This is a genomic window from Sulfurimonas sp. ST-25, from assembly GCF_048079205.1.
Lineage (GTDB): Bacteria > Campylobacterota > Campylobacteria > Campylobacterales > Sulfurimonadaceae > Thiomicrolovo > Thiomicrolovo sulfuroxydans.
In genome coordinates, this window is sequence record NZ_CP182225.1 from 675,260 (window position 1) to 731,838 (window position 56,579).

Sequence of the window (56,579 nt, forward strand, 5' to 3'; positions counted from 1 at the left end):
CGGTGTAGAAGGTCCGGTCACCGAGTGTTGTCCGAAGGCCAAGGGGGCTGTCTGCAAGGCGCATTTCGGCAGGGAAGCGTCCCGAGGTCAGCAGCATCGCGACGGCGAGAGCGGCGACGGGTTTGTGTTGCAAGCGCATAACAAGGGGCATCCGGCGGAAAATACCGTCACGATCCTCGCGGGCATTGATAAAACCCGTAGAGCGACTCTGCCTCTGCAGGGCGGGAATGTTGCAGAGCAGCCCTACCCCGGTATAGAGCGTATCAACCCCTTCGGCATCGATGCGGTAGCCTGTATCCTTGAAACAGGCAGTGTCGTTGCTGTCCCACCGATTTTTGAGGTAGAGCGGCAGCAGCAGTGGAAGGTCGCTGATCGTGTCGGCCAGGAGGGTGTCGTTATCGTACAGCCACTCCGGGAGCCCTCCGATCTGCACGGAGAGACCGAAATAGTCGCGGTAGAAACGTACGAGTTCCCGGGGGGAGGTGCGGTCGTTTTCAGGGAAGATGACGTCCGCGGCGATGGCCGCGGGCTTGTAGGTGCCGATCTGCTCAAGCAGCTTGGCCGTCAGGACCCTGGGCCAGGGCCACTGTCCCAGCGCTTCGAGGCTTTTGTCGTCGATCTCGACGATCATCGTCGCCGGTTCGCCGAGCTGCGACGGAGCGACGACTGTGGCGATCCGTTTATAGAGGTCGTAGAGAAAATTGTCGCTTTGCTGCAGCAGGGCGGTCGGGTAGGCCGCCAGATAGAAGAGCAGCGTCGACAGCGCGACTGCGACGTAGAATTTCCGCATGACGCTACCGGATCGTCATCACGACACGGCGGTTTTGCGGTTCGGTAGTATTATCCGGCGTCTGCACCTGGAGGAGATACTCCCCCAGTCCGTCGGTTTGGCATCGGCGCATCGTGACGTCCCGCCGTTCGAGCATCGTTTTGAGCGCCGAAGCCCGTTTCTCCGAGAGGGCGAGATTGTACGACTCGCTCCCCGTCGTGTCGGTGTAGCCGGTGATGGTGAGACGCAGGGGGCTGAGCTCCCGGAGCAGCGGAAGGATTTGGGCAAGATCGTGGCGCGATTTCGGTGTCAGGCCGGCGCTGTTGTTCTCGAAATAGAGAGTGAGGGTCAGAGGCGGAGGCGGCGCGACGGCGAAGGTTTCAGCGTCCTCGGCGGTCAGCTCTGCGTCTGAAACCGTTTCAGGAGCACTGGGGGCCTCCGAACTGCTTTCCAGTCTGGTACCTTCGTAGGGGGTGTCGATGGTGAGACTTCCACCTTCCGTGGTGACGATGATGGCGTTTTGGCTGCTTTTGTTATCAAGCAGTACGACCTCCGTACCAGGGTGATCCATCACCAGAGCCGTGACAATGAGGACGACGGAGACAAGGAGGACTTCGATCATATCAATGCACCTTTACGAAAAAGCGGGTACCGCGTACCCCTATCGTCCCCTCGGGAACTCTGAAAGTGACGGATTTTGGGGAAACTTTCCCGATTTTACCGGTTTCGACGATGGCGCTTCCCTCTTTCAAGAAGAGGTCGAACCGGTACTTTTTCCGGCTCGGCTCGAAGAGGTAATCGTCGATCTTCAGCACGCTCTTGTTGCCCAGGGCGACCGTGCTGCCGTCGTTGAAGAGAATGCTGAGGGCACCGTCGCTCCCGGTAAAGATGATGTCGCCCCGGTAAAGCTCCTCACCGCTGTCTGAAGGGGTAATGACATCGCCGCCCCGGCGGATGCCGACCTCGTTTTTCAGGTTGTCAAGCACGGCGACACTCTCCGCAGACCAGAGCGTGATGCTTATCAGACATAAAAGAAGGATTCGTTTCATTGGGTCACCTTGCAAGGGGTGCATGCTTTTTTTAGATTGTATGACAATCCGTGTGAAAATGTCAAACGACGCGCTATGATCGAAAGAGATTGACGAGCAGTGTCAGTACGATGCTGATAACGACCATCGTGGTAATGGGGATGTAGATGCGGGAGTGTTCGTTTTCGATACGGATGTCGCCGGGGAGTCTGCCGAACCATCCGAAAAAGCCCGGTAGGAAGTGCAGCAGAAGGCCGACAACGACCAGCAGGGTGCCGGCGATGATCAGCCATTTTGCCGTCATAGGTTGACTGCGACCTTGTAGGTGGGGTCGGTGACCTCGTAGGTGCAGTGGGGACCGGCGGCTTTGAGAAGTTTTTTACAATCTTCGCTCAGGTGCCGCAGCGTGAGCTGCTTGTTGGCATCTTCGTACTTGCGGGTGATCGTATCGATCGCTTCGACGCCGGAAGCGTCCATGACCCGGGCGTTTTGGAAGTCGATCACGACGCGCGGGGGGTCCCGGTCGATCGTAAAGGCGTCGAAGAAGCTCGCCGTCGAACCGAAGAAGAGGGGGCCGTCAAGTTCATAGACTTTCGTGCCGTCCGCTTCGACCTGGCTTTTGGCGTAGATGCGCGCATGTTTCCAGGCAAAGACAAGGGCGGAGATGATGACGCCGGAGATGACGGCGATGGCCAGGTCCTCGACGATCGTGATAAGCGTGACGGCGACCATGACAAAGGCGTCGGAGCGCGGCATATGCCGGATATGGCTGAAACTGCTCCACTCAAAGGTCCCAATGCTGACCATGAACATAATGCCGACGAGCACGGCAATGGGGATGACGTTGAGCACGTCGGTGAGCGATGCGACGAGCACCATCAGGCCGACGGCGGCGGTGACGCCAGAGAGGCGGCCGAGACCGCCGGAGGTGTAATTGATGATGGACTGGCCGATCATCGCACACCCCGGCATCCCGCCGAAGAGTCCGCAGGTCATATTCCCGGTTCCCAGCGCGATACACTCCTGGTTGCCGCTGCCGCGGGTGCCGCTCATCTCGTCAAGGACAGCCAGGGTCAGCAGGGACTCGATTAGGCCGACAAGGGCCATGATGACCGCATAGGGGAGGACGACGAGGATGGCGCTCGGGTCGAGGATGAAGTCCGGAATGTGGAAAGAGGGCAGCTGACCTTTGAACGCGGAGAGGTTCGCCATGTCGCCGACGGTACCGGTCTGGAGGCCGAAAAGGTAGGCGACGAGGGTGAGCGCAACGATGGCGACGAGGCCGGCCGGGACTGCTTTGGTGTAGCGCGGCAGGACGAACATGATCAACATCGTGATCGCTACGAGGGCGTACATGATGACGCCTTCACCCTCAAAGAACTTGAACTGCGCCGTTGCGATGACGATGGCTAGACCGTTGACAAAGCCGTACATTGCCGGCTGGGGGACGAGGCGGATGAACTTACCCATCTTGAAGACGCCGAAAAGGATCTGGATCGCGCCGGTCAGCAGGGCGGCGAGAGTGACGTACTGCAGGACGCCCCAGGCGAGTTCCTCCCCGCCGAGCCCCTGCGAACGAAGCAATCCGGAGACCTCCAGGGTCAGGCCGATAAGGACGACGGCAACGGAGCCGGTCGCCCCGCTGATCATCCCGGGCTTGCCGCCGATCAGCGCCGTGATAAGGCCGAGGATAAAGGCGGTGTAGAGACCGACAATGGGGCTGACTTCGGCGATGAAGGCGAAGGCGATCGCTTCGGGCACAAGGGCGACGGCAACGACGAGCCCGGAGAGGACGTCGTTCTTGATGTTATCGGTACGGTAGTTCTGAAGGTTGAACATCAGGCTCCCTGCAGGCTCTCGAGCTGGTCGAGGATCTTGCGCTGTTTGTTCTGGGCGTCAACGAGGGCTTCGCGGTTGGTGGCGACGACCTCTTCGGGCGCGTTGGCGACGAAGCGCTCGTTATTGAGCATCCCCGCCAGTTTAGCGATCTCTTTTTCCAGCTTCGCGTTCTGCTTCTCCAGCCGGTCGATGATCGGCGCGAGGTCGATGGAGCCGGTCGGGATGAAGACCTCGACCTTCTCCCCGACGTCGCTGACGGCATTTTCCATCTTCTCGGTGACGAAGCCGACCTTTTCGACCTTGCCGAGGCGGCAGATGTAGGCATCCATCGCTTCGGATGTAACGGCATCCGTCTTGACGTAAGCCTCCTCGATCTTCTGGTTGCCCATGTCGATGAGGGTCTTTGCGCGGCGGACGGTGACGATGGCATCCATGATGACGTCGAACATCGCTTCGATTTGCATATCGCGTTCACCCGCTTCCGGGTAGCGGCTGATCATGATGGAGTTGCCGTTTTCAAGCGACGTGCCGGAGAGCTCGTGGTAGAGGTACTCGGTCATGAACGGCATGAACGGGTGCAGCAGCTTCATGGACGCTTTGAAGATGGCGCCCAGTTCCGGCACGCTCTCCTTGCTGACCTTGGAGAGCTCGATGCCCCAGTCACAGAACTCGTTCCACAAGAAGCGGTAGAGGACCGTGGCCGCATCGTTGAAGCGGTACTCGTCGAGGAAGCCGCGGGTTTCAACGACGGCGGCGTTGAAGCGGCTCTGCATATAGCGGCCGAGGTCGGTTGTGACCGTGATGTTCTCCAGGTCGTCGAAGGTTTCGACGTTCATCTGGAGGAACTTCGCCGCGTTGTAGAGCTTGTTGGTGAAGTTGCGGCTCAGTTCCAGCTTCTCTTCGCTGAGGCGGATGTCGCGCCCCTGGACGGCGAGGACGGCGAGGGTAAAGCGCAGGGCGTCGGCGCTGTATTTCTCGACCATGTCGAGCGGGTCGATGACGTTGCCTTTGGACTTGGACATCTTCTGGCCGTGTTCGTCGCGTACCAGCGCGTGCAGGTAAATGTGGTCGAACGGGAGTTTGCCCATGAAGGTCTCGCCCATCAGCATCATCCGTGCGACCCAGAAGAAGAGAATGTCGAATCCGGTGATCAGCAGGCTGTTGGGGTAGAAGTTCTTGAGATCGTCGCTCTCGAACAGCTTGTCCATGACCGGGTCGCCGTTGCCCCAGCCCAGGGTCGAGAAGGGCCAGAGCGCCGAGGAGAACCAGGTGTCGAGGACGTCGGGGTCCTGGACGATGTTCTTGGAAGAGCAATGCGGACAGGCTTCCGGTTCCTCCTGCTGCGTCGCCCATTCGTGGCCGCAGTCGTTGCAGTAGAAGACCGGGATGCGGTGGCCCCACCAGAGCTGGCGGGAAATACACCAGTCGCGCAGGTCGATCATCCAGGCGTTGTAGCTGTTGATCCAGTGCTGCGGGAAGAACTTGACGAGGCCGTCGTTGACTTTCTCGATGCTGCCGCGGGCCGTTTCGGCGCGGACGAACCACTGCTTGGAGATGTAGGGCTCGACGACGTTCTTACAGCGGTAACAGTGGCCGACCTGGTGAACGTGATCCTCGATCTTCTCGACGAAGCCTTCCTCTTCGAGGCGCTTGACGATGACTTCGCGCGCTTCAAGGCGTTCGAGCCCTTTGAACTCGCCGGCGAAGTCGTTGAGGATACCCTTCTCGTCAAAGACGGTGATGAATTCGAGGTCATGGCGCTTGCCGACCTCGTAGTCGTTCGGATCATGCGCCGGGGTAACCTTGACCATCCCCGTTCCGAACTCCATGTCGACGTGCTCGTCGGCGATGATGGGGATCTCGCGGTCGATGAGCGGGAGTTTGAGCTTTTTACCGATGAGGGCCTTGTAGCGCTCGTCGTCGGGGTGGACCATGACGGCGGTATCGCCGAAGTAGGTCTCCGGACGGGTTGTCGCGACGACGATGTGGCCGTTGCCGTCCGCGTAGGGGTAGCGGACGTGGTAGAAGTGGCCGTTGTGCTCTTCGTATTCGACTTCGATGTCGGAGAGGGCACCGTCGTGGGTACACCAGTTGACCATGTAGTTTCCGCGGACGATCAGCCCTTTGTCGTAGAGGTTGACGAAGGCTTCTTTGACGGCGGATTTGAGCCCTTCGTCCATCGTGAAGCGCTCGCGGCTCCAGGCGGGGGAGACGCCCATCTTGCGCAGCTGGCCGACCATGATCCCGCCGGACTCCTCTTTCCACGCCCAGACGCGCTCCAGGAATTTCTCGCGGCCGAGTTCTTCTTTGGTCGTTCCCTCTTCGAGCAGCTGTTTCTCAACGACGTTCTGCGTCGCGATTCCCGCGTGGTCCGTGCCCGGCTGCCACAGGGTCTTGTAGCCGTCCATCCGCTTATAGCGGACGATAATGTCCTGGAGTGTGAAGGTGAGGGAGTGGCCGATGTGCAGGCGCCCGGTGACGTTCGGCGGCGGCATCATGATGGCGAAGTTTTTATCCGCCTTTTGGATGGCTTTGTTCCCGTCGATTTCGAAGTATCCACGCTCCTCCCATATCGGGTAAAACGCTGATTCGACCGCTTTCGGATCGTAGCTTTTTTTGGACATTATTGGTGCCTTTTACAGTAGATATTGGCTTAAAAATTACGCGGATTATAGCGAAAGGGAGGTAAAGGGAGAATTGCGGTGCTTGTCTACCCGTCAGGCGCGCTGCTTGGCGTCTTGAGAGATGGCAGCCTGGCTAACGTTTTAAATAGTATGGCTTACATTACGGGAAGCGTACATTTAGACCCTGGCAACTATAATGGGCGTACTAAACGGGAACAGAGGCCAATGGACACATCTTATCTCTACATCGTGGCAATGCTACTGCTTGTTTTATACGCTATTTTTATTTTCAACGGCTTTGTCGCACTACGGATGCGTTCGGAAGCGAGCTGGTCCGATATCGACGTGCAGCTCAAGCGCAGGCACAATCTTATTCCCCGTCTTGTCGAGGCGGTCAAAACGTATGCGGCCTACGAACGGGCGATCATGGAAGCTGTCGTCGAGGCCCGTACCAAAGGGATCGAAGCGCATGGCGTTTCTGAGCAGAGCAGGGCGGAAAAACATCTGACGCATGAGCTGAGACAGCTGCTAGCGGTCGTCGAGAACTATCCGGATATCAAAGCCGACGGCACGTTCATGAAACTTCAGCATGAGTTGGTGGCAATAGAAGACGCCATCCAGAATGCCCGGCGCTATTACAATGCCGTCGTCAGGGATTACAACACCAAGATCGACTCTTTCCCGGAGATGTTGATCGCAAGACCGTTTCGTTTCGTCCGCAGGACGTATTTCGAGTTGGAGAATCTTCAAGAAGCAATGGTACCGAAAGTCGAATGGTGACGCGCTTTCTTCTGTTGCTGGGACTGCTGTTGGGTACGGTATCGTATGCAGGCGAGTCGATTGACGACTACCGCATCGAGCTTAGTTTGCATCAAAACGGCAGCCTGGATGTGGCAGAGCGGATCCGCTACAACTTCGGCGGTGAGATACGACACGGCATCTTCCGCGATATCCCGCTTGCTTTGAAAACGAAGGAGAGTTCGGCCGCAAGGCTCGATATCGGTTTGGAAAAAATAGATGTTCTGGCGGACAATCGCAAAGTTCCTTTCGAGGTGACGAATTTCCGTAGCAACGGCGGCGGAAAGGTCCGCGTAAGAATCGGAGATCCGGCCCGATATGTTACGGGAACGCATCTGTACCGGATCGCTTACGGCGTCAAACGAGGAGTGACGATGGAAGGGTCGGACTATGTATTGCGGTGGAATGCCGTCGGAACCGAATGGAATATCCCAATCCATGTCGCAACCGCTACCGTGCACTTGCCGCAGGCGCTTTCACAGGCTAACGTCAAGCTGGCGGTATTTACGGGGCGCTACGGATCAACGGCCTCTAAAGCGACCCAGCAGTGGGTTGATGACCGCACACTACTCGTTTCAATGACGGGACTGGGAGCGCATGAAGCATTGACCGTCGAGGCGGCGTTCGCACGGAGCCTTCTAGGCGATATCCCGTATCTTATGCACCCCGAACCTGTCCGTCCGCAGTTGAAGAGGGCAGTCAAGCACAAGTATAAAATACCGGCGTATGAAGCACAGGCGTTTATACTGACAATGATTTCCTGGGGAGTCGCCGCTTTGCTGTGGCTCCTAATGCACTGGTACTGGTACGTTTATGGGAGGAACGTGCTCAATCGCAGTATTCCTGTACAGTATGCAGCCCCGAAAGGCTTCGGTGTTTTGGAGTCCGGTATCCTTTTCAACCGCTTTTCTGCCGGCCGGCACTTTGCCGCGGCCATCGTTGACCTGGCCCGGCAGGGCTATTTGGGGATTTCGCGGGATCACAAAGGTGTATTCCTGGAGAAATCGGATGTACCGGGAAAGAAACATACCCCCTTTCAGGAACGTCTTTATCAGTTACTCTTTTTCCGCGGGAAACGTTTCGATATTTCAAAGCCTCCGCGAGGCAGGATGGGGGTTTTTCTCGGGGGGATTGGCAGGCTAAAACGGGACCTTTCCGCGTGGACGGAAAACGACGGCTATATGCTGGAAGGACCCCGCTATGCCAGAAAGGCTTTTCTGGTGATTTTCGGTATTTTATGCGGGATATTCACCGCGGTGGCAATGTTTTTCAGCTTTTTATATGTCGGGGACGAAGTGACCATGATCGTCTTCATTCTCGGTGGATTCGGAGTGTACCTGCTTACCAGGGCGGCGCTCGCAGGGGTCTTGTTCGTCTTCTTTTCTGCAATCAGCATTTACGTGATTTTCTCGGAGGGAGGTTCTGTGCTCCCTTACGTTACGCATACCCCGTTCCTTGCCCTGATAGTTGTTTTTTTGCTGCTTCTGGTCTATTACCGCAACATGGGTAAATATACTGAAAAAGGTCTAGAGGTGTATGCGCGGCTATTGGGCTATAAAGAGTTTATCAAACGGGTTGAACTGGACGAGATACGACGGAGGCAGGAGGAGGACCCCGCGTTTTTGAGCCAGGCCCTGCCGTACGCTATGCTTTTCGGCTATGAAAAAAAATGGATTGGTTTTTTCAAGAGCCTTGAAACAGATATACATGATTGGCATCGGGAAGAGCCCGCACTGGTACTGTCCGCGTTCTCAAGCAGCGCTTCGTTGATGGAGAGCAGTTTCGGAGGGGGTGGAAGCTCCGGCGGTTCGGGCGGGGGAGCATCCGGCAGCAGCTCTTCCGGCGGCGGTTCCGGCGGTGGTGGCGGCGGTTCGTGGTAACGGTCGCAGCAGTAGTATTGGGTGAAACAGCGTATCAGCCTGAAGCGAGCGTTTGAACATACGCAGCTACTGAAATTTAAAGCCAAACAGCGCTAGAATCCCACCTTCTAAATGGACCGGAATGTGTGCCTGCCCGATTCCCGTCCGGAAATATAAAGGACCTTTTTGCCCCTCTCCCGTCTTAATGAAGAGCAGTATAAAGCAGCAACCGCATCTTTCGGCCATAACCTGATTATTGCTTCTGCCGGGACGGGAAAGACGTCGACCATTGTCGGGCGGATCGCGCACCTGCTGGGGCAGGGGGTGCAGCCCCATGAGATTCTGCTGCTGACCTTCACGAACAAGGCGGCGGCGGAGATGGTCGAACGTGTCGCCTCGTTTTTCGGGGCGGAGAAGGCCGGTCAGATCGACGCCGGGACCTTCCATGCGGTGAGCTACCGATGGCTCAAGCGGCAGCAGGGCAAGGTCGTCCTCAAACAGCAGCGAGAGCTCAAGACCCTTTTCCGCAGCGTCTATGAAAAACGGAGCTTCCACCACCTGGAGGGGGAGAACGAACCCTACGGGGCCAACTACCTCTACGACCTTTACTCCTACTACCAGAATACGGAGATGGACAAGAGTTTCGAGATGTGGATCACTGAGCGGCAGGAGGAACATGACCGTTTTGCGATGATTTATGCCGACATTATTGATGAATTCGAGGAGCTGAAAACCCAGTACGGTTTTTTGAATTTCAACGACCTGCTCCTGCAGATGCGCAAACTCTGCGAACGGATGGAGCTGGGATACAAAGAGGTGCTCGTCGACGAGTACCAGGATACCAACGCGCTACAGGGGACTCTCATCGACGCGATGAACCCGCCGTCGCTCTTCTGTGTCGGCGATTATGACCAGTCCATCTACGCCTTCAACGGGGCGGATATCTCCATTATCGGCTCCTTTTCACAGAAGTATCCCGAGGCAGCTGTCCATACCCTCTCGAAGAACTACCGCTCGACCGTCCCGATCCTTTCATTGGCAAACAAGGTGATTGCGAAAAATGAACGCATCTATCCGAAACAGCTGGAGGTGACCCGCGATCATGCTGCACCGCCGCCGAAGCTACTGGTCTACGACGAGCTTTTTGAACAGTACCACGGCATTGCAGAGATGATCGGCAAGAGTGTAACCGAGCATGAAGAGATCGCCGTCATTTTCCGTAACAATTCCAGCGCAGACGGAATCGAAGCGGCACTGCGGGAGAAGGGGATCGCCTGCCGCCGGCGCGGCGGGGTCAGTTTTTTTGACGCCAAAGAGGTGAAGTTTATTCTTGATATCTATACGCTTCTTGTGAACGAGAGCGATATGATGGCTTTCATCCATGTGTTCGAACACGCAAAAGGGGTGGGCAGCGCTCTGGCAAAGGAGCTTTACGTAGCGCTGCAATTCCTCGGCGGCGGTTCGATGCTGCGCGGGCTTTATACACCGGATTTGAAAATTTCCAACCCCTTTGAGAAACGGAAACTGAACCATCAGCTCGGACTCTTCGATGATTTTCTCGAACTGGGGCATGCCGGCCGCTTTGCCGAGGTGATCAGCGACAAGAAACTGCTGAAGAACCCCGTACTGAAGCATCCGAAACTAACCAAGGACGGGGCGAAAATGCTCTCCCAGTTCTATACCCTGCTGCAGGCGATCAAAAACCTCTCCCGCCCCCAGAACGTCGTACAGAAGATCGCAGTCTCAGATCTCTATGCGACGGTCGCGGAACAGTTGGCCGTCCGGCGTGCCATTCTACCCGACGGGCAGGTCGATGCAAAGCTTAAAACGGAAGCGCTGGAACGTATCCGCCGCAAACCGGCGGTGCTCCAGGAGCTGGCCAAACCGTACAAAGAGCATGAGCGCTTCCTCAATGCGATGATCCTCGGCTCCCAGGACCTGACGCAGGGCGAAGGGGTGCATCTTCTCAGCATCCATGCTTCCAAAGGGCTGGAGTATAAAGAGGTCTATGTCATCGATCTGATGGACGGGCGCTTTCCCAACCGTAAGCTGATGGGCAGAGGAGGGAGCCTGGATGAGGAACGGCGGCTCTTCTACGTGGCCGTGACCCGGGCGAAGGATATCCTCTATCTCAGTTTTGCCAAATACGACCGGATCAAAAAGGCACAGTTCGTGCCGTCGATTTTCCTTTACGAAGCGGGCATGCTCAAAGAGGACGAAGAGTACAGAATGCTCGTGAAAAAAGAGGAAGCGAAAGAAGACGCGTAAGAGCGTCTTCCATTGGTGTTAACGGCCGTGGACGGCGTCGTTGAGCGACCACATAGGCAGGAAGATACCCAGGGCAAGCAGCAGGACCATCGCGGCGATGATAAAGAGCATGATCGGCTCAATCGCTTCCGCGAGACCATCGATGATCTGGTCGAAACGCATCTTATAGTAATCCGTGACCTTTTCGAGCATCGAGTCGAGCTGACCCCCCTGTTCACCGGCGGAGATCATCTGAATGATCATATTCTCAAACAATCCGGTGTCGGCAAGCCCCTCACTCAGGGAGGCCCCTTTTTCGACAGCCTGTCTGACGGTCAAAAGTTTCTCCTGCAGCGGGAGGTTGTCGATCATGGCGACGGAGGTCTCAAGCGCATCGGCAATGGGAATACCCGCCTTGACAAGTGCGGAAAAGACCAAGGTGAAACGGTTAAGCGTAGAGAACATGATCAGGTCTTTGATCAAATAGGTTTTCAGCAAAAGCTGGTGCCATCGGAATTTGAACTCCCGGTTGGTATTGAGCATGTACCGGAAAATGATAAAAAAGACAATCAACCCCGCAAGGATATAGGGACCGAAATTGTTGAACAGGTACTCCAGCTTCAACAGAATAATCGTCGGCAGCGGCAGATCGGCATGCAACTCTTCGAAGATCTTTTTAAACTGCGGTACGACGTAGGAGATCAAAATCGTAAAAGCGACGGCCATGGCGATCATGACATTGCGCGGATAGGCCATTGCCTTCTTGAACTTGATGACATTGCGCCGGATCTCTTCGAGCATGTCGGCAAGCTGGTAGAGTGAATCAGCCATGTTACCGGTCTGCTCACCGAGTTCGACCATCGCCAGGGTGAGACCGCCGAGTTGAAAGCGGAAATTTTCCATGGATTTCGACATGCTTGAACCCGAGTTGATATCTTCGGCAACGGAGGAGAAGATCTCTTCGAGCACCGGGTCGTTGGCTGCCCGTGCGATTTCGTTCAATGCATCATGAACGGAGATACCGGCATTGGTCATAACGGCCAGCTGACGGATTGCAGCGATCAGAGAATCGGGTTTGACCTTCTTCTTCTTGATGTTGCCCATGAAGCGCTCTTTGAAATGTTTGAGCTGATCATCGAGCGGCGCTGCGCCTTCCATGACATTGACGACGATACCGGGATAGCGGACTTTGGCAATATACATTGCCTCTTTTTTACCGTCGGCGTAAAAGCCGTGTTGAACTTTTTTCCCTTTGGAAAGGACTGTTGCAAGATAGTATTTCATTCTTTTGCCACCCTCAAGACTTCTTCGATGGTTGTTTTACCTTCGACAACCTTATTCATCCCATTCTGGAACATACTAACAAAACCTTCCTGAATCGCCTGTTTCATCATCTCTTCTTTGGAAGCACTCCGGGCGATCATACTGCTGAGCGTTTCGGTAATGGGAAGTACTTCACTGATCATTTCCCGGCCGAGATAGCCGCTGCCGTTGCACTCTTTGCAGCCGACACCGTGGTAAAAGACCGTCTCGGGCGGGATGTAGGCCTGATACTCTTTTAAAACGGATGGCGGCACTTCAAGCTCTTTTTTGCAATGCGGGCAGATCTTGCGGACAAGACGCTGCGCCTGAACGGCGACAACGGCCCCGCTGATCAGATAGGGTTCGATGCCCATATCCGACATCCGCGGCAGTGCGCTGATGGCATCGTTGGTGTGCAGGGTCGAAATGACGAGGTGGCCGGTCAGGGCGGCCTTGATGGCGATTTCCAGGGTTTCATGGTCGCGGATCTCCCCGATCATGATCTTGTCGGGGTCCTGGCGCAAAATGGAGCGTAGCGCCGCCGCGAAGGTCATGCCGACCTGCGGATGGACCTGGACCTGCTGGATGAGGTTCATCCGGTATTCGACGGGGTCTTCGACCGTAATGACTTTGTCCTCGACGTTACGGAGTTCGTTGAGCGCGCCGTACAGCGTCGTCGTTTTCCCCGAACCGGTCGGTCCGGTGACCAGGAGAATGCCGTGCGGCTTTTTAAGGGCCTGGAGCAGCTTTTTGTAGCCGTCTGCATCCATACCGGCATCTTCCAGTCGGATAAGCGCTTTTTCCTTGTCCAAAATACGCATAACGATTGATTCGCCGTAAAGAATCGGGAGCGTAGAAAAACGGAAGTCATACTCGCGGTCACCGACCACGGCGGAGAAACGGCCGTCCTGAGGCTTGCGCTTTTCGGCGATATCGAGATTGGCGAGGAGTTTGAAACGCGAAGCGAGCGGTGGGTAGATATCCTGGTCGAAAATGAAGATCTCGGCCAGTTTCCCGTCGACACGCGCCCGGACGACGCAGTTGTTCTCCGTCGGTTCGATATGGATATCGCTGGCCCGGCTCTTGATACAGGTTTTCAGAATAACGTTGATGAGCTGGAGAATCGACGATGCGTCCTTCTGCTCTTCGGGCGAACCGATCGTGTTAAGCTCTTTGCGGATGTTGTCGACAAGGCCCTTGACACTGCTTTTAATATCGATTTTGAAGAGATAGGACTGTATCTGCTTTCCCGAAGCGATGGCGACCTGGAGGGGCTTGCGCGGGAAGACCCTCTGAATCGCTTCCTGGGCATCGATGTTGAGCGGATCGGCAAAGGCGACCGTAATGCTCATATCGCTTTCCGCTACCGGCAGGGCATTGGAGCGCTGCAGCAGGTTCAGGGGAACACGTTCCGCCAGACGGTAATCCATGTCGATCGAATCCAGGTCGATATATTGGATCTCAAGGACCTCCGCCAGATACTCCAGGACGGCCCTTTCGGGGAGAAAAGGATACTGTTTGAGAATTTCCAGGTCATACTTGCCGGCCCGGATCTGTTCAACGACGAAACGTTTGACAAAATTGAGCGATACGGCCCCGACTTTTGTCAGTGTTTCCAGCAGAATCTCCTCTTTCACCCCGACCTTGACAAGGCGGTCGATCTGGGTTTGGGAGATATGCTTTTTTTCCAGAAGATCGTGCGTAATTCTATCCACTTCGGATTGCCTTTAACGGTAAATATGCTGTTTTGTTAATATTGTATCATAATATTCCGTGATGCCAAGCTGCAGGGATTGGCCGGAATGACGCAAGAAAAGCTTGTAGCTTCGACGGGGGTTTTGGGGATCGGTCAGCACATAGGAATCGCCGCTCTTCACGTACCGATTTGCACTGTACAGATCGAAGACCCGTGAGAGGAGATGCTCCGAGGTCGGGAGCTTCAGACCCGCAAGCGTTGTCTGATTTTCAAGGGCATTGATCAGCAGGTTTCTCTGTAGCAGAATCGCAGCGAAGTACGTGGCGTTTCTGCGCGCCTCCTCCGAACGGTTTAGCATAACGACGGGCAGTGCCAGGCGATCAATGCGATCTGCTTCGAGGCAGGAAAAGGCGTAGAGTGAAACAAAACGTTCATCCAGCTCATGGCGATGCAGTGTCTTCGCCCCCTGATTGCAGGCTTGAAGGTACTGACCGTTTTGATAGAGCGTGTAGAGGCTGTCGCTGCTGGAGGCACTGAGCAGGGTTGTGGCAACTGCAAGCAGGCTCAAATGAAGCCTCATTCCATCGTCCCCTTCTCCATCTGATCAAGGGTGATTTTGGCCTTGACGGAGCTGCTCTCCTGGATGTAGCTTTTGAGGGTTTTGATCGCCATCTCTTTCTGATCCATTTTGTAAAGCGACTTTGCAAAAATGAGCCATGAATCTTCGATCGTACTATCAAGTTCATTGGTGATCAGCGCATAGTTGTAGGCTTGCTGATAGTTCCCGGTATGATAATAGCGCTTGGCGACAAAGAGGCTCAGAATAGGGTTCTTGCTCTTTTTAAAACGGGCGATGACATCCTGGATATCTTTCATGTCGTCATCGCGTAGAATCGTCATCTCTTCAGACGATGGTTCATCGTCTGTTTCGGCCCGAGATGCAGCGGGGACCGGAGGGGCGGCTTTGAGTGACGAAGAAGCCTGAATGCCTGGCAACGTTTCGGATGGTTGCGCAGGAGCGTTGATCGGCTGTATCTCCTCTTTCGGAGGTGTCGAAATGACCGGGGCCGGAGCTGGCGCCTGTTGTGACGGTCTCTGATAGACTGGCGGTGCGGCCTGTGTTCTCGCTTGCGGTTGCGGCTCTTGCGTATCGACATGGGAATAATAGTCCATGACGTCCGATTCGAACTCGTGCATGAAGCCCATGGAAGGCGTCAGTTTCAGGGCCGGCTGCTCTGCAGCAACTGCCTGTGTTTGTGCCGGTCGTGCGCTGTCGGACGCTTGCCCCTGTGCGGCAGCGGATTGTTTAGATGAGTCAACCGCCGGCATTGTCACTTTGGGCGCAGCGGGGGCCGATACGACCGCCTGTGGTTTTGATGACGTGGGAGCCGACGGTGTGAGGAGAAAATAGGTTGCAGCGAATACAAGAACTACTGCGGCACCGCCGCCGACCAGGTACGGGACCTGACGTGTTCGACGGTAGTGCTTCCAGCGCTGTTCGAGTTCAGGGACGTTAAGCATTGATAAACCCCGTTTCAATCCCCGCCATTTCAATCATTTTACGGTTGACAGCAGTATAGTTGATCTGCGTGGGCTGGTTCTCTTCATACCATGACGCAATACTGAAGAGAGCAAAGAGCAACTTGTTGGTATTACGGTAATTGCCTTCGGTCAATTCATGGATCCAGCGGACATTCTTGTCATTGAACATATTGGCGACATCAAAACAGTTTGACCGAAGCAGTTTTTTCTGAATGTAGATCTTCAATTCGGCGGCCGAAGCGTTGAGCAGCTCTTGTGCTTCCCAGATACGTGACTGGAAATGCTCTTTGGCGACAACGTCCTCCTGTTCCGTTTTGTGCAGGGAGATAATAAACTTGATCTGGCGCGTATCGGAGATCAGACGGATTTTTTCCAACAGTGCCGTTGAATACATTTGCGCTTCATCCAGCAAGACGACCGGAGGCGTTTCAAAAGTATATTGTGCGGCAAGCTCGTTAAAGCGCGTAAAATGGATGGGTTCGTCGGTGATGTAGTCAAACACATCGCGTGCCAGTGAGCGGAAAAAAGCATCTTCATCGGTAATGGGTGTTTGATACAGAACGATTTTTTGTCTGTCGTGCAGTTCTTTGTAGATACGGCTCAGCATCATACTTTTACCCGTTCCCGGTTTTCCGAAAAGCAGGATCATTTTCAGGGGTTTTTTTATGGCTTCCATCAGGGATTTGTAGACGATGGCGACGCGATCGAGCTGCACATAGGCATTCGCGTCTACTACATCGAGAAAGACCTCTTTGGAAGAGTCAAAGAGGTTCTTATTCTGCATTGGCCTCTGCAGCTGTTTCTTTGGAGGTCAGGCCGGCTTCACTGTCGGTAAACTTGGTATATCCAAGATCAGAAAGGGAGAGCGTGTTGTTCTCTTTCTTGATAATGTGCGGTTCGATAACAATAACGAGTTCCGTCGTATCCACAGCTTTTTCTTCGTATTTGAAAAGGTAACCGAGTCCCGGGATGTCACCGAGGAGCGGTACTCTGTTAGTATGCATGCTTTCGGATTTGTCGATCAGACCGCCGATGATGATACTGTTGCCGTCTTTGACGGTCACGACGGAGGCAAGCTGGCGGCGGTCAAGATCCGGCGGCATAGAGCGCTTTTGCTGCTCGATTTCGTCGCTGCTGAGTTTAATCCTTGTCTGGCTGACCGAAGGATTGATCTTGAGGGTGATCGTATTGTCGTTGGCGATCTCCGGCGTGATGTCGAGCAGAACACCCGCGAAGATGGAGTTGACCTCTTCGTTCTGTGTGGTCTGCGATGTACCGGCCGAACTACCGGCAAGAATCTGGGACTGCTGGATCTTGTAGAAATACTCCGTACCGACAGTAATGAGGGCAGGCTGGTTGTTGAGGGTCAGTACCTTCGGATTGGAGATCGCGTCAACATCCCCCTGCGTTTTAAGGAATTTGACCAGTTCCGTGATCGTATTACCCCCGGTGAGTTTGAGCAGCGACGCCGGACCGGAATAGCCTGCGGTACCCCCCGTCAGAATATTCCCCGTCGTATCAAAGGTGGAAACGTTCAATGCATCGAGTTTGTCGATGTGGAACGAGAGATTCTGCAGGGCATAGATCTGGGACCAGTCGATACCGGTCGAACTGCTGTCGCTGAGTGTGACGGCCATCATGCGGACGTCGATCAGCACCTGGTATTGGATCTTTTTCTGCAGTTCGTTGAGGTATTTTTCGAGACGCTGTTGCTGGCGTACCGTCGCCGTAACGGTGACGAGCCCCGCGTTTTTGTTGACAATCGGAGCTTCCGCCTGATAGAAGTCCGTCGGACGGTTCAGGACGCGCTGCAGTTCGAGGTCGAGTTCTTCCCAGAACTTGACCTCGTCGAGGGACTCGATCTTGATACCGGAGGTGTTGTTTTGCGTAATCTGCATGGAGCCGCCGCCGAGGTCCGCTCCCTGGCCGCCGCCACCGCCGCCGGATTGGCTGCTTGAACTTCCGGTTGCCTGGGAGCTGCTGAGCAGGATATCCGTACTGCCGATACTTTTGCGGGCACTGATGATGTAGTCGATGTTGTAGGTCTTCGTCTCGATAAAGGAGATCTTGAGGATATTGTTCTCCAGGGTATAGTTGAGGTTGTTGTCAACCAGGAGAATATCCAGGACCTCGTTCAGTGTGAGGTTCTTCAGATTGGTCCGCTGCAAGCGTTTGGACATCTTTTTTTCAGCTTCATTGTCGCTGATGATCAGTGTGAGTTCACATTCGTTGCTCAGCTGATCGACGTATTTGGAGATGGTCATCCCCTTCGCTCCGCTGATGGAAAAGAGCTCATACGTACAGTCTGCTGCCTGTACCGATGAAGCCAGCAGTAGGGCCGCGGCTACCGAAGTGATTGACTTGTGGATGCTTTGGAATGGAGTCATGTTTTTCATCGTCTTTTCCTATTTGGCGTTGATTTGGATTTTTGGGTTCTTCTTCTTCAGCGTCAGCGTTACTTCTTTCTTCTTCTTCTGAAGCAAGACGCTGTCGCGTTCGATCTTCGTGATGACGTACCCGTAAATGGTGTCTTTTTCTTTGTACCATTTGCCGTCAATCAGCGCGGTGCGACTGTTGATGACGGATTCGAGGGTCATGTACCTCTGCTTGGGACGCTTCACGTATGTGCCCGTCGCCTTTGCCTTATGGGGCTGGTTGATAATCAGTTGCGCCCTAAAGGGGTCTTGTAATCCGTACAGCGCACTGGCATGAACCCCCTTGCGGGGCGGTTTGATCGCTGCGATCTCATCGTCTACCCACTTCATGTCAGGCTGCATGCCCTCGGCGAGTGCGATCAACGGCAGGGTGAGGAGTAGTAGCTTCGTTTTCATTAGTAAGTAATCCCCCATACAGATGAGTTGACGTCGAGTTCCAGTTTTTCCTTGGCTCTGAGGTCAAGACCGTGCAGGTCAATGACGAGATCGCTCTGCTCCATCGCATTGACGAATTTGAGCATATTGTCGAATTGACCACTTGCAAAGACTTTAATATCCAAGACATGACCGAACTTCTCTTTTTCAATGGCGCGTTTGTTGCTGAGAAGTGCGAGCTTGATGTTGTATTTTTTTGCGTTTTCGGCAATCGAGTCGATATATTTACCCCAAGCTTCTTCATTATAGAAGAGTTCGGAGATTTGGCTGATCTTGAAGTTGATGTACTCATTTTTTTCCTGAGTCGCTACCGTCTCCATTTTGATCGCTTCAATCTGCGCTTCGATCTGCTTGATTTCACTTTCGGGGTGCATCGCCAGGTACTGCTCATCCGCCCGGAGTTTTTGTTCGACGGCGATTCTCTCTTTTTTGACTTGGAGATATTCGCGCTCGGCACTTTCCCAGAAAAGAAGATAGGAAAACGCTACCAGTGCCACGGCGATCAGACCGTAGATCATATAGACCTCGCCCTGCTTTTTGCTGGCGAAGGACTGGTCTATCGGATAGAGATATTGTTCAAGATTGAATTTCATTTCAGCACCACCTTCAGGTCACCGCGGTAATAGTTGGTTTCCTCATCCAATTCGATTTTCTCGATATTGTAGTGGAAACGCTGGGTGCGGTGCTTTGTCATAAATTCGACCAGATCAGTGATCTGTTTGTCTTTTTTGGCCATTACAAGCAGACTGAAAACTTTTTCTTTCTCATTTTGTTTATAGGAGATGTCTGCAACGCCGACATCAAAACGGTTCAATTCCCTGGTCAGGGAAGCCATCATCTCTGCCTTCATGGGGTAATTGACCTTGACATCGTGAATCTTGATCAGCGTTGCTTTGCGTTCCTCAAAGAGTTCAACCTCTGCGTCCAGCAGTTTCTGTGCTTCAGCTTTTTGCGCCAGTTTGAGATTGATCGTCTCTTCACGCGTTACTTTGATCGCATGGGTCTCGCGGTACTGCTTCTCCAGCAGCGCTTTGCGTACGCTTTCGGCATATCCCATCGTCCAGTAGGTGACGGGATAGGCGAATGCGACGACGAGCGAGAGTGCCGTGACGGCGAAAAGTTTACCGCTGTGACGCTGGAAGAACGGGGGCGGACGGTGGTAAATGGAGAAGTTGACGTCGTAACGCGCCGCTTTGTCTGTGCGCGCATACAGCTGCATCAGCTGGTGGATCTGGTCAATGTAGCTGTCCGTCGCAAAACCGTAGGAGAAGTCGAACGACTTGGCCTCAAACCCCAGATAGGTCTGGCAATACTCGTCAACCCCGGCGATTGAGCCGATCTGCGAACCGATATAAATCTCTTCGATCGTTTCGATTTCGTAAGCGCGTTTCGCGTAATTAAGAACGTCGTTGATATGGAGGAAGAGTTCGCCGAAGAGTTTGATCAGGTATTTTTGGTACTCCGGATTCTGCGTCGCAAGCCCTTCGGTCGCAAGCAGCGTCTGAAAGTCCGCAAGGTCGATCTGTTCGCCTAGGAGCTCGCAGAAACGCTCATGCATGTCACGGAAAGAGTATTTGAGACTCTTTGTGTAGACGAATTCTTGCTCATTGTAGAGGGTGAAGAAGGCGTCATTTTCCTGGAAATAGATGTAGCAGTGCGCACCGTATCCCTGAACGATCTCATGGCTGTAAAGGGTTTTGAGCAGCAGCGGTACCGGAACGATCTGGTCGACATACTGCAGAGCTGAAACCGTTTGGGCAAAGGTCTCGTCGATGACGAGCGGGTCGACAATAAATACATGGAAGATGCGTTCTTTCGCACTTCCGTCCGTCGGCACCTCGATGAAATCGATCGTGTACTCGATCGCCATGTCGAGGGCGAGCTCTTCGTATGCCTTAGTTTCAATGACAAAAGCAAGATCGTCATCGGGGATGTTTTTGCTTACACCGATCTGGGCCGTGATGAAGCTACTCGTGTTGAGATAGGAAATCCCGTACTGTTTCTTACCATACTGCGGGTTTTTAGCAGCACTTAACTGATTACCGCTCCCGAGGTAGTAGGTGTGATTATACGGGTTGTTCGAGAGGACCGTATCAAAAACCTGCTCGTTAGAATTGTTCATGTCGCAAATCCCTGTTCTTTTTGGACTGTCCGGCAGCCATATCATGAAGGGCGAATACTATCTCTAGATAGCCGGGGGCAACCGGATTGCCACCCGTTTTTGTTCACCTGGTTCATTTATTAACAACATAAAACCACATTGCAAAATAACACAGGGTGTTATCGTTCTGAGGTTTCACACATTTTCATTGTAGCCCAAGTAAACTTAAAAATTTTCTTATAAGTGTGCAAAAAAGCCCTAGTTATGGTTGTCGCGGGGGAGTGAGGTAGAATCTATTTTTATGACTTGTCTGCCGGAAGTTCAGGTTTGGTACCCGAGGTCTTCCAGCATCTTCTTATCGTTGGTCCAGTTGGGTTTCACGCTGACAAACAGATCAAGGTAGGCGCGGTGGCCGGAAAGGGATTCGATTTTCTGACGGGCATGCTTGCCGATGCGCTTGATCGTCGCGCCGCTTTTACCGATCATAATTCCTTTCTGGCTCTCCTTTTCAACGATGATTGTGGCGCGGATATGGTCGATGTCATCAGCTTCATCGATCTTGTCAATGACGACATCGGTCCCGTAGGGGATTTCGTCGCTGATGTTCTCGAAAATTGATTCGCGGATGAACTCTCGGAAGATGTCACGCAGCTTCTCATTGGTGAGGTCTTCAGGGTCAAAGAGGTAGGGTGATTCCGGCAGAAAGCGCGTAATGACCTCTTTGAGTTGTTCGAGACCGGTATGCTTGGTCACAGAGACGGGAATGAGGGCCTCGAAGTGCTCAGAGAAGGCGTTGTACTCCGCGATGCGTGCTAGCAGCTCTCCCTGGGAGATCTGGTCAATTTTGCTGAGCGCAATGAGGTGCTTTTTCCCGCCGGCAATCTCCAAAAAGCGCTTGTAGTGTTTGACGCTGTCCGCAGCCGGGGCCAGGTAGACGATCAGATCGCAGTCGCCGATCGCCTTGAGGGCCTCTTCGAGCATGAACTGGTTGAGCTTGCGCTCTTTTTCATGCAGACCCGGCGTGTCGACGAAGATCAGCTGATCTTCCCCGTGCATGACGATGGCGTTGAGACGCCTGCGCGTCGCATTGGCTTTCTGGCTGACCATGGCGATCTTCTCGCCCAGCAGCGCATTGAGTAGGGTACTTTTGCCCGCGTTCGGGCGTCCGACGAGGGCTACGAAACCGGCTTTGGTCATACAGGGGCTCCTTTAAAGGATATAACGGGAGAGGTCTTCATCTTCGATGACGATATCCAGTTTGTCGTGGACGATCGCTTTGGTGACGGTATAGGTCTCTCCGGCGTAGGATTCGGCGTCAAAACTGATCGCTTCGAGCACCTTTTCCAAGATAGTGTGCAGACGTCTGGCGCCAATGTCTTCGGTCTTTTCATTGGCCTGCTGCGCGAGGGCGGCGATGGCACGGATGGCGTCGTCATCAAACTCCAGGGTGACCTCTTCGACGGCGAGCAGCGCCTTGTACTGTTTTATCAGCGAGTTCTTCGGCTGGGTGAGGATGGCGTAGAGCGCCTCTTCGTCAAGGGACTGTAGCTCGACGCGAAGCGGGAAGCGCCCCTGAAGCTCGGGGATAAGGTCACTCGGCTTGGTCAGGTGAAAGGCCCCGGCGGCAATGAAAAGGATGTGGTCGGTTTTGACCGGCCCGTACTTTGTGCCGACGCTGCTCCCTTCGACAATGGGAAGCAGGTCACGCTGTACCCCCTCTTTGCTGGGGTCGTTGCGCCCCTGGCTCTTGGCACTGACGGCGATCTTGTCGATCTCGTCGAGGAAGATGATGCCGCCGTCTTCCGCGCGGCGTACGGCCTCGCTTCGGATGGCGTCCATATCCAGAAGCGCTTCGGTTGCTTCACTGTCAAGGATACGGATCGCATCGGAGACCTTCATCTCTTTTTTGTTCTCTTTTTTGTTGATTGAACTGAACATCTTGGCGAAGGATTCCTGCATCTTCGCCATCTCCGGCGGCATGCCGCTGTCGTTGAACTCGATATTTCCCTTGGGGAGCTCGATCTCGATCGTCTTGTCGTTCATCTCGCCGTCAATGACCCTCTGCCGCATCCGTTCGCGGGAGGAAGCATATTCGGCTTTCTTGGTCTCCGAGGAGAGGGGCGGCAGCGGTGGCAGCAGCTTGTCGACGATCTTGTCGAGGACATACTCTTTGATCGCCTCTTCGTTCGCCGCTTTCTGCTCCTCTTTGACAAGAGCGATGGAGGTCATGACGAGGTCGCGGACCATGGACTCGACGTCGCGGCCGACGAAGCCGACCTCCGTGAACTTGCTTGCTTCGACCTTGATGAAGGGAACGCCCATCATCTTGGCCAACCGGCGGGAGATCTCCGTCTTTCCGACCCCGGTAGAGCCGATCATCAGGATGTTCTTGGGCATGATCTCGTGCTGCATCTCGCCGTCCAGCTGCATCCGGCGGTAGCGGGTGCGCAGGGCAAGGGCGATGCTCTTTTTCGCAGCCTGCTGGCCGATGATGTAGGCATCGAGATAGGAGACGATCTCCTTGGGGGTCATGTTCATGCTTCCGAGGCCTCCAGGGTCAGGATTTTGATCTCATGGTTGGTGTAGATGCAGAGGTCCGCCGCGATATGCAAGCTCTCCTCGACGAGGGCCTCGGGTGCCATGTCAGCATGCTTTTTCAGGGCACGGGCGCTGGCAATGGCGTAGTTGCCGCCGCTGCCGATGGAGGCAATTTGGCCATCCTCGGGCTCGACGACGTCGCCGTTGCCGGTGAGGATAAAGATATGCTCGGTGTTGAGGACGATCATCATCGCTTCCAGACGCCGAAGGACCTTGTCTTTCCGCCACGCTTTTGAGAAGTCGATAATGGCCTTGACCATGTCCCCTTTGCGCGCGGAGAGGAACTCCTCGAACATGTCGAAGAGGTTGAAAGCGTCCGCCGTGGAGCCGGCGAATCCGGCCAGCACCTGGCCGTTGTGCAGTTTGCGGATCTTAGTGGCGTTGTTTTTTAGGACGGTGTGCCCGAAAGTGACCTGCCCGTCCCCGCCGATGACCGCTTTGCCCTCACCCTTGTACGCGAGGATCGTCGTTGCGTCGAACATTATGCACCTACGATGTCGAGGTGCAGTAGCGCATGGATGCCGTGGCCGAGTTTGAGGTCGACCTCGTGCTTCCCGGTCATTTTGATCGCTTTTTTGGCTTCAATGTGCTTTTTGTCGATGGTGATGCCGTGCCCATCCTCGAGCGCTTTGGCGATGTCATCTTTGGTGACGGCGCCGAAGAGGTGGCCGGTGTCGCCCAGTTTCTTCGCGATTGTCACCTCCAGGGCTTCGAGCTTCGCTTTCATGGCGGTGAGGTCGGCGATCTCCTGGGCCTCGTTCGCGGCGGCCTGGCGTTTTGCCTCCTCCCATTCCGCGATCACGTCGTCGGTGGCATGCTTGGCAAACCCTTTGCCGATCAGGAAGTTCTTGCCGTAGCCGTCTTTGACCTCTTTAACCTCGCCGGCTTTGCCGAGGCTTTTGACATCTTTGATCAACAGTACTCTCATCTCTTCTCCTTGTGTTTCAGCGTTCGAGTTCGCCGCCGTAAGCGACGATCCCGTAGGTCAGGTTACCGACGTTTTCAAATCCCATGTCACTGAGGATGCGCTGGCAGTGCGCACTCCGGCTGCCGACATGGCAGTAGACGATCAGCTTCTCTTTTTTGGAGAGCTTTGCGCTCTCCAGGGTGTCGCAGAAGCTGCTGGTGGGGATAAGGCGGTCGGCGCCCTTGATATGCCCCATCTGCCACTCCATGTGTTCGCGCACGTCGATCAGTTTGAAATCGACCATGCCGAGCATTCTCCCTTCGAGAAGGGCGGTGAGCTCGTCACCGTCGAACTGCTCTTTTTGAAGCAGCAGAGCGCACTCTTCGGCACTGAGTCCTCGGGAGTGCTGGTGAACGACCTCTTCGATCTCCTCTTCGCTTCGGTGCTGGGCGGCATATGCGGGGGTGCAGAAGATCTGGCAGTGGCAGACCCCGTCTTCGGGGATCTCTTTTTCGATCGCCGGCTTGCAGGGGCAGATGCGGTCCTGTTCCTTGTCGCCGGTGACAAAGAAGCAGGGGCAGTAGCGCTTGCCGTGCATCAGCTTGTTGCGTGTCAGCCCCAGCTGAATCCCCTCGTTGATCTCTGCATCGGGGTTGTAGGACCAGCCAAACTGCTCGACAACCTTGTCGGTGAAGCGGATCGTCCGCTCGAGCTCGCTCTGGAATTCGTCAGAGTTGATATCGATCTTCGTAATTCCGCCGGCCATAACGGTTTCCTTCTACTGTTTGCGCGCTTTGCCCGCGATAATGAAGCGCAGGGCGTTGAGCTTGATGAAGCCGTTGGCGTCTTTCTGGTCGTAGACCGCGTCCTCTTCGAAGGTACAGTATTCCGGGTTGAACAGCGACTGTTCGGAGCTGCGGCCGACGACGATGACGTTGCCCTTGTAGAGCTTCAGGCGGACCGTCCCTTCAACGTTCTCCTGGGTCTTGTCGATGGCGGCCTGGAGCATCTCGCGCTCCGGTGCGAACCAGTAGCCGTTGTAGATCAGTTTCGCGTAGCGCGGCATCAGCTCGTCTTTGAGGTGCGCCTCTTCGCGGTCGAGGGTGATGGACTCGATGGCGCGGTGCGCTTTGAGCATGATCGTACCGCCCGGCGTTTCGTAACAGCCGCGGCTCTTCATCCCGACGTAGCGGTTCTCGACGATATCGGCGCGGCCGATACCGTGTTTGCCCGCCAGCTTGTTCAGGGTCTCGAGCATCGTTGCCGGGGAGAGGGCTTCACCGTTCAGGCTGACCGGGTCGCCGTTTTTATAGCCGATCTCGATGTACTCAGGCTCGTCCGGTGCCGTCTCCGGGGAGACGGTCCAGCGCCACATATCTTCTTCGGGTTCCGCAGCGGGATCTTCAAGGATGCCCCCCTCGTAGGAGATGTGCAGGAGGTTGGCGTCCATGGAGTAGGGGGATTTTTTCCCGCTTTTCTCGATCTTGATGCCGTGCTTCTCGGCGTAGGCGAGCAGCTTTTCGCGGGAGTTGAGGTCCCATTCGCGCCACGGGGCGATGATGGTGAGGCTGCTGTTCTGGCCGAGGTAGCCCAGTTCGAAGCGGACCTGGTCGTTCCCTTTGCCGGTTGCGCCGTGGCTGACGCCGTCGGCGCCGGTGATCTTGGCGATCTCCGCCTGGCGCTTGGCGATCAGCGGACGGGCAATGGAAGTGCCCAGAAGGTATTCGCCTTCGTAGATGGCGTTGGCGCGGAACATCGGGAAGACGTAGTCGCGGACGAACTCTTCGCGCAGGTCGTCGATAAAGATGTTTTCAGGTTTGATACCGAGGCTGAGCGCCTTCTGGCGTGCCGGTTCGACCTCTTCGCCCTGGCCGATATCGGCGGTAAAGGTGACGACTTCGCACTGGTACTCATCCTGCAGCCACTTGAGGATGACGCTGGTGTCCAGGCCGCCGGAGTAGGCCAAAACGACTTTTTTGACTTCTTTTTTCATGGATATATGTCCTTGAAGGATAATTATGATGCCGCGATTTTAGCGCAGTTTAGATGACGACGAGGTAAAGGGCACCCGGGTTCGGGTGGGGGACCTGCTATACTTTTGAAAAAGTTTGGAGCTCCGGATGCCAAGTTTTGCCATTATCGGCGGTCTTTTGCTCAATGTCGGCGCCTTTTTGACCTACCGCGGGAAGATCTTCGAAGCGGTGTGGGCCTACCTGGTGGCGGACCTCTGCTGGATCGCGATGGCCTGGGAACGCAATGATGGCTGGGGCATGCTCTTTATCGCCATAGGCATCGCCTTCGGGCTGCTGGCCTTTCGGCGGATGCACCGGGGGGACATGGAAAAATCACTGAACAAGGATGAACGTGGCTGATACGATGCTATACGAGGCGCAGGGACTGCAGCTCGACCTCTCCAAAATCACCCGTCTCTACCCGGCGGCGATCGTCGAGGGGGGCGGTGCCGAGGCCCAGGTCTCCCTGGAGTGGGCGGATTTGAAAAAAGACGAAGTGAAGATCGCGGAGTACGTCCTCGTCTTTGACTTCGACCCCCCCGGAGAGGTCCCGGCCCAGCGCAAACTGCTCCATTTCGAGACGAAAGCGGCGCTCTTCGAGACGATGCAGACCCTCTCCGATATCTTCGAAAAGGCCTACAAGGGGGCTTAGCGGATTACCTGAAGCGGGTCGATGTGGTAGTTTTTCTGGGTCACTTCGAACATCAGTTCATCGTTCACGCGGCCGATGACGCTCCCTTTTTTGAGACGTTTGCCTTTCTGGACCGTCGGGGCGATCTGGTCGAGGTGGGCGTAGATGGTATGCAGTCCGCCGGAGTGCTCGATAATGACGACGTTCTCCAACATCGGCGTCTCCTGGGCAAGAATAACCTTGCCGTTGAAGACGGCCTTGACTTTGGCGTTGGGGCTTTTTGGCTGCAGGGAGACCGACTCGTTGAAGATCTTGATCTTGTAGATCGGGTCGGTGTAGGTGCCGTAGCGCTTCAGGACCGTGTACGCATCGAGTGGTGCGATTGTCTTTGAACCGCGGTAGCGGCGGGTCCGCGCTTTGTGGTAGCTGCTGCCGACGGAACGGACGTCGGGAACCTCTTTGGAAGCCAGCAGCGCTTCGTTGCGCTTCTCCTCCTGGCGCGCGGCCGCTTTTTGCGATTCGCTCTCCTGGATGATGTGCAGTTGGGCCAGGGTCTCTTTCAGGGCGGACTTCTGCGCCAGGATCTTTTTGATCTCTTTCTTATAGCGGCTCTTCTTCGTCTGCAGGTCGCCCAGGGCCTTTTCATTCGTCTGTTTGGCTTTTTGGAGGTCGCGTTTTTCCTGTTCGATCGAAGCGATGTCCGTTTTGAGCCTTGCTGTTTTTGCCGTCAGTTGCTTCAGGGCGGCTTCGTTCGCGCGGTAGTCATTCCCGAGCTTTTTGATCTGTTCTTTGGTCTGTGCGTTCAACGCGCTAAAAACCGCCTCGCCGATGACCGCGTCGGGGGAGAGAGTGTTGCTGTCCTCCTGGATCATGGTGAGCGAGACGATGCGCGCCATAAGGTCGGCGAGGTCGTCGCGCAGTTTTTTGCGGTTGGCCTCGAGGGTCTGCTGCGTTTCGGCGAGCGTGACCAGTTCATCCTTGGCACCGGAAAGGATGGTGGCCTTGCCCTGCAGTGCCGACTCGAGGGATTCGATCTTCTTCTGCTGGGTCAGAACGGTCCGCTTTTTTTTCAGGATCGCCTTGGCGGTCTTGGCCATCTTGGCATTGACCGAGGCGTAGTTGCGGTCGAAAGAGCTGAGACTTTTGGAGGTCTCGTCGATTTTGTCGTCGATGCTCTTGGCCGCCACGGCGGCGGTCAGCAGCACGAAAAGCAGAAGGGCGGCCCGGATCATACCTCTTCTTTGTGCCCCATGACGATCATGGAAGCGAGCAGGATGGAGAGGGAGATGGCCACGCCCGTGAGCAGCGGCACGTCGTGCAGCGGCTGGAAGAGCGTCGGTTGCAGCTGTACGAGGGAGAGGAGCTGAGCCATCCAGCCGTAGTGGTCGACGAGGACAAAGACGGTCGTCGCCAGCAGCGAAGCGATCACGGCATCGACGATGGCCAGGCGGAAGAGGACGGCCGATCGCAGCCAGACCGGGGCACCGAAGAGGGCCATGATGTTCATCCGTTCGCGGTGCTGGAACTGCCACAGGCGCATCTCTTTGATGATGAGCAGCGAGGTGACGAGGAGGACGACGGCCGCCAGGACGCTGACAACGTTCTTGAAAAGCTGCAGCAGCCGGTAGACGGTGTCATGCTGCTGCGCAAAGGTCTCGACGCGGCTGATGGCCCGATCGCGCAGCAGCCTCTTTCCCAGTTCCCGCGCCTCGTCCGGGGTGATGAAGTGGGCCATCCGGAGCCGGTAGAAGTGCGGAAGGTTCAGCGTCATCAGGTTGATCTGGGAGTCCCCGGTCTGCTGCTGGAGCTGCTGCAGCACCCGGGCGGGCGAGAGGGGTTCAACGGCGCTGATAGCATCGTCGATGCCCTGGAAAAAGGCGAGGGAGAGGTTGTTGTCGCTGACGACGACGATGCCGTAGTTGTCCCCCAGGCGCTGTTCGTACGCCCCGATGACCCGCTCCAGGCTCAAAAAGAGCTGCAGGGTGATGAGGATGGAAAAGAGCGCCGTGATCAGCGAAAAGTGGCTTTTAAGAGACTTCATAGACGTCTCCGTGCTCAATATGGTAGTGCTTGTATTTGATCCCCAGCGTCTCGGGGATGTGGTGGGTGACGACGACGACGGTCGCTTCGAGCTGGGTGTTGGCCCCCTCGAGAAGGTTCCAGATCACCTTGGAAGAGTACTCGTCCAGGTTCCCCGTCGGTTCATCCGCGAGGATAAGGATGGGGTTGTGGGCGAGGGCGCGTGCCATGGCGACGCGCTGCTGCTCGCCCCCGCTCAGCTCCATGGGGTACTTGCCCCGCTGGTGGGTAAGTTTGACGTGGCCGAGAAGCTTCTCCACCTGCATCTCGCTGATGTCGCGGGCGTAGCCGTTGATGAGCAGCGGGAGCATGACATTCTTTTCGATCGTCCACTCTTTGACAAGCTTGTAGTCCTGGAAGACGATGCCGACGTGGCGGCGCAGGAAGTTGAGTTTCTTCGTATGGATATTGTCCATGTCGACCCCGCCGACGGTGAGGTTGCCCGAGAGCATAGGGAGAGCGCCGAAGAAGGATTTCAGCAGGGTGGACTTGCCGCTCCCGCTGGCCCCGGTGATGAAAACGAAGCTCCCCGAGTCGATCGCGAAGGTCGCCTTGGAGATGATCGTTTCATGCTTGCCGTAGCCCAGGGAGAGGTTGTCGGCGATGATGATCTTATCCATGCAGGGCCTCGATCAGGAGCTGATGCGCGCGGGCGTTCGTCCGGGAGCGCACCGGCGGTGTCGGGAGGTAGCGCGGCGCATCGCCGAGGATCAGATAGAGATGCTCGGGACGGGCGTAGGGGCCCATGGAGAGGCGGAACATGGCGCGGTCGTCGTCGGTGCGGTAGAGGCGCTCGAAGTGCACGAACCCTTCGTCAAAACGCAGCGTGGAGCCGTTGAGGGCTTCGAGGCGTTCATGGTCGGGTGCGATGGCGTCGAAAACGAAGGGGGCGATCGCCTCCAGCGGTCCGGAAAGCTCTTCGTTGTGCATCAGTACGTCGTAGATGTTCTTCTCCATCCGGCGCCAGCGGTCCTCGTACTTGCTGCTGACCTCCAGGGCGCGGTTCTTGTAGATCTCGATATGGTTCTGGTTCAGGGCCATAAAGGTCTCGAAACTGTAGGCGAAGTAGTTGTCGCTGTCGGTACGCAGTTCCAGTTTCCCTTCGGGTTTCAGCACCCGGATGCTCTCGGCGATGAAAGCTTCCCCGATGACGCGGCGCTGGGGTTTCTTGTCCCAGGGGACGGGAAAGTGGACGTAGATGCGCCCGGCAAGGTTGGAGGGGACGAGTTCCAAAAAGAGGCGGGCGTCATAGTCGAGCAGCAGGAGATTGTCAAGCTGCTGGATATTGATCTGTTTGAGCACCTGCTCGATGGAGGGCTTGTGGATCTCGATCCCGATAAAGAGGACTTCCGGGTTCGCCTTGGCCTGGTGCAGCAGGTGGCGGCCGGAACCGAAGCCTACCTCGATGCGGATCTCACGGTCGGTGGGAAAGTTGCGCTCGAAATCGTGGATGGACCAGAGCGCGCTGTCGTTGCCCAGGTGCATGTTTGCTTCGCCGCTGTCGACGTTCGAGGCGAGGACCTCCAGTCCGACGAGCCCCGCATAGGCCTGAAGGGCGCGCTTGACATAGTGGGTGGCCGAGGGGCGGGAGATCTTGTCCGCTTTGAGCAGGGTTTTGTCCGGCAGCCGCTTGAGCAGCAGGAAGAACTCTTTCTCGCCGATGGAAGCGGCGATCAGCTTTTCATCGTCGTGGAGGGTATTCTCCGCCATATAGTGAAAGGTGACGCCGTCCGCGGCCGCGGGGAAGGCCGGAGCCTTGAACGAAGCGATATGCAGGTGGGGCATCGGGTTACTGGCCCTCCAGGACGATGGTCTTGGACGCGGAGGGCTCAGACTTGAGGCCGTTGGCATCGACGGCGATCACCTTGTAGCTGTACTCCAGCCCCGGCGAAACGTTCACATCGGTGAAGCTTTCGGTCTTGATGTCGCGGATGACGTTCTCTTTGCTGTCGAACCATCCGCTGCGGGTCGTCTTGAGGAGTTCGAAAGCGACGGCGCGGGCATCTTTTGCCGTCCAGCGTACCACCACCGCTTTGTTGCGCAGTGCGAGGCCGGTCAGCTCCGGTACGGCTGGTGCCGCCATCGTCGTGCCTTCGGAAGGTTCGCTCGGCAGGCTTTCCAACTCATCCTTGTCGACGGCCGCGACCTTGTAGAAGTAGTGTGCCCCGTTTTCTTCGACCTTGTCCGTAAAAGCGGTTCTGTCGACTTTGGCGCGGTAGCTGTAGTAGCCGTCCTCGCGGTCGGCACGGTAGACCTTGTAGTAGACAATCCCTTTGTTGGGGGAGGGCTGCCACTGCAGGGCGACCTTGTGGATCGCACCCCGGCCGGCCGAGAGCTGCGACGGCGGCAGCGGGAGCGGCTTGGTCGCGACGGTCACGACGGCGGAGGGGAGGCTCTTCTCGCCGCTGAAAGTGCGGGCGAGGATGCGGTAGCGGTAGACGCTGTCGTCGTCAAGATCGTGGTCGATGTGTTCGGCGTGGAGGCGGCCGTCGATGCGGGCAATCCAGTGGAAGGATTTCTCGCCCGGATCGAGGCGTTCGATTTCATACCCCTCGACGCGCAGGTCCGGGTGGGGACGCCAGAGGAGCTTGGCACTGCGTGCGAGCTCTTTGGTCGCCGTGAAGTAGCTGACGGGCTCGGGGAGGCTCAGTGTTTTGGCGGCGACGGTGTTGTCGGGCATCGATTCGCGCCCCTTGGCGTCGACGGTCGTGAAGCGGTAGCGGTAGGTCGTGGCGGGCTGCAGGCCGGCGTCGACGTAGTGGGTACGGAGGGTGTCGTCGATGACGGCGATGCGGTAGAGTTTGTCATCCTCGCCGCCCGGGGTGTCGCGGTAGATATTTACGCCTTTGACCCGCGTGTCCTTGACCGGTTTCCACTCAAATGCGATGGCGGCGGTGTCGCTCAGGTAGCCGTTGATGCTGACCTGGGGCAGGGTGTTGTCGATAGCGACAGGTCCGGCGGGGGTGGGGCCTCCGACACAGCCGCTAATCAGCAGTGTCAGTGTCGAAAAGAGTGCCGATACGATCAGGGTCGAGCGTCTCATCATCCAGTGTCTCCGTAGCGAAATGCGACTGCAGCCTCTCTGTGAGCGCCGCGGGAAGCGGGGCCGCAAAACGCATTGCCTCTCCCGTCCGCGGATGGGTGAAGTAGAGCGTATAGGCGTGCAGCAGAATACGTTGGATTTTATCGGGATTGCTCTTAATGCCGTATAAATGGTCGCCGAGGATATGGCGGCTGAAACTTTCCAGGTGGACGCGGATCTGGTGGGTGCGCCCCGTAAAGAGTTTGCAGGCGATCAGCTCCTCCTTTTCATCCTTGGAGAGCAGCAGCTTTTTGAAGAGGGTCTGTGCGCTCTTGCCGTGGGGAACGACGGCCATCTTGAGGCGGTTGTGGGGGCTGCGCCCGATCGGCTTATCGACCAGGGTGAGGTCCTCTTTGAGCGGCGGGGTGACGACGGCGAGGTAGTAGCGCCCCATGCTCTTGTCCTGGAGCTGTTTGGAGAGGGCGTCGTGGGCCTCGTTCGTTTTGGCGACGATCATGACGCCGCTGGTGCCTTTGTCGAGGCGGTGGACGATGCCGTGGCGCTCCTCGCCGCTGAGCGTCGAGAGGCGGATGTCGTGGTGTTTGAGCCAGTCGACGAGGGTCGGCTCCTTGACGCTGGGGGCGGGGTGGACGGTAAGGCCGCTGGGCTTGTTGATGATCAGCAGGTCGTCATCCTCATAGAGAATGGGCACGTCGAAATCGATGGGCTGCGCTTCCTCCGGCTCCATCTGCGGCAGCGTGACCGTGACCTTTTCACCGGCTTTGAGCTTCACCCCCGGCTTGGCCGCCGCTTTGGCCTCGACGGCGACATGGCCGTTTTTGATGAGGTGGGCGATCTGATTGCGGGGTTCGCCCATCGCCTTCCCCAGAAAGGTGTCGAGGCGTTCGCCCCCGGCGGCTTCGAAAGTCAGGACAGTTGGCTGCATGGGAACCTTTGTTATAATTTTGGCACTGGGCATTAAGCGCTGTGGCTAAAAGCTGGATGGGGACCCGTACCGCTCTTTTTTCTACACGTTTGACGCTGAACGCTTAACGCTTGAGAGGACGTGCCTTGCGCAGAATAGATAGACGCATTTTAGCACACTTCGATTTTGTCATCCCGGCGCTGGTCGTGCCCCTTGTCCTGGTGTCGGGGTGGCTTATCGGCGAGATCCACCCCCTTCTGGCGCACAAACATCTCGTCTATGTCGGCGTCGGCGCGGTCGTCTTCACCTTTTTCTTCTTTCTGCCTGTACGGCGGCTGAGCTGGATGATCCCGATCTTCTACTGGTTCAACATCGGTCTGCTGCTCGCCGTCGAGTTCTTCGGCCATGCGCGCCTGGGGGCGAAGCGCTGGATCGAGCTCCCCTTTGTGCACTTTACCCTGCAGCCTTCCGAGCTGATGAAACCGGCGTTCATCCTGATGCTGGCCTACCTCGTCTCGCGTAATCCGCCCCCCTACGGTGGCTACGGCTGGGCCGCTTTTTTGAAACTCTCCTTTTACATCCTGCTCCCCTTCTTCCTTATCGCCAAGGAGCCGGACCTGGGGACGGCTACCGTCTTGCTGCTGCTGGGGGTGGGGGTGCTCTTTCTCGTCGGGGTGCGCTGGAAGATCTGGCTGACGCTGGCGGTCGGTTTTATCGTCTCGATGCCGCTGATCTATACCCAGCTGCACGACTACCAGAAGAAGCGGATCACGGACTTTATGAGCGAGAAACCGAGCTACCACGTCCAGCAGTCCATCATCGCCATCGGTTCGGGCGGGGTCGTCGGCAAGGCCAAGGAGGAGGCGACGCAGACGCAGATGAAGTTCCTTCCCATCGCGTCGAGTGACTTCATTTTCGCCTATGTCGTGGAGCGTTTCGGGTTTATGGGGGCTGTGCTGCTGATCGGGCTCTATGCCCTGATCATCATCCACCTGCTCGGCATCAGCCTCTACACCCACGACCCCTACATTAAGGTCGTCAGCGCGTCGGTCTCGTTGCTCATCTTCGTCTACATGAGCGTCAACATCGCGATGACCATCGGGCTCGCCCCCGTCGTCGGTGTCCCGCTGCCGATGTTCAGCTACGGCGGCAGCAGTTTCGTCAATTTCATGATCCTCTTCGGCATCCTCGAAAACCTGATGGCGTTCCGCTTCACCGAACTCTACCACCGCCGGGGCAAAAAAAGCTTCGTCTAAAGGGCGCGAAAGTATAATTCGCTCCTTCCGATACCGGATGTGGGTCTTTAGCTCAGTTGGTTAGAGCCCCCCGCTCATAACGGGGTGGTCCAGGGTTCGAGTCCCTGAGGACCCACCACCAAACCTACGATACCTTTTCCCTTTTATTTTTCAGAACGTTATGGCGCATCCAACAGTTTTTCAATGGCGCTTTCCAGTGTTTTCGGCTCCGTCGAGGGGGCAAACCGTTCGACGACGTTGCCGCTGCGGTCGACGAGGAACTTGGTGAAGTTCCACTTGATCGCCTCGCTGCCCAGCACGCCCGGCCGGGCCTTTTTGAGGTGGCGGTAGAGGGGGTGGGCGTGCTCGCCGTTGACGTCGATCTTGCCGAACATCGGGAAGGTGACCCCGAAATTGTTCCGGCAGAAGGTTATGATCTCCTGTCCCGTTCCCGGTTCCTGGGAACCGAACTGGTTGCAGGGGAAACCGAGGACGACCATGCCCCGGGATTTGTATTGCTCATAGAGCGCTTCGAGCCCTTCGTATTGCGGGGTAAAGCCGCAGCGGCTGGCGACGTTGACGATTAGCATGACCTTGCCGCGGTAAGCTTCGAGCGTCGTGGCGCTGCCGTCAATGGTTTTAACGTTGAAAGCGTAGATGTCGGTCATTGTATTCTCCTGGGCGCAGTTTTGGATGGAAAAGAGCAATAAGAGTCCAAAAAGCCCCCGTATTGTCCGCTGTCTCATCATCTTCCTTCGTCCGTGTGATACCGCATTGTAACATCCATGTAAACTCCCTTGGTCGCGGAGATGGAACAGACGTCGGAAACAGCGGCGGGTCCGGGGTGTGAAAACCCGTGGGGGGTGGGTGAAAAATAGGCGCGGTTTTCCCGAAGTTGAATCGAGAAAAGTATATAATGCAGCAATATTCCGAGGACGCACAAGGAAAACCATGGCGCTCAAAGTCGTAATCTCCCACAAAACCGCTTACCAGTATGACCGTTACGTGTCGCTTTCGCCGCATACCATTCGTTTGCGCCCCGCGCCGCACAGCCGCACCCCGATCGAGGCGTACTCGCTCAAGATCAAGCCGGAGAACCACTTTATCAACTGGCAGCAGGACCCCTTCGGCAACTACCTCGCCCGTATCGTTTTCCCTGAAAAGACGAAAGAGATGAGCATCGACGTCGAGATCATTGCTGACCTGATCACCATCAACCCTTTCGATTTCTTCGTCGACGAGTATGCGCAGGACTTCCCGTTCAAGTACAAGCCGGCGCTGAAAAAGGAGCTGCTGCCCTACCTGGAGATTACGGACAAAGGCAAAAAGCTCAAGACGTTCATGGAGTCGCTCGACCTGAAGACGAAACGCAATATAAACGACTTTCTCGTCTACCTCAACACGGAGATCCACAAGTACCTCGACTATACGATCCGGCTCGATCCGGGCGTGCAGACCTGCGAAGTGACCCTGGGCAACAAACTCGGCAGCTGCCGCGATTACGCCTGGCTCTTCGTGCAGGTACTGCGCCACCTGGGACTCGCGGCGCGTTTCGTCTCCGGCTACCTTGTCCAGCTCACCGCTGATGTCAAATCCCTCGACGGCCCGAGCGGCCCGGAAGCGGACTTTACGGACCTGCACGCCTGGACGGAGGTCTACGTCCCGGGGGCGGGATGGATCGGTCTCGATGCGACCAGCGGCCTCTTCGCCGGGGAGGGGCATATCCCCCTGGCATGTACGCCCCATTACGACAGCGCCCACGCCATCGACGGGGCGACGGATAAATGCGAGACGGAGTTTGATTACTCCAACACTGTCACGCGGATCTTCGAATCGCCCCGGGTCACCAAGCCCTACCGCGACGAACAGTGGGAGGCGATCTACAACCTCGGGTTCGAGGTCGACAGGGAGCTCGAAGCCAACGACGTCCGTCTCTCGATGGGGGGCGAGCCGACCTTCGTCTCCATCGACGACATGGAGTCCGAGCAGTGGAACACCGAAGCCGACGGCGAACACAAGCGCGAACGTGCCGACGTCCTGGCGCACCGGCTGCTGGGGACCTTCGGCAAGGGCGGGATGCTGCACTACGCCCAGGGGAAATGGTACCCGGGCGAACCGCTGCCGCGCTGGCAGAAGTCGGTTGTCTGGCGCAAAGACGGCAAGCCGATCTGGCGCAACCCGAACCTTTTTGCCGACATGAACGCGACCTACAGCTACACGACCGAAGACGCGAAGCGTTTCATGGAGCTGCTGTCGCTGACGCTGGGCGTGAGCGACAAGAACATTGTCGAAGCCTATGAAGACCCCGTCTACTACGTCGTCAAAGAGGCCGAGCTACCCATCGACGTCGATCCGACGACGTTTGACCTGGATGACCCGCTCGAGCGCCGTACCCTGGCGCAGCTGCTACAGCAGGGGCTGGCCAACCCGGTCGGCTATGTCCTGCCGCTTAACTACGGCAAGACACGCTGGATCACCTCGGCATGGGAGTTCCGCCGCGGAAAACTCTTTCTCAGTGCGGGGAACTCGCCGCTGGGCCTGCGGATGCCACTGGAGTCGCTGATGGCCAAACCCCATGTGGAGCTGGCGCAGAACTTCGAACCCGACCTTTTTGCAGAGGCCCCGGCACTGGGGGATTACCTTGACGATGCGCGGGCACGCTGCGAAGCGGCGACCCCGGAGACGACGGAGGCGAACCGTTACGACGCCTTCGTGCGGACGGCGATCAGTACGGAAGTGCGCGACGGTAAACTCTATATCTTCCTGCCGCCGCTCAACCACACAGAGGCCTTCCTGGACCTCATGGCCTCCATCGAGGCGGTCGCGGCGAAGCTCAATGTCAAAGTCGTCCTCGAGGGGTACGAACCGGCCCACGACAACCGCATCGAGCGCATCAAAGTGACCCCGGACCCGGGGGTTATCGAGGTTAACATCCATCCGGCGAAGAACTGGAGCGAACTGACCGAAACGATGCTGGGACTTTACGAGGACGCGCGCCAGTCGCGGTTGGGAACGGAGAAGTTCATGGTCGACGGCAAGCATACGGGTACGGGCGGGGGGAACCATGTTACCATCGGGGCGATGACGCCGCACGACAGCCCGCTGCTGCGCCGCCCGGAACTGCTGCGCAGTCTTATCACCTTCTGGCAGCACCACCCCTCCCTGAGTTACCTCTTCTCCGGTGCTTTCATCGGCCCGACCTCCCAGGCGCCCCGTGTCGACGAAGGGCGCGCGGAGAACCTCTATGAACTGGAGATCGCCTTTGCGCAGATCCCCGAAAATGGTGAGGTGCCCTACTGGCTCACCGACAGGCTCTTCCGTCATATGCTCACCGACATCACCGGCAATACCCACCGTTCCGAGTTCTGTATCGACAAGCTCTACTCGCCCGATTCGAGCACGGGACGGCTGGGCATCCTGGAGCTGCGCGGTTTCGACATGCCGCCGCATTCGCAGATGGCCCTGATGCAGATGCTGCTGGTACGCACCCTGGTCTCGCTCTTCTGGCGCAAGCCCTACCGCCACAAACTGGTGCGGTGGGGGACCCAGCTGCACGACAAGTTCCTGCTGGAACACTACGTCAAAGAGGATATCGCCGACATCGTCCGTTTCCTCAATGCCGAGGGATACCCCTTCGAGCTGGACTGGTTCGACCCCTTCTTCGAGTTCCGCTTCCCGCTTTACGGCATGGCGACGGTGGAGAATGTCCATCTCGAACTGCGCGCGGCCATCGAACCGTGGAACGTCCTGGGAGAAGAGAGCGGATCGCAGGGGACATCGCGCTATGTCGATTCGTCGCTGGAGCGCGTCCAGGTCAAAGTGAACAACTTCGTTCCGGAGCGCTATGTGCTCACCTGTAATGGGGTCGCGGTGCCGTTGAACCCGACGGGCGTCGAGGGCGAGTTCGTCGCCGGGGTCAAGTACAAAGCGTGGGAGCCGTGGTCGGCGCTGCACCCGACGATCGGGGTCGACACCCCGCTGACGTTCGATGTCGTCGACCGCTGGAACCAGCGCTCCATCGGGGGGATGACCTACTACGTTTCCCACCCGGGCGGCCGCAGCTACGATACCTTCCCCGTCAACAGCTACGAGGCGGAGTCGCGCCGAATTAACCGTTTCTGGGGCTTCAACCATACCCAGGGCAGTGTCGATGAGGTGCCGACCCACGTGGTCGAACAGGCGCTGCCGGCAGGGGAGCGTGAAGTGACGCGCAAAGTGGCCGAGAAGCACGCCGGCGACAAGGTCTTTGTCTTCCAGGAGCTGCCGCGCAGCGCCGAGTATCCCCATACGCTGGACCTTAGACGGAAATGGACACGGGTGTAAATGGGGATTTTCGACCGCTATTTTTCCGAAAGCTCCTTTGACGAGATGGTCGATGCGCAGCGGCAGTGCCGCCCGCATTGGCAGGCGATCTGCGACCAGATCGAGGCGACCGGCATCGAGGGGCTGAAAGCCAAACAGGCGGAGCTGGACTGGAGCCTCGAAGAGAACGGCGTCACCTACAACGTCTACGACGCCCCCGACGGGATCACCAAACGGCGCTGGACGCTCGATCCCATCCCCTTCGTCGTCACCCAGACGGAGTGGGACGGCGTCGTCAAGGGGCTGCGTCAGCGCGCGAAGCTTTTCGACCTGATGCTGCGCGACCTCTACGGCGACCAGCTTCTGCTGCGGCAGGGGATCCTGCCCGCCGAAGTCGTCTACGCCCACAAGGGGTACGCGGCGGAGATGTTCGGTTTCGGACACAAAATGGATTTTGAACTCTTCTTCTACGCGACGGACATGGCGCGGGGGCCCGATGGCAAGTTCTGGATCGTCAATGACCGTATCCAGGCCCCGTCGGGCCTCGGTTACGCCGTCGAGAACCGCCTGAGCATGAACATCATCGCCAAATCGCTCTATCCGGGGGTACATACCCGCCGGCTCGCGGGCTTCATCGAAGAGATGAAATCGATGATCGACCGTCTCAGCGGTGGGGACCGCTCCAAGGCGGCCCTGCTGACGCCGGGACCGCACAACGAAACCTATTTCGAGCACGCCTATCTCAGCTCCCTGCTGGAGATCAGCCTGGTGCAGGGCGAGGACATGCTGGCCAAGGACGGGGCGCTGTGGCTGAAAAACCTGAGCGGCCTCACGAGGATCAACACCCTGCTGCGCCGGGTGGACGACCGCTACTGCGATCCGCTGGAGCTGAAAAACGATTCGCACCTGGGGGTGGCGGGGCTGGTCGATGCCGCGCGCCGGGAGAACCTGGCGATGATTAACCCCATCGGCAGCGGCATCCTCGAGAACCTCGGCTTCAACCCCTTTATGAAGAACATTGCGAAGTTCTTCCTCGATGAAGAGCTGATCCTGCCCCAGATCGCCACCTGGTGGTGCGGGCAGCCCGGCGAACTCGAATATGTCCTCAAACACCTGGATAAACTGATCGTCAAACATATCGACCGCACGGAGAGTGCCACGGTCTACTTCGGCCGGAAGATGGACGCCGGGGAGCTCGATGCACTGAGGGCACGGTTGAAGGCGGCGCCGCACCTCTACGTGGCGCAGGAGGAGATCGGCTTCTCCACCGTGCCGTACTTTACCGGGGAGTCCGTCGAACCGCGCAATGCCGTTATCCGCTCCTACGCCTTCAAGCGCGGCAGCCAATACTGGGTAATGAACGGCGGGCTCGTGCGCGTCGCCTCGCAAAAAGACGCTTTCCTGATCTCGTCGCAAAAAGGGGGCACCAGCAAGGACCTCTGGATCGTCGGCGAGGATGAGGAGCGCGCGCCGAGCAATCCGTTCAAACAGCTGCCGTGTATTGACGCCTCCATCGACCAGATCCCGACCCGCAGGGCGGAGAACCTCTTCTGGCTCGGACGCTACCTCTCGCGCGCGATTATCACGACGCGCCTCATCCGCTACGCGGTCAAGCGCCTCATCAACGTCTACCGCGACGAGTCGAACACCGCCGGGGAGTCGCAGCACCAGCTGCTGCGCGCCATTACGCACATGACGATGACCTATCCGGGATTCCTGAACAAGAAAAAGGCCGACAAGCTCCTGGACAACCCGATGAAAGAGATCGTCTCAGTGCTCAAAGATCAGGGCCGGACCGGGTCGCTCTCCTTTACGCTGGCAATGCTGTCGGGTTCAAACGTCAGCATCAAGAACCTGCTGGGCATCGAAGCGTGGAAACTCTTCGACAAGCTCCAGTGGGAGTGGCAGGCGTTCTGCAGCGCCAATACCCGCATGAACCGCACCATCGTCAATGAGATGGACAAGCTGCATGTGAACCTGCTGGCGTACAAGGAGCTCGTCGAAGAGAGCATGTTCCGCGAGCAGGGGCTGGTCCTGTACGATATCGGCTACCGGATCGAGAGCGTCCAGCTGCTGATCTCCAAAGCGCGCTCCCTGCTCTGCCCGCGCCAGGAGAAGGCCGAGGAGTATGAACTGCTCGAAGCGCTGCTCAACACCTGCGAGAGCTTCAATGCCTACCGCGCCCACTACCGCAGCGCCCTGCAGCTCGAGAACGTCATCGAGTTCCTGCTGCTTAACCCGCAGTACCCGAAATCGTTGACCTACCAGACCCAGAAACTGCTCTCGGACCTCAAAGACCTGCCGAAGTCCCGTACCCACCTCACCGAGTACGAGGCGCCGATATTCCAGGCCTATTCGCGCCTGAAGCTCGCCACGGCGCAGGCGCTGCTGACCTATGAGGAGTCCGACGGCATCTACAAGGAGCTTGATGGGCTGCTTTCCGAGCTCTCCGAGCTCTTTATGAAGGCTTCGGACGAGTTTTCGAAAACCTATTTTTCCCATTACGACGAGTGAGCATGATTTACGATATTTTCCACGAAACGGTCTTCCATTATCAGAGTCTGGTCACCTTCAGCCACAACATCGCGCGGCTGAAGCCCAAAGAGGGGCGGGAGCAGGAGCTGCTCTCGTTCCGGCTCGACGCGGAGCCGTACGCGTCGGAGATCCATGCCTTTGTCGACATGTTCGGCAACACCAACCACCATCTGCTGCTGCGCGAACCGCACACCTCCCTGACGGTGACGGGACATTCACGGGTGCGGCGCAAAATCAAAGAGGCGCACCGGGCAATCGAACGGCTTCGCAAAGGGGCTGTCTCCTATGACAAAGCGCTGCAGCGCCTCTCGGGCTTCAACACGCGCGACATCGCCGCCAAGCAGTTTCTCTTCGCGTCGGACCTCGTGCCCGTCGATATCGCGCCGCTGCACGACTACGCCTTGGAGTCCTTCCATCCGGAGCGCAGCCTTTTCGAGGCGGGCGAAGAGCTGATGGGTCGCATCTTCGAAGACTTCGAGTTCAATCCCGCGTTCAGCGACCTGACGACCCCCGTGACGACGATCTTCGAAGAGAAAAAGGGGGTCTGCCAGGATTTCGCGCACCTGGCCCTCTCCGCGCTGCGCTCCATCGGGTTGCCGGCGCGCTACGTGAGCGGCTACATCGAGACCATCCCGCCCGAAGGCACGGAGAAGCTCTTCGGCGCGGACGCGTCGCACGCCTGGGTATCGCTCTACGTCCCCGGGAGCGGCTGGCTCGACCTCGACCCGACGAACAACATCATTCCCCTGGAGCAGCACATCGTCATGGGGCACGGACGGGACTACGACGATATCTCGCCGCTCAAAGGGGTGGTGCGGGGGAGCGGGCAGAGCCGGCTCAGCGTCCGCGTGGACGTCCGGCGTGCCACTGAGGAAGATGAAGAGACGGCACCCACCCAGATACAGTCACAGTCGCAATCGTCGAAGTAGCGCCGCCGCAACCGGCCTAATGGATCTTCGCGATGCGGTAGGCGACGGCATTCTCGAAGATCAGCGAGTGCATATAGATACAGGTGATCATGCCGTCGCAGGGGGCGAGGAAACGGTGGATGACCTCCCCTTCGAGTGAGTGGACGATCTTGCCGATCGTCTCATCCTTGGAGACCGTCGTCCCGGGTGTCTGCGTCGGGATAAAGATTCCGCTGCGGGGGCTTTTGATGACCTCGATGCGTTCGCGGGTCACGACGGTCGAGTTGTAGCCGTTGAATGCCTCGTAGCGGATGATGCCGCTGTGGCTGAGGAAGTTGATGAGGCTATCCATGATGACCCGGGCGGATTCGGGGTCGATCAGGGGTTCATGGGGGCAGACTACGGAACACGCCTTGGCCCCCCAGAGCTGCCAGTTGTACTGCAGCGACACCGTCTCGATCGATTCGGGTTCGCGGTGGTGAATGACCTTGAGCCCCAGCCAGCGGGCGCTTTTCACATCTTCGTATCCGGTCTTGAAGAGTTTGACGTAGGGCAGGCAGGTGGCGAGGTCGGTCCGCGTCTCCAGGATGATGCCGTAGTCGTAGTCCTGGACCGCTTCGAAGAGGCGGTGGGCGATGCGCTGCGTCGTTTCGCCCTCGTTGTAGCCCGGGAACATCATGTTGATGTCGGTCTTGTCCAGGGGCCAGAAACGTTCGTTGATGTTGAGGGCGTAGTGGTTGACGGAGGGGATGACGAGGATATTGCCCAGGATCTTTTCGCTTCCGAGTTTGTTGCGCAGGAAATCGACCAGCTTCGACGCGCTATACAGCGGCAGGGTCGTCGCCCCCTCCATGGCGCCGATAACGGCGACGCTGGGGGCATCGGGGTCGCTCCCTTCGAAGAGGTACCCCTCGACGACCATCGGCGCGCGGCTGAGGGACTCGAGTTTCAGGATCTCAATTTTTTTCATCGGGCTCTCCGAAAATCCGTGCGAGCAGGGACCCCTCGTAGACGACAGGGTATTCGCGCAGGGTGAACAAAACGCCGCCGTTGGGGGCATAGAGGGATTCGCGCACCGCCCCGCTGAGGGGGTCGACGATGTCGCCGATCCACTGTTCTTTTTCAATCACTTCGCAGTGGTCAAGGGCGGGGACAAAAAGACCGGCGGCGGGGGCGTTAATGTAAAACACCTCCCCGACCTCGGAGGTGAACGGCTCGCGGACCTTGAACTCCGTCGGGGTTTCGATGATCCCCTCTTGTTGCATCAGGTTCAGGATCCCCCGCAGCAGCTGCCGCCCGTAGGCCTTCGTCAACCGCATGCCCACCCCCATCTCGACGACAAGGGTTTTCGTCCCCCGTTCGTTCATCGTATGCGAAAAGGTCGCTTCGAGGACCGTGACGGCGTCGTGGATCCAGATGAAGTCGCAGTTGAGCTGTTTGGCCAGGGGAAGGGTCGTCTCCGAGAACGCCTTGTTGATCCGGATCTGCGGGATCTCGCGCAGGAAAATGTTGGAAGAGTGAATGTCGATGGCGATGTCGCTGCCTTCGACGTCCCCGGCCAGGGCATGCACCACCTGCGCGGGCAGGAAATCGTTGCGCGCCCCCGGGAAAGCGCGGTTGAGGTCGATCTCGTAAAGGGGGAAACCGCGGATAATGGTGTCGACTCCCAGGGAGTTGACGGCGGGGTAGATGTCGACGGTCCCACGCAGCGCCTCGGGGTGCTCGCGCAGCCAGGCGGCCAGGAGGTAGATGACGAGCTGCCCTTCGAGCTCGTCGCCGTGTATCCCGCTGACAACGCTGATGCGCTTGGCATCCGGACGCACTGTTTCCGGTGCGAAACGGGCGCGCTGGATGCGCAGCGTCTCTCCCACCGGGAGCTCGGAAGAGAAGATTTCCGTAATTTCCGGGTTCATTTTCAGTAGACGACGAGCTCGTCGATGAGGGCGTTGATGGCGTCGAGGTTGGCCTCTTCGTCGGTTCTGGAAATGGCAAGTTTCGCATCGGGCGCGATCTTTTGCGCCGTCTGCAGAATGTTGTTGAGGTACTCGACCGGCTCCTTCCCGTCCTTGCCGTGACGGAGGTGGAGGTCGACCTTTTCGGTCAGTTTGCCCAGGCGGACGAAGTGGTCGCTTTTGCAACGGATCAGGCCGCGGTTCATGCTGCCCCAGATTTCGTTGATCAGCGAGAGGGCGTCGTCGACGAAGCGGTAATCGACGAAGACGGCGCTTTTCGAGGCGTGGTCGAAAAGCTCGGCGAGGTGGATCGTCTCGCCGAAGGCGTCCGTATCGATATAGGCCCGGGAGATGATCGCGTTTTCGCGGGCGAAACGCATGATCTCCGCCAGGTTGGAGGGGTGGTCCCCGAAGATGGCGTTGTCTAGGAACTGGGAGGCGTTGGCGTAGTCGAGTTCGATCTCGAGGTGCTCGAAATAGCGCCTGCCGGCGTCCTTGTCCGTGTCGATGACGCAGTCGAAGATCTCGATGACGTCAACGAGGGTTGTTTCGACGCGCTGGAGGTGGCGTCCGAACCAGTAGAGATTGGTGGCGACGTTGGTGCTCAGAAGTTGATCCATCTTAGAGCTCCATGACCCATGTATCTTTGAACCCGCCGCCCTGGGACGAGTTGACGAGGTAGTTGCCCGCTTCCATCGCATAGCGTGTCAGCCCGCACTCCCAGACATTGACCTTCTCGCCCATGACGACATAGGCGCGGAAGTCCGCTTTGCGGGGACTCAGTTCCCCGTTGATGAGACACTCTTCGTCGTAGAACTCAACGAGCTCCTGGGCGATAAAACGGCGGGGGTTGGCCTCGATGATCGTCTTGAGGTCATCGAGCTGGATCTTGGACATGGCGTGCCCGAACATGACGCCGTATCCGCCGGCTTCCGCGACATCCTTGACAACGAGCTTGTCGATGTTGTCGAAGATGTATTTTTTGTCCTTTTCGAAATAGGGAAGGTAAGTCGGCGCGTTCTGCATGATGGGCTCTTCGTTCAGGTAGTATTTGATCATCTGCGGTACGAAGTAGTAGATCCCCTTGTCGTCCGCCACCCCGTTGCCGACGGCATTCATGATCGCCACGTTGCCCGCGAGGTAGGCTTCGATGATGCCGGGCACCCCGATGAGGCTTTCGGGGTTGAAAAACTTGGGGTCGAGAAAGTCGTCGTCAAGGCGGCGGTAGACCGCCCCGACGCGGATGCGCCGCCCGTCGTAGTTTTTAAAGTAGAGGACCTTGTTCTCCACGACCAGTTCGGCGGCGCGGACCAGTTCGGCCCCGATCTCTCCGGCGAGGTAGCTGTGTTCGTAATACGCGGAGTTGTAGCGCCCCGGGGTCAGAACGACGTTGATGCCGCCGGTATTGACGTAATCCATCGCGTTGCGCAGATAGGAGGAGTACTGCTTGATCGGTTCGATCTTCAGCTCTTCGAAGAACTCCGGGTAGATCTTGCGGTAGGTGTCGCGGATGGAGAGCGGATAGCTCGCCCCGCTGGGCACGCGCAGGTTGTCCTCGAGGATGACCCATTCGTCGTTCTTGGTATCCTTGACGAGGTCGATGCCGTTGATATGGGTCCTGATCTTCTGCGACGGGGAGAAACCGACGAACTCCTTGAGGTACCCTTTGGCCTGGTGGATGAAGGCTTCGGGGACGATGCCGTCCTTGACGATCTTGGCCTCGGTATAGAGGTCTTCCAGGAAGAGGTTCAGTGCCGTGATGCGCTGCTCGAGGCCGCGCTGCATCTTGCCGAACTCCTCCTTGGAGATGATGCGGGGAATGACGTCGAAGGGGAGTGAACGCTCGATGAAATTGCCGTCTTTATAGAGATTGAAATTGACAGCGAACTTATCCATATAGCGCTGAAACTCTTCGACTTTCTGTCGATCTTGCCGGGAAAAAATCTCCCAGAACTTTTCATGTAGTTTTCCAGTTTCTTCTATCAATGTATCTCCCTTGATGCTTTTATGCGAACATCACTCCGACCCGCGGGTTTCACGGTGCCAAAGGTGGTGTGGGTATAAAAGATCATATTGCATATTCTATGAGAAAATGCTTTTATTCGGTGCTTTTGTGGTTTTCGTTTTTTCGTCAAAGCGCGGAGGGCTAGCCGCCCCGATCCGTCGATTTGATGAACGCGGCTTTTCGCAGGGGGTTCGGCATGTGGTACGGGGCGCGGCGGGTCTGTTTTGCTCGCATCTAAACCACTACCAGGTTCTCGAAGAGGTCGTTGATAGCATCGAGGTTGGCCTCATCATCTTTTTCGTCGATGGGCATCTCCGCCTCCGGGGCGATCCGCTGCGCAGTGATGAGAATATTGTGCAGGTAGACGACCGATTCGTTGCCGTTCTTGCCGTGGCGCAGGTGCAGGTCGACTTTCTCGGTCAGTTTGCCCAGGCGGATGAACTGGTCGCTTTTGCGCCGCAGAAGACCACGGGCCATGATCCCCCACACCTCGTTGATGAGCGAGAGGGCATCCCCGATGAAACGGTAGTCGACCTTGGTATCGGTCTTGGCATAGGTGTCGAGGAGGTTGTAGAGCCTGATCGTCTCCCCGAAGGCTTCCGCGTCGAGATAGGGACGGCAGATGATGGCGTTTTCTCGGGCGTTGCTCATAATGGTGGCGAGGTTTGCGGGGTGGTCGCCGAAGACGGCCTTTTGAAGGAAATCCTGCGCGCTCTTGTACTCCAGCTCAATGTCCAGATGCTCGAAGTAGCGTACGCCGGCTTCTTTGTCCGTGTCAATCACCGCGTTGAAGAGCTCCAGCACGTCGATCAGGGTCGTTTCGACGCGCTGGAGGTGGCGGCCGAACCAGTAGAGGTTGGTGGCGACGTAGGTGGTGAGCAGCTGGTGTTTATGACTGTGCTGGGGCCAGGTTTCGACAAACTTTATGCTCGGGTACTGCCGGTAGTCGGCATAGCCGTTAAGATAGTCTCGGAGCCGTTTAAAAAGGGTGATGGCGTTGAACGTCCAGAGATGCTTTGGATCTCGGTCGACGGGGGGAACATGTACTGCGTTCATAGTGCGCCTCCTGCAGATACAGCGGGTCTGTCGGGCTCAAACACGTTTCGAGCATATATTTTGACCATTATAGAACGCGCGGCTGTGCATAGGGTGATATTTCTGATTAACTTTTAAACATAGCAGGTTTTTTCAGGTGGAAATGGACGTGAAATCACGGAAAATAAGGCGCTTTCTCCTCTGAATGCACAAACGGGCTTACATAGGGGACGTTTATGAAAAGCCGCCGATCGAAAAGCGACGGGTGCCTATCGTTTGCGCGCGTTGATGAAGTAGACGGCGGCGGTACTGACGGCACCCCCTGCCACGAGCCAGAAGGAGGGGCGCTCTCCCAGCAGCAGAAAGCTCGCTACCAGGGCGGTCAGCGGCACGAGGAACATATAGCTTCCGGCCTTGGCCGAGCCGATCTTGCCCGCTGCGACAAAGAAGATGGTCGACGCCACCGTCTGCCCCATGATGGCCAGAAAGAGCAGCCCCGTCCAGAAACGCCACTCCTGGTCCGGCACCGTGCCCAGCCCGGCGGGCAGCGCCGGAACGAGCGCGATGGGCACGGCGAAAACGGCCAGCCAGAAGTTGAAATGGATGGGCTCCATCTCCGTGTGCGACTGCTGCCCCAGGAGGGTGAGCACGGCCCACACCAGCGCGCTGCCGACAAAGAAGACATTGCCGCTGTGCAGCAGGTCGGCGTGCCACACCTCCAGCATCAGCATCCCGCCGAACAGTCCCACTCCCAGCCCGAGCAGCTGCGTCGGGGAGACGCGGGTGCGGAAGACAATCAGGGCGAGCAGGGCCGTGAGAATGGGACTGGCCACGGTGATGATGACCCCGCCCGCCCCGGCGCTGCCCGTTTGCACGCCCCAGAAGGCGAAGTACATAAATGCGACGTTGAGTGCGCCCGCCGCGATAGTGAAGCGCAGCGTCCGGCGGTTGAGGCGCAGCGGCTTGCGCCGCCAGTAGAGGATGGGCAGGAAGGAAACCGCCATGATGGCGAAGCGCAGAAAGGTGACGGTCTCGACCGGGACATCAGTGTCGGTCACGACCTTGAGCGCGGGCCAGCCGATGCCCCACAACACCATCGCCAGTACGATCCAACCCGCCATTTTTTCTTCCCTGCTGAAAATTTCGGGAATTATACTCCGATAATGGTGTGATGTGATATTTCAATGATTTCTATTTGCTACTTTGCTATCATGGCTTTTGAACGAAATGTATGATTGGTCTCAATTCTCAATAGCTGAACATACGTTATTGCTACTAATTAATTCTTAGGAGTAGACTTTGGTCAACCTATGGATATTGCCGATTGCACTCGTCATACTTCTAGACCTTGCTGCACTTTTTGTCGTCATAAACGAAGAGTTACTGTATGAGGCACATCAAAAGTTTTATAAAGTGCTTTTTATTCTCCTCATTCCTCTTATCGGTGCTATTGTAGAGCTTTTCCTACTTAGCAGATATGCAAAATTTCGTGGAGATGGCTATTACCCAGATGATGATGTTAAGTGGTATGCATTTTGGAATCACTTTTCAAATGACAGTTCATCATCTGGCAGCCATAGTGGTTCTGATGGGAGTGGGGGTGGAGGTTCCGGTGGCGGCGGAGATTAAAACTTCTAACAAACTAAAGGAGACCAATCAAAAACCCGCGAGCAGGTTTTTGATTGGTCATTTTAAACGTAATAGTAACAAGGGAATCTGAAGATGGGAAATAAAATAGAGTACAAAAAAGCGTTGAAAAAGCAAATTGTGACTGCGATTGCAGCACTTTTTCTTTTCCTTGTACTGATGTATCTTTCTATGCAATCATCATTTGGCATACTTCAATTTAGCATAATAGGAATGCTTAGTATCGGCCTCATGTTTACAGTTCTACATGCCTTCAAAAATCAAGCCAAAGAGGCAAAGTGTCCACATTGTGAAACCGACTTATTTGAAATGATACAAGTCGCATTGTCTGAAAAAGTCGAATTCAATTACTGTCCAACCTGTGGCAAACATGTTGAGCTATAACAAATCAAAAGAGACCAATCACAAACCCGCGGGCGCTTTTTGATTGCACATTTTAAATGTAGACTTCCAAGAAAAAAGGAGACAAAAATTGAAATCTGAGAGGTATAAAATCGGAAGGGAGAAACTGGCCGAGGTCGGCGGCGATCAGGGGGATAAGATCATAGAGGCCCTCAGCGCAATCGCTCCGGAGTTCGCCGACCTGCTTGTGGAGTTTCCCTTCGGGGACATCTACAGCCGTCCGGGGTTGGACCTGCGGTCCCGTGAAATCGCCACGGTGGCGGCCCTGACGGCGATAGGCACGGCAGCGCCCCAGTTAAAGGCCCACGTACACGGGGCGCTCAATGTCGGCTGCACACCGCAGGAGATCATCGAGATTATGATCCAGATGGCCGTCTATGCGGGGTTTCCCGCCGCGCTGAACGGGCTTGCGACCGCCAAAGAGGTTTTTGACGAGCGGGACATAAATGTAAAAGACTGAAAACGCAGAGGCGACCAGTCAAATCTTAAAAGGTTGATAGAATGAAAAAATATGGAATTGCCACCATACTTGGCGTCGTTTTGGTCCTGTTTCTTGCATATTTTATGCATCCGCTCGATAATGATTCCATCGGGCTGTTGACATTGTTGTGTGTTGGCGGGTCCAACGGGATTGCCGCACTTTTTGTGAAATCGAGAGATGTCGAAGGGATACAGAATGACAAATAATATCAACGCGATGCACTGGATTGTACTGGTTTCGTCAGTCTTGATTTTTGCGGGATGCAGCGGTAGCTCTCCGGTGCCAGTGGATGCACCGACTGGCGCAGCTGCAGAAAACGAGCCCATCGCCACACGTTCTTTTCTCATTCATGGTAAAAAGCCCGACCCCTCGTACCGTGTCCACGGCTTCGTCATTTTTACTTCAAGACCCACCAGCGGACAATATGCCAGATATATGAAGACATGCGAAGCGTACATCGCTACGTTGGATCCTACGGAGAGTCACTCTTCTGACGAATATGATCTGTTACCGACGTATTGGCCCGTGACTGATGAGTTGTACTCTGAGGATTGTGTCGACATGATAAATTATTACGATTATCCGCGTGCCAGCGAAATCGTCGCTCGCCTGCATGCCGAACTCGGCACAGGCATCGGCCCTTATCTGGTAGCTTCCGGGGAGGGGGAACTGATGGTGCTCGATATGAGTACCTTTTCAGAAGACGATATCCAACGGGCCATGCGGATATGGGAAAAAGAGATCTGTGTCGATCCGAAAAACTGGGAACCGAGGCTCTCGATTATCAAATTTCGCGAAGCGTTCCGCAGTATGCTCCAGGCATACGGAGACAGCATCTTAAAATATTTCAGTTAGCCTTGGAGCTGGCTGTGCGCTTTGCGCCAAACGCATCGTCACACCCACACCGGCTTTCTTCCAAAAGCATTCGATCCAATTGATCTTCGCCTCGAAAAAGAGTGAATCGCGATTTTATCGCCGATAGTGTTCCAGTACGATTGTCAGGTACTGGGCGTGGTGTCCAAACGATTCTTTCGAAGAGAGGGAGGGAGGCAGCGATATCTCTCCCCAGGTGGAGGTGATAAAGAAGCGGGCGAAGGCTTTGGTGTCAAACGCTACGAGTTCACCGTCTGCAATGGCGGCTTCCAGCGCCAGAGAGAGCTTGTCGATAAAATGGTGGTAGGCCTTTGTCAGGACGGCTTCAAAGTCGGGGTCGAGCGGGGCCATCTCCACGAGTAGGCGGTGCAGAGGGCAGCCGTTGGCGATGAGGGCGGTGTGGTTCTGCATCTTCGCAAATATGCGTGCAAAGGTTTGAAAAATGTTTTCGCCCGGCAGGCGCGCAAAGTCGAAGAAGTCGTCCATTTTCGGGACGATGCGCTCCTGGCTCACGGCCAGTACCAGCTCCTTTTTGGAAGCGAAAAAGTGGTACATGCTCCCCTTGGGCACCCCGGCGGCCTTGAGGATGACGGCGGTGCCGGTACCGTGATAGCCGTTCTTGTAGACTTCAGCAAAGGCGGCGTCCAGCAGCCGCGCTCTTGAGTCCTGGCGCTTCATATCTCAACCCTTGAAATTTTTGCATCATTATATCGGTTTGTCCCCAGGCGCCGAAGCGCGGGCTAGAGCGCTTTGGTGAAGATGATGGCCCCGTTCGTGCCGCCGAAACCGTAATTGGTGCTCATGACGGTTTGAAGCTCCTTTTCACGCGCGGTGTTCGCGACGTAGTCCAGGTCGCAGGCGTCGTCTTGGGTGCGGAGGTTGATGGTCGGGGGCATGATGTTGCGCTCAAGGGCCATAATGGAGACGGCGGCTTCGATGATGCCGGTGGCCCCGAGACAGTGGCCGATACTCCCCTTGATGGAACTGACCGGAGGTACGGTCTCAAAGACCGCTTTGAACGCTTTTGTCTCGTTAGCGTCTCCAAGCGGGGTACTGGTCCCATGCGCGTTGATGTAGTCCACTCGTGGGTTGCCGGCCATCTGCAGCGCAGAGCGCATGGCCCGGACGGGGCCGTCCGTGGCGGGGGCTGTGATGTGGCCCGCGTCCGCGCTTTCGCCGAAGCCCGCGACCCGTGCATAGATCTTCGCACCCCGCTTTTGGGCATGTTCCAGGGTTTCGAGCACAAGGGCCGCCGCCCCTTCACCCATCACGAAGCCGTCGCGCTCCTTGTCGAAGGGCCTGGAGGCCGTTTTCGGGTCGTCGTTGTGTGTTGAGAGTGCCTTCATGGCGCTGAAGCCGCGGATGCCCGTCTCGCAGATGCAGGCTTCGGCGCCCAGGGCGACCATGACGTCGGCTCCGCCGGCCATGATGGTCTTCGCCGCCTGGTTGATGGCGTGAAGCCCCGCCGTGCAGGCCGTCGTCGAGGAGAGGTTCGGCCCCTTGAGCCCGTAATAGATGGAGGCGTACCCCGCCAGCATATTCGTGATGGATCCGGGGATGAAAAAGGGCGAGATCTTCTTGCCGAAGGCGTTCTTTTCGATATTCTCCTGCATCATCGGCAGGCCGCCTATCCCGGTGGCGGCGCTGACGCCCATTCGGGCCGCATCCCCGTTTTGCGGTTCGAGCGCGGCGTCGGCGAGGGCCTCTTTCAGCGCATGCATCCCCAGGTGGATGAAGCGGTCGCTCTTTTTGATGTCTTTGGGGTCCATGACGCTGCCCGGATCGAAATCCTTCACTTCGCTGGCGATTTGTACGGCATCGCCGGAGGCGTCGAAATGGGTGATATAGTCGATGCCGCATACGCCCTCGAGCAGTGCTTCAAAAGCGCTCTCGGCACTGTTGCCGACGCCGTTGATCATGCCGATTCCCGTAATGACAATAGGGTTCATATTAACTCCTTTTCAATCGTATGAAATAGCCTGAGCATCTCTTCGGGGAAGAGGCTCGGACGCATGTTGCGCACGTAAAGCATTGTCAGCTGCACGGTGAAGATCGGTTTTTTCCCGCGGGAGATCGTCTGTTCGATCTTCAAAGATGTTCGCTTTATTTTTGTGATGTTGCTGCTGACATCGAGTACGTCTCCCAATCGTGCGGGGGTCAGATAGCGGCACGCCAGAGAGTGCACGATCAGATGCCCGTCGGCGCCCTGAAGCGCGGTATCCGTATTGAAAAAATGCGCGGCGCGGGCCCGGTCGCAGTATTTCAGATAATTCGGGTGAAATACCAGACCCGTCGCATCCGTATCTTCGTAATAGACGGTTACCCGCATCTTTTTCCCTTTCTAGACTGATTGGTCTAGTAAAATTCTAGTGGAAATGTGCTTAAAGTAGACTAAACGGTCTAGTTGTAAAATGGTATAGTTGTTTCCGCATAAGCAAAGCGCCGTGAACGGCAAGAGAGACAAAACGTCCGAAGAGTATGAGGGAGATCTATTGGAAGCCGCCGATATACCATTTGCACGCCATATTGGGCTTGAACAGGAGAAGGGGAGCGTGTCGCTGGGGTTCAGCGGCACGGTGATGAACCATCTCAATACGATACACGCCAGCGCACAGTTCGCCCTGGCGGAGACCCAGAGCGGTCTGTACCTGCAGACGCTCTTCCCCGAACTGGAGGGAAAAGTCGTTCCTCTTTTGCGGGAGGCGCAGATACGTTACAGAAAACCCGCCGCGGCAAAGATCGTCGCGTCCGCGTCAGTGGACGATTCGGCGGTCGAAACGTTCAGAGATCAGTTTGGCAGAAAGGGAAGGGGGTCTATCCGGGTCGATGTCGCTGTGACGGACGTCAACGGCGTGTTGACGTCGCAGGGCGCTTTTACATGGTTCATCCAGACGCTCTGAGGCGTCAGCCGCTCCACTTCTCCAGCTTCGCCGCGTTGTGGTTGTAATCGGGCTCTTTTGACTCGGGGTCGAGGAGATCGTTGGTAAGGTAGTTGATCCGGCGGTCGGTGACGGGGACGAAGAGGGTCTTTTCGCGAATGTTCTCCGTCACCTTCGCCTCGAAGACGAGCGCACCCCTGGCCGTCGTCACCTTGACCTTGTCGCCGTCCGCAATCCCTGCGCTTTGCGCATCTTCGCTGTTGATCTCGATGTAGCTCAGCGGCTTGTGCTTGAGCAGGCGGTCGACGAAGGCGGTCTTCGTGCCGCTGTGCCACTGGTCGCGGGTCCGCCCGGTGGTGAGCAGGTAGGGGAACTCCAGCGAGCTGCTTTCGCTGCGGCGTTCGTTCTGCACGAAGATGAGGTTCGCCCGACCGTCGGGGGTGAGGAACTCGTTATCGTCAAAGAGCCCTTCGCCCCAGACGTAGCCGCCGTTTTTGAGGCTGGCGGCGTCGACGCCGCTGATGTCCATGTGCCCCTTCGGGCTGAGCGCCGTCATGCGGCGGTATTCGTCCCAGATCGCCTCGGCGTTCTGGTAGTCGAAGGCGCGCACGAAGCCCATGGCCCGCCCGATCATCGAAAAGATCTCCCAGTCGGGTTTACAATCGATGCTGCGGCGGGTCAGGCGCTCCTGGCGGGTGATGCTGCGGTCCATGTTGGTCTGCGTCCCCTCTTTTTCGCCCCAGGGGGCCGCCGGCAGCCGCAGGTGGGCAAAGGGTTTCGTTTCGCTGTCGTCATAGGCGTTGATCTCGACGATGAAGGGGACCTTTTTCAGCGCCGCCTCGACCCGGCTGCGGTTGGGGAGGTGGTAGACGGGGTCGGTGTGGCAGATGATAAGGACGTCGAGTTCGCGCCGTTCGGCCGCTTCGATCATCTCGAAGGCCGTCAGTCCCGGGGCGGGGGCGATGTTCTGCGCCCCCCAGAATTCGCTCACCTTGGCAATGGACTCCTCGTTGAAATCCAGGTGCACCGCGAGGGTTGTCGCCAGCCCCCCGACCTCGCGGCCCCCCATGGCATTGGGCTGACCGGTCAGGGAGAAGGGGCCGTTGCCGGGACGGTTGATCTTGCCGGTGAGCAGGTGGAGGTTGATGAGCGCGAGGTTCTTGTCGACCCCCTGCGCGCTCTGGTTCAGCCCCATCGTCCAGGCGGAGATGACGTTCTCGCTCTCGTAAAAGAGTTCCATGAAGGCTTCGAAGTCCGATTCTTCTAACCCGCACCGTTTGAGCAGTTTCTTCGTCGGGATCTTCTTGATCTTTTTGAGGTAGGCGTCAAACCCGTTGACGTGCGCGTCGAGGAAGGCGTTGTCGGTTTTGCCATCGTCGACGATGCGGCGCGCGACGAGGCTGAGGAAGTCGATGTCGGTGCCAACGCGGATGGGGAGGTGGAGGTCGGCCTGCTCGGCCGTCTCCGTGCGGCGCGGGTCGATGACGACGGTTTTTAGCCCCTCTTTTTTCGCTTTTTTTATCTTGTTGTTGAAAACGACGTGCGCTTCGGCGGGGTTCGCCCCGATCATGATCAGCAGGTCGCAGTGTTCGATCTCCTCCATCCGGACGGGGACGTAGTCGACGCCGAAGACCTTCTTGTGGGCGACGACGGCGCTGGCCATGCAGGTGCGCGAGTTGGTATCGACGTTGTTGGTCCCGAGGAACCCCTTGCCGAGCTTGTTGGCGACGTAGTAGTCCTCGGTGAGCATCTGGCCCGAGAGGTAGAAGCCGATCCGCTCGGGGGAGGTGGAGCGGATGTTGTGGACGATCGTCTCGATGGCCATCTCCCAGGAGATCTCCGTAAAGTCTTCATAGGCTTTGCGCAGCTTGGGGCGCAGCAGCCGCGTCGGTGTCTCGATGGTGTGCAGCTCGCTGGCCCCTTTGGAGCAGACGAGTCCCTCGTTGACGGGGTAATCGATGTCGCCGACGAGGCGCCGGGTGTCGTACTCAATGCCGCAGCCCACTCCGCAGTATCCGCAGACGGATTTGATTTTCATAACAAGCCTTTCTCTCTATATATAGGGGTCAATATTTCGTTGTTGCTGACGTATTATGACATAGTATGCTAAGAAAATATTAAGACTATTGTATAAAAAACATACAAATAAATTGTCATTTTAATCCCTATGGCATGCCATAATGGTGCAACCGAAACAGAGTTTCAAAAAAAATAAAGGTTTAAGCAATGAAAAGTGCATCTGGATTGAAAGGTTTGACACTGGCCGGACTCGCCCTCGGGCTGGCGGCGACGACGCTGATGGCGGACGTCGAAAAGAAGAAGCTGACCATCGGCTTTATCGCGCTGACGGATTGTGCCCCCATCGTCATCGCGGAGGAGAAGGGCTTCTTTGACAAGTACGGCCTGGACGTCCACGTCGTCAAAGAGGGCGGCGGCTGGCCGGGGATCCAGCAGAAAGTGATCAACGGCGAGTACGACTTCTCGCACGCCCTGGCGGGGATGCCGATCGCGGCGACGCTGGGCATCAACGGTGATGCAAACCTCCAGGCGCTGCTGAGCCTCGACTTCAACGGCAACGGCATCACGTTCGGCAACAACATTATCAAGAAGATGAAAACCTACGGTATGGACGAGAAGACACGTCCGCTCGGTTCCGAGTCGCTGAAAAAGTACATTGACGCCAAGCATCAAAAAGAGGGTGGCAAATACCAGCCGCTGAGCTTCGGCATGGTCCACCCGGTCTCGACGCACAACTACGAGCTGCGCTACTGGATGGCATCCTCCGGCATTGAGCCCGACCGCGACGCGACGATCAAACCCTTCCCGCCGCCGACGATGCCCAGCAACCTGATCGCCGGCAACATCGAAGGCTACTGCGTCGGGGAGCCGTGGAACGAACGGATCGTTCTGAAGAAGAAGGGCTCGACCCTCGTCACCAACTACGACATCTGGAACAACAACCCCGAGAAGGTGCTCCAGGCCCGGGCGGACTTTGTCGAAAAGAACCCCGAAACGACCAAGGCGGTCATGAAGGCGATCATCGAGGCGCAGATGTGGCTTGACGAGAGCTGGGAACACCGCAAAGAGGCGGCGAAGATCCTGAGCAAGCCCAACTACGTCAAGGCGCCGGTCCCGGTCCTTGAGAAGTCGATGACGGGGACCTTCCAGTACCTCAAAGGGCAGGACTCCGAGCCCAACCCGATGTTCAACGTCTTCGCCAACTACTACGCGGCGTACCCCTTCTACAGCCACGGCATGTGGTTCATCACGCAGATGTACCGCTGGGGACAGCTCGACAAACCTGTCGATATGAAAGCGGTCATCGAGAAGACCTACCGTCCCGACCTCTTCGAGGCCGCGGCCAAAGAGGTGGGCTACGCCCTGCCGCCGAGCCCGTGGAAAAAAGACGGCGTGGATAAGTACAACATGTTCATGGACGGCAAGGTCTACGATCCGAACAAAGCGGTTGAGTATAT

Annotated in this window: 54 protein-coding genes and 1 tRNA gene (2 of these 55 running past the window's edge); 17 read left to right on the forward strand and 38 right to left on the reverse strand. The window is 56.8% G+C overall.

Going from position 1 to position 56,579, the window contains the following annotated elements:
• From ACM66T_RS03405 to ACM66T_RS03430, 6 genes are all read right to left on the reverse strand, one after another.
• Positions 1-790: the 5' end (the start) of a CHASE2 domain-containing protein gene (locus ACM66T_RS03405; protein ID WP_231020396.1), read on the reverse strand. 1,145 nt of this gene lie to the left of the window's left edge; 790 of the gene's 1,935 nt are visible here — the first part of the coding sequence; its start codon is at positions 788-790; the stop codon falls past the left edge of the window.
• Between the two features lie 4 nt (positions 791-794).
• Positions 795-1,391 (reverse strand): OmpA family protein, encoded by a 597-nt coding sequence (locus ACM66T_RS03410; protein ID WP_231020397.1) that lies wholly within the window; start codon positions 1,389-1,391, stop codon positions 795-797.
• Position 1,392: 1 nt separating this feature from the next.
• Positions 1,393-1,818 (reverse strand): FecR family protein, encoded by a 426-nt coding sequence (locus ACM66T_RS03415; protein WP_231020398.1) that lies wholly within the window; start codon positions 1,816-1,818, stop codon positions 1,393-1,395.
• A gap of 73 nt (positions 1,819-1,891) precedes the next feature.
• A complete protein-coding gene (locus ACM66T_RS03420; RefSeq protein WP_231020399.1) occupies positions 1,892-2,101 on the reverse strand; it encodes a DUF2905 domain-containing protein in 210 nt (69 codons plus the stop codon).
• Positions 2,098-3,636 carry a SulP family inorganic anion transporter gene (locus ACM66T_RS03425; protein WP_416768775.1) on the reverse strand — a complete coding sequence of 513 codons (1,539 nt, stop codon included), beginning with the start codon at positions 3,634-3,636 and terminating at the stop codon, positions 2,098-2,100. Before ACM66T_RS03425 ends, ACM66T_RS03420 begins: the two co-directional genes overlap by 4 nt.
• Positions 3,636-6,260: a valine--tRNA ligase gene (locus tag ACM66T_RS03430; RefSeq protein ID WP_231020401.1), complete on the reverse strand. Its 2,625-nt coding sequence runs from the start codon at positions 6,258-6,260 to the stop codon at positions 3,636-3,638. Before ACM66T_RS03430 ends, ACM66T_RS03425 begins: the two co-directional genes overlap by 1 nt.
• Positions 6,261-6,485: 225 nt before the next feature.
• Here ACM66T_RS03430 and ACM66T_RS03435 point away from each other — a divergent pair, with 225 nt between their 5' ends.
• The 3 genes from ACM66T_RS03435 (at position 6,486) to ACM66T_RS03445 (ending at position 11,185) form a co-directional block, all read left to right on the forward strand.
• Complete coding sequence (locus ACM66T_RS03435; protein WP_231020402.1) at positions 6,486-7,040, forward strand: LemA family protein; 555 nt, start codon at positions 6,486-6,488, stop codon at positions 7,038-7,040.
• A complete protein-coding gene (locus ACM66T_RS03440) occupies positions 7,034-8,938 on the forward strand; it encodes a DUF2207 domain-containing protein (protein ID WP_231020403.1) in 1,905 nt (634 codons plus the stop codon). Before ACM66T_RS03435 ends, ACM66T_RS03440 begins: the two co-directional genes overlap by 7 nt.
• Before the next feature lie 165 nt (positions 8,939-9,103).
• Positions 9,104-11,185, forward strand: a complete 2,082-nt coding sequence (locus tag ACM66T_RS03445; RefSeq protein ID WP_231020404.1) for an ATP-dependent helicase — start codon at positions 9,104-9,106, stop codon at positions 11,183-11,185.
• A gap of 18 nt (positions 11,186-11,203) precedes the next feature.
• On the opposite strand, the gene ACM66T_RS03450 is transcribed toward ACM66T_RS03445, so the two are convergent.
• The 15 genes from ACM66T_RS03450 to ACM66T_RS03520 all read right to left on the reverse strand — a co-directional run bounded on the left by ACM66T_RS03450 (position 11,204) and on the right by ACM66T_RS03520 (position 26,173).
• A complete protein-coding gene (locus ACM66T_RS03450; RefSeq protein ID WP_231020405.1) occupies positions 11,204-12,448 on the reverse strand; it encodes a type II secretion system F family protein in 1,245 nt (414 codons plus the stop codon).
• Positions 12,445-14,181 (reverse strand): GspE/PulE family protein, encoded by a 1,737-nt coding sequence (locus ACM66T_RS03455; RefSeq protein WP_231020406.1) that lies wholly within the window; start codon positions 14,179-14,181, stop codon positions 12,445-12,447. Before ACM66T_RS03455 ends, ACM66T_RS03450 begins: the two co-directional genes overlap by 4 nt.
• 12 nt (positions 14,182-14,193) lie before the next feature.
• Complete coding sequence (locus tag ACM66T_RS03460; protein ID WP_231020407.1) at positions 14,194-14,730, reverse strand: hypothetical protein; 537 nt, start codon at positions 14,728-14,730, stop codon at positions 14,194-14,196.
• A gap of 8 nt (positions 14,731-14,738) precedes the next feature.
• Complete coding sequence (locus ACM66T_RS03465; RefSeq protein WP_231020408.1) at positions 14,739-15,683, reverse strand: hypothetical protein; 945 nt, start codon at positions 15,681-15,683, stop codon at positions 14,739-14,741.
• Positions 15,676-16,488: an ATP-binding protein gene (locus tag ACM66T_RS03470; protein ID WP_231020409.1), complete on the reverse strand. Its 813-nt coding sequence runs from the start codon at positions 16,486-16,488 to the stop codon at positions 15,676-15,678. The genes ACM66T_RS03465 and ACM66T_RS03470 overlap by 8 nt, the downstream gene beginning before the upstream one ends.
• On the reverse strand, positions 16,478-18,100 hold the full coding sequence (gene mshL, locus ACM66T_RS03475) for a pilus (MSHA type) biogenesis protein MshL (protein WP_231020410.1): 1,623 nt from the start codon (positions 18,098-18,100) through the stop codon (positions 16,478-16,480). The genes ACM66T_RS03470 and mshL overlap by 11 nt, the downstream gene beginning before the upstream one ends.
• Positions 18,101-18,109: 9 nt before the next feature.
• On the reverse strand, positions 18,110-18,535 hold the full coding sequence (locus ACM66T_RS03480; protein WP_231020411.1) for a hypothetical protein: 426 nt from the start codon (positions 18,533-18,535) through the stop codon (positions 18,110-18,112).
• Positions 18,535-19,167 carry a hypothetical protein gene (locus tag ACM66T_RS03485; protein ID WP_231020412.1) on the reverse strand — a complete coding sequence of 211 codons (633 nt, stop codon included), beginning with the start codon at positions 19,165-19,167 and terminating at the stop codon, positions 18,535-18,537. Before ACM66T_RS03485 ends, ACM66T_RS03480 begins: the two co-directional genes overlap by 1 nt.
• The gene (locus ACM66T_RS03490; RefSeq protein WP_416768776.1) at positions 19,164-20,696 is read right to left on the reverse strand and encodes a hypothetical protein; all 1,533 of its coding nucleotides are present in this window, start codon (positions 20,694-20,696) and stop codon (positions 19,164-19,166) included. The genes ACM66T_RS03485 and ACM66T_RS03490 overlap by 4 nt, the downstream gene beginning before the upstream one ends.
• 300 nt (positions 20,697-20,996) lie before the next feature.
• Positions 20,997-21,872, reverse strand: a complete 876-nt coding sequence (gene era, locus ACM66T_RS03495; RefSeq protein ID WP_231020414.1) for a GTPase Era — start codon at positions 21,870-21,872, stop codon at positions 20,997-20,999.
• A 12-nt stretch (positions 21,873-21,884) separates the two neighbouring features.
• Positions 21,885-23,213: an HslU--HslV peptidase ATPase subunit gene (hslU, locus tag ACM66T_RS03500; protein WP_231020415.1), complete on the reverse strand. Its 1,329-nt coding sequence runs from the start codon at positions 23,211-23,213 to the stop codon at positions 21,885-21,887.
• Positions 23,210-23,755: an ATP-dependent protease subunit HslV gene (hslV, locus tag ACM66T_RS03505; protein WP_231020416.1), complete on the reverse strand. Its 546-nt coding sequence runs from the start codon at positions 23,753-23,755 to the stop codon at positions 23,210-23,212. The genes hslU and hslV overlap by 4 nt, the downstream gene beginning before the upstream one ends.
• Entirely contained in the window at positions 23,755-24,201 is a 447-nt protein-coding gene (gene rplI / locus ACM66T_RS03510; protein WP_231020417.1) for a 50S ribosomal protein L9, read from the reverse strand. Before rplI ends, hslV begins: the two co-directional genes overlap by 1 nt.
• A 16-nt stretch (positions 24,202-24,217) precedes the next feature.
• Positions 24,218-24,946, reverse strand: coding sequence for a ferredoxin-thioredoxin reductase catalytic domain-containing protein (locus ACM66T_RS03515; RefSeq protein WP_416768777.1), 729 nt, complete (start codon positions 24,944-24,946; stop codon positions 24,218-24,220).
• A gap of 12 nt (positions 24,947-24,958) precedes the next feature.
• Positions 24,959-26,173 (reverse strand): argininosuccinate synthase, encoded by a 1,215-nt coding sequence (locus ACM66T_RS03520; RefSeq protein WP_231020419.1) that lies wholly within the window; start codon positions 26,171-26,173, stop codon positions 24,959-24,961.
• 127 nt (positions 26,174-26,300) lie between these two features.
• On the opposite strand from ACM66T_RS03520, the gene ACM66T_RS03525 reads away from it, so the two are divergent.
• Complete coding sequence (locus tag ACM66T_RS03525) at positions 26,301-26,552, forward strand: hypothetical protein (RefSeq protein ID WP_231020420.1); 252 nt, start codon at positions 26,301-26,303, stop codon at positions 26,550-26,552.
• Positions 26,545-26,844, forward strand: a complete 300-nt coding sequence (locus tag ACM66T_RS03530) for a hypothetical protein (protein WP_231020421.1) — start codon at positions 26,545-26,547, stop codon at positions 26,842-26,844. The genes ACM66T_RS03525 and ACM66T_RS03530 overlap by 8 nt, the downstream gene beginning before the upstream one ends.
• Here ACM66T_RS03530 and ACM66T_RS03535 read toward each other — a convergent pair.
• Genes ACM66T_RS03535 through ACM66T_RS03560 form a run of 6 tightly spaced genes read right to left on the reverse strand, consistent with a single transcriptional unit; the run spans position 26,841 to position 32,870 of the window.
• Complete coding sequence (locus ACM66T_RS03535; RefSeq protein ID WP_231020422.1) at positions 26,841-28,055, reverse strand: murein hydrolase activator EnvC family protein; 1,215 nt, start codon at positions 28,053-28,055, stop codon at positions 26,841-26,843. The genes ACM66T_RS03530 and ACM66T_RS03535 overlap by 4 nt on opposite strands.
• Positions 28,052-28,864 carry a cell division protein FtsX gene (locus tag ACM66T_RS03540; RefSeq protein ID WP_231020423.1) on the reverse strand — a complete coding sequence of 271 codons (813 nt, stop codon included), beginning with the start codon at positions 28,862-28,864 and terminating at the stop codon, positions 28,052-28,054. The genes ACM66T_RS03535 and ACM66T_RS03540 overlap by 4 nt, the downstream gene beginning before the upstream one ends.
• Positions 28,851-29,522: a cell division ATP-binding protein FtsE gene (locus ACM66T_RS03545; RefSeq protein ID WP_231020424.1), complete on the reverse strand. Its 672-nt coding sequence runs from the start codon at positions 29,520-29,522 to the stop codon at positions 28,851-28,853. Before ACM66T_RS03545 ends, ACM66T_RS03540 begins: the two co-directional genes overlap by 14 nt.
• Positions 29,515-30,687 carry a tRNA (guanosine(46)-N7)-methyltransferase TrmB gene (gene trmB, locus ACM66T_RS03550; protein WP_231020425.1) on the reverse strand — a complete coding sequence of 391 codons (1,173 nt, stop codon included), beginning with the start codon at positions 30,685-30,687 and terminating at the stop codon, positions 29,515-29,517. Before trmB ends, ACM66T_RS03545 begins: the two co-directional genes overlap by 8 nt.
• A gap of 4 nt (positions 30,688-30,691) precedes the next feature.
• Positions 30,692-31,948 (reverse strand): fibronectin type III domain-containing protein, encoded by a 1,257-nt coding sequence (locus tag ACM66T_RS03555; RefSeq protein ID WP_231020426.1) that lies wholly within the window; start codon positions 31,946-31,948, stop codon positions 30,692-30,694.
• Positions 31,887-32,870 (reverse strand): RluA family pseudouridine synthase, encoded by a 984-nt coding sequence (locus ACM66T_RS03560; RefSeq protein ID WP_231020427.1) that lies wholly within the window; start codon positions 32,868-32,870, stop codon positions 31,887-31,889. The genes ACM66T_RS03555 and ACM66T_RS03560 overlap by 62 nt, the downstream gene beginning before the upstream one ends.
• A gap of 125 nt (positions 32,871-32,995) precedes the next feature.
• Here ACM66T_RS03560 and ACM66T_RS03565 point away from each other — a divergent pair, with 125 nt between their 5' ends.
• Positions 32,996-34,105, forward strand: a complete 1,110-nt coding sequence (locus tag ACM66T_RS03565) for an FtsW/RodA/SpoVE family cell cycle protein (RefSeq protein ID WP_231020428.1) — start codon at positions 32,996-32,998, stop codon at positions 34,103-34,105.
• A gap of 41 nt (positions 34,106-34,146) precedes the next feature.
• A tRNA-Ile gene (locus ACM66T_RS03570) sits at positions 34,147-34,223 on the forward strand.
• 40 nt (positions 34,224-34,263) lie between these two features.
• Here ACM66T_RS03570 and ACM66T_RS03575 read toward each other — a convergent pair.
• A complete protein-coding gene (locus tag ACM66T_RS03575) occupies positions 34,264-34,752 on the reverse strand; it encodes a glutathione peroxidase (protein ID WP_231020429.1) in 489 nt (162 codons plus the stop codon).
• A gap of 283 nt (positions 34,753-35,035) precedes the next feature.
• Here ACM66T_RS03575 and ACM66T_RS03580 point away from each other — a divergent pair, with 283 nt between their 5' ends.
• The 3 genes from ACM66T_RS03580 to ACM66T_RS03590 are packed head-to-tail and all read left to right on the forward strand — an operon-like array spanning position 35,036 to position 41,850.
• Positions 35,036-38,407, forward strand: coding sequence for a DUF2126 domain-containing protein (locus tag ACM66T_RS03580; RefSeq protein ID WP_231020430.1), 3,372 nt, complete (start codon positions 35,036-35,038; stop codon positions 38,405-38,407).
• Positions 38,408-40,900 carry a circularly permuted type 2 ATP-grasp protein gene (locus ACM66T_RS03585; protein ID WP_416768778.1) on the forward strand — a complete coding sequence of 831 codons (2,493 nt, stop codon included), beginning with the start codon at positions 38,408-38,410 and terminating at the stop codon, positions 40,898-40,900.
• A gap of 2 nt (positions 40,901-40,902) precedes the next feature.
• Positions 40,903-41,850: a transglutaminase family protein gene (locus ACM66T_RS03590; protein ID WP_231020432.1), complete on the forward strand. Its 948-nt coding sequence runs from the start codon at positions 40,903-40,905 to the stop codon at positions 41,848-41,850.
• A 16-nt stretch (positions 41,851-41,866) separates the two neighbouring features.
• On the opposite strand, the gene ACM66T_RS03595 is transcribed toward ACM66T_RS03590, so the two are convergent.
• The 6 genes from ACM66T_RS03595 to ACM66T_RS03620 all read right to left on the reverse strand — a co-directional run bounded on the left by ACM66T_RS03595 (position 41,867) and on the right by ACM66T_RS03620 (position 47,942).
• Positions 41,867-42,799: a M14 family metallopeptidase gene (locus tag ACM66T_RS03595; RefSeq protein WP_231020433.1), complete on the reverse strand. Its 933-nt coding sequence runs from the start codon at positions 42,797-42,799 to the stop codon at positions 41,867-41,869.
• Positions 42,786-43,742, reverse strand: a complete 957-nt coding sequence (locus ACM66T_RS03600) for a M14 family metallopeptidase (RefSeq protein WP_231020434.1) — start codon at positions 43,740-43,742, stop codon at positions 42,786-42,788. The genes ACM66T_RS03595 and ACM66T_RS03600 overlap by 14 nt, the downstream gene beginning before the upstream one ends.
• Before the next feature lie 2 nt (positions 43,743-43,744).
• The gene (locus ACM66T_RS03605) at positions 43,745-44,401 is read right to left on the reverse strand and encodes an alpha-E domain-containing protein (protein WP_231020435.1); all 657 of its coding nucleotides are present in this window, start codon (positions 44,399-44,401) and stop codon (positions 43,745-43,747) included.
• 1 nt (position 44,402) lies between these two features.
• Positions 44,403-45,677, reverse strand: a complete 1,275-nt coding sequence (locus ACM66T_RS03610; RefSeq protein WP_231020436.1) for a circularly permuted type 2 ATP-grasp protein — start codon at positions 45,675-45,677, stop codon at positions 44,403-44,405.
• A gap of 343 nt (positions 45,678-46,020) precedes the next feature.
• Positions 46,021-46,842 (reverse strand): alpha-E domain-containing protein, encoded by an 822-nt coding sequence (locus ACM66T_RS03615; RefSeq protein ID WP_231020437.1) that lies wholly within the window; start codon positions 46,840-46,842, stop codon positions 46,021-46,023.
• Positions 46,843-47,090: 248 nt separating this feature from the next.
• Positions 47,091-47,942, reverse strand: a complete 852-nt coding sequence (locus tag ACM66T_RS03620; protein WP_416768779.1) for a DMT family transporter — start codon at positions 47,940-47,942, stop codon at positions 47,091-47,093.
• Between the two features lie 178 nt (positions 47,943-48,120).
• Here ACM66T_RS03620 and ACM66T_RS03625 point away from each other — a divergent pair, with 178 nt between their 5' ends.
• The 5 genes from ACM66T_RS03625 (at position 48,121) to ACM66T_RS03645 (ending at position 50,206) form a co-directional block, all read left to right on the forward strand.
• Positions 48,121-48,450, forward strand: coding sequence for a hypothetical protein (locus ACM66T_RS03625; protein WP_231020439.1), 330 nt, complete (start codon positions 48,121-48,123; stop codon positions 48,448-48,450).
• 93 nt (positions 48,451-48,543) lie between these two features.
• Positions 48,544-48,852, forward strand: coding sequence for a hypothetical protein (locus ACM66T_RS03630; protein WP_231020440.1), 309 nt, complete (start codon positions 48,544-48,546; stop codon positions 48,850-48,852).
• 88 nt (positions 48,853-48,940) lie between these two features.
• On the forward strand, positions 48,941-49,330 hold the full coding sequence (locus ACM66T_RS03635; protein WP_231020441.1) for a carboxymuconolactone decarboxylase family protein: 390 nt from the start codon (positions 48,941-48,943) through the stop codon (positions 49,328-49,330).
• A gap of 41 nt (positions 49,331-49,371) precedes the next feature.
• Positions 49,372-49,557 (forward strand): hypothetical protein, encoded by a 186-nt coding sequence (locus ACM66T_RS03640; RefSeq protein ID WP_231020442.1) that lies wholly within the window; start codon positions 49,372-49,374, stop codon positions 49,555-49,557.
• Complete coding sequence (locus tag ACM66T_RS03645; protein ID WP_231020443.1) at positions 49,547-50,206, forward strand: hypothetical protein; 660 nt, start codon at positions 49,547-49,549, stop codon at positions 50,204-50,206. Before ACM66T_RS03640 ends, ACM66T_RS03645 begins: the two co-directional genes overlap by 11 nt.
• 114 nt (positions 50,207-50,320) lie before the next feature.
• Here the strand turns inward: ACM66T_RS03645 and ACM66T_RS03650 are convergent, their stop codons facing one another.
• The 3 genes from ACM66T_RS03650 to ACM66T_RS03660 form a co-directional block, all read right to left on the reverse strand.
• Positions 50,321-50,902 carry a TetR/AcrR family transcriptional regulator gene (locus ACM66T_RS03650; RefSeq protein WP_231020444.1) on the reverse strand — a complete coding sequence of 194 codons (582 nt, stop codon included), beginning with the start codon at positions 50,900-50,902 and terminating at the stop codon, positions 50,321-50,323.
• A gap of 62 nt (positions 50,903-50,964) precedes the next feature.
• Entirely contained in the window at positions 50,965-52,173 is a 1,209-nt protein-coding gene (fabF, locus tag ACM66T_RS03655) for a beta-ketoacyl-ACP synthase II (protein WP_231020445.1), read from the reverse strand.
• Entirely contained in the window at positions 52,170-52,553 is a 384-nt protein-coding gene (locus tag ACM66T_RS03660) for a YbgC/FadM family acyl-CoA thioesterase (protein WP_231020446.1), read from the reverse strand. The genes fabF and ACM66T_RS03660 overlap by 4 nt, the downstream gene beginning before the upstream one ends.
• 91 nt (positions 52,554-52,644) lie before the next feature.
• On the opposite strand from ACM66T_RS03660, the gene ACM66T_RS03665 reads away from it, so the two are divergent.
• Positions 52,645-53,124, forward strand: a complete 480-nt coding sequence (locus ACM66T_RS03665) for a YiiD C-terminal domain-containing protein (protein ID WP_416768780.1) — start codon at positions 52,645-52,647, stop codon at positions 53,122-53,124.
• Between the two features lie 4 nt (positions 53,125-53,128).
• Here ACM66T_RS03665 and ACM66T_RS03670 read toward each other — a convergent pair whose 3' ends face one another.
• Positions 53,129-55,141, reverse strand: a complete 2,013-nt coding sequence (locus ACM66T_RS03670) for a molybdopterin oxidoreductase family protein (RefSeq protein ID WP_231020448.1) — start codon at positions 55,139-55,141, stop codon at positions 53,129-53,131.
• Positions 55,142-55,329: 188 nt separating this feature from the next.
• On the opposite strand from ACM66T_RS03670, the gene ACM66T_RS03675 reads away from it, so the two are divergent.
• Positions 55,330-56,579: the 5' portion of a CmpA/NrtA family ABC transporter substrate-binding protein gene (locus tag ACM66T_RS03675; RefSeq protein ID WP_416768781.1), read on the forward strand. 151 nt of this gene lie beyond the right edge of the window; the window shows 1,250 of its 1,401 coding nt (coding positions 1-1,250); its start codon is at positions 55,330-55,332; the stop codon falls past the right edge of the window.

Excerpts from the sequence above, each read along its gene's own strand:
- ACM66T_RS03420 (WP_231020399.1), bottom strand. The coding sequence starts at position 2,101 with ATGACGGCAAAATGGCTGATCATCGCCGGCACCCTGCTGGTCGTTGTC.
- ACM66T_RS03580 (WP_231020430.1), top strand. The coding sequence starts at position 35,036 with ATGGCGCTCAAAGTCGTAATCTCCCACAAAACCGCTTACCAGTATGAC.
- trmB (WP_231020425.1), bottom strand. The coding sequence starts at position 30,687 with ATGCCCCACCTGCATATCGCTTCGTTCAAGGCTCCGGCCTTCCCCGCG.
- ACM66T_RS03585 (WP_416768778.1), top strand. The coding sequence starts at position 38,408 with ATGGGGATTTTCGACCGCTATTTTTCCGAAAGCTCCTTTGACGAGATG.
- rplI (WP_231020417.1), bottom strand. The coding sequence starts at position 24,201 with ATGAGAGTACTGTTGATCAAAGATGTCAAAAGCCTCGGCAAAGCCGGC.
- ACM66T_RS03425 (WP_416768775.1), bottom strand. The coding sequence starts at position 3,636 with ATGTTCAACCTTCAGAACTACCGTACCGATAACATCAAGAACGACGTC.
- ACM66T_RS03520 (WP_231020419.1), bottom strand. The coding sequence starts at position 26,173 with ATGAAAAAAGAAGTCAAAAAAGTCGTTTTGGCCTACTCCGGCGGCCTG.
- ACM66T_RS03430 (WP_231020401.1), bottom strand. The coding sequence starts at position 6,260 with ATGTCCAAAAAAAGCTACGATCCGAAAGCGGTCGAATCAGCGTTTTAC.
- ACM66T_RS03535 (WP_231020422.1), bottom strand. The coding sequence starts at position 28,055 with ATGATCCGGGCCGCCCTTCTGCTTTTCGTGCTGCTGACCGCCGCCGTG.
- ACM66T_RS03650 (WP_231020444.1), bottom strand. The coding sequence starts at position 50,902 with ATGAAGCGCCAGGACTCAAGAGCGCGGCTGCTGGACGCCGCCTTTGCT.
- ACM66T_RS03545 (WP_231020424.1), bottom strand. The coding sequence starts at position 29,522 with ATGGATAAGATCATCATCGCCGACAACCTCTCCCTGGGCTACGGCAAG.
- ACM66T_RS03670 (WP_231020448.1), bottom strand. The coding sequence starts at position 55,141 with ATGAAAATCAAATCCGTCTGCGGATACTGCGGAGTGGGCTGCGGCATT.
- ACM66T_RS03490 (WP_416768776.1), bottom strand. The coding sequence starts at position 20,696 with ATGAACAATTCTAACGAGCAGGTTTTTGATACGGTCCTCTCGAACAAC.
- ACM66T_RS03600 (WP_231020434.1), bottom strand. The coding sequence starts at position 43,742 with ATGAACCCGGAAATTACGGAAATCTTCTCTTCCGAGCTCCCGGTGGGA.
- era (WP_231020414.1), bottom strand. The coding sequence starts at position 21,872 with ATGACCAAAGCCGGTTTCGTAGCCCTCGTCGGACGCCCGAACGCGGGC.
- ACM66T_RS03485 (WP_231020412.1), bottom strand. The coding sequence starts at position 19,167 with ATGAAATTCAATCTTGAACAATATCTCTATCCGATAGACCAGTCCTTC.
- ACM66T_RS03555 (WP_231020426.1), bottom strand. The coding sequence starts at position 31,948 with ATGATGAGACGCTCGACCCTGATCGTATCGGCACTCTTTTCGACACTG.
- ACM66T_RS03465 (WP_231020408.1), bottom strand. The coding sequence starts at position 15,683 with ATGCTTAACGTCCCTGAACTCGAACAGCGCTGGAAGCACTACCGTCGA.
- ACM66T_RS03440 (WP_231020403.1), top strand. The coding sequence starts at position 7,034 with ATGGTGACGCGCTTTCTTCTGTTGCTGGGACTGCTGTTGGGTACGGTA.
- ACM66T_RS03435 (WP_231020402.1), top strand. The coding sequence starts at position 6,486 with ATGGACACATCTTATCTCTACATCGTGGCAATGCTACTGCTTGTTTTA.
- ACM66T_RS03415 (WP_231020398.1), bottom strand. The coding sequence starts at position 1,818 with ATGAAACGAATCCTTCTTTTATGTCTGATAAGCATCACGCTCTGGTCT.
- fabF (WP_231020445.1), bottom strand. The coding sequence starts at position 52,173 with ATGAACCCTATTGTCATTACGGGAATCGGCATGATCAACGGCGTCGGC.
- ACM66T_RS03540 (WP_231020423.1), bottom strand. The coding sequence starts at position 28,864 with ATGAAGTCTCTTAAAAGCCACTTTTCGCTGATCACGGCGCTCTTTTCC.
- mshL (WP_231020410.1), bottom strand. The coding sequence starts at position 18,100 with ATGAAAAACATGACTCCATTCCAAAGCATCCACAAGTCAATCACTTCG.
- ACM66T_RS03575 (WP_231020429.1), bottom strand. The coding sequence starts at position 34,752 with ATGACCGACATCTACGCTTTCAACGTTAAAACCATTGACGGCAGCGCC.
- ACM66T_RS03560 (WP_231020427.1), bottom strand. The coding sequence starts at position 32,870 with ATGCAGCCAACTGTCCTGACTTTCGAAGCCGCCGGGGGCGAACGCCTC.
- hslV (WP_231020416.1), bottom strand. The coding sequence starts at position 23,755 with ATGTTCGACGCAACGACGATCCTCGCGTACAAGGGTGAGGGCAAAGCG.
- ACM66T_RS03640 (WP_231020442.1), top strand. The coding sequence starts at position 49,372 with ATGAAAAAATATGGAATTGCCACCATACTTGGCGTCGTTTTGGTCCTG.
- hslU (WP_231020415.1), bottom strand. The coding sequence starts at position 23,213 with ATGAACATGACCCCCAAGGAGATCGTCTCCTATCTCGATGCCTACATC.
- ACM66T_RS03620 (WP_416768779.1), bottom strand. The coding sequence starts at position 47,942 with ATGGCGGGTTGGATCGTACTGGCGATGGTGTTGTGGGGCATCGGCTGG.
- ACM66T_RS03605 (WP_231020435.1), bottom strand. The coding sequence starts at position 44,401 with ATGGATCAACTTCTGAGCACCAACGTCGCCACCAATCTCTACTGGTTC.
- ACM66T_RS03525 (WP_231020420.1), top strand. The coding sequence starts at position 26,301 with ATGCCAAGTTTTGCCATTATCGGCGGTCTTTTGCTCAATGTCGGCGCC.
- ACM66T_RS03450 (WP_231020405.1), bottom strand. The coding sequence starts at position 12,448 with ATGAAATACTATCTTGCAACAGTCCTTTCCAAAGGGAAAAAAGTTCAA.
- ACM66T_RS03660 (WP_231020446.1), bottom strand. The coding sequence starts at position 52,553 with ATGCGGGTAACCGTCTATTACGAAGATACGGATGCGACGGGTCTGGTA.
- ACM66T_RS03515 (WP_416768777.1), bottom strand. The coding sequence starts at position 24,946 with ATGGCCGGCGGAATTACGAAGATCGATATCAACTCTGACGAATTCCAG.
- ACM66T_RS03595 (WP_231020433.1), bottom strand. The coding sequence starts at position 42,799 with ATGAAAAAAATTGAGATCCTGAAACTCGAGTCCCTCAGCCGCGCGCCG.
- ACM66T_RS03470 (WP_231020409.1), bottom strand. The coding sequence starts at position 16,488 with ATGCAGAATAAGAACCTCTTTGACTCTTCCAAAGAGGTCTTTCTCGAT.
- ACM66T_RS03645 (WP_231020443.1), top strand. The coding sequence starts at position 49,547 with ATGACAAATAATATCAACGCGATGCACTGGATTGTACTGGTTTCGTCA.
- ACM66T_RS03410 (WP_231020397.1), bottom strand. The coding sequence starts at position 1,391 with ATGATCGAAGTCCTCCTTGTCTCCGTCGTCCTCATTGTCACGGCTCTG.
- ACM66T_RS03615 (WP_231020437.1), bottom strand. The coding sequence starts at position 46,842 with ATGAACGCAGTACATGTTCCCCCCGTCGACCGAGATCCAAAGCATCTC.
- ACM66T_RS03590 (WP_231020432.1), top strand. The coding sequence starts at position 40,903 with ATGATTTACGATATTTTCCACGAAACGGTCTTCCATTATCAGAGTCTG.
- ACM66T_RS03630 (WP_231020440.1), top strand. The coding sequence starts at position 48,544 with ATGGGAAATAAAATAGAGTACAAAAAAGCGTTGAAAAAGCAAATTGTG.
- ACM66T_RS03610 (WP_231020436.1), bottom strand. The coding sequence starts at position 45,677 with ATGGATAAGTTCGCTGTCAATTTCAATCTCTATAAAGACGGCAATTTC.
- ACM66T_RS03480 (WP_231020411.1), bottom strand. The coding sequence starts at position 18,535 with ATGAAAACGAAGCTACTACTCCTCACCCTGCCGTTGATCGCACTCGCC.